47 protein-coding genes, 1 tRNA gene and 1 rRNA gene (1 of these 49 running past the window's edge) are annotated in these 57,671 nt (G+C 39.6%); 15 read left to right on the plus strand and 34 right to left on the minus strand.

Annotated features, from left to right (window positions below; genetic code table 11):
- Positions 1-339, minus strand: a 16S ribosomal RNA gene (locus M3610_RS06765); the annotation flags it as partial.
- A 460-nt stretch (positions 340-799) separates the two neighbouring features.
- Here M3610_RS06765 and M3610_RS06770 point away from each other — a divergent pair.
- The 4 genes from M3610_RS06770 (at position 800) to M3610_RS06785 (ending at position 3,828) form a co-directional block, all read left to right on the plus strand.
- Entirely contained in the window at positions 800-1,495 is a 696-nt protein-coding gene (locus M3610_RS06770) for an MgtC/SapB family protein (protein WP_251457655.1), read from the plus strand.
- A 76-nt stretch (positions 1,496-1,571) separates the two neighbouring features.
- Positions 1,572-1,644 (plus strand) — tRNA-Ala (locus M3610_RS06775).
- Positions 1,645-1,963: 319 nt separating this feature from the next.
- Entirely contained in the window at positions 1,964-2,290 is a 327-nt protein-coding gene (locus M3610_RS06780) for a DUF485 domain-containing protein (RefSeq protein ID WP_251457656.1), read from the plus strand.
- On the plus strand, positions 2,290-3,828 hold the full coding sequence (locus M3610_RS06785; RefSeq protein ID WP_098572911.1) for a solute symporter family protein: 1,539 nt from the start codon (positions 2,290-2,292) through the stop codon (positions 3,826-3,828). The genes M3610_RS06780 and M3610_RS06785 overlap by 1 nt, the downstream gene beginning before the upstream one ends.
- 131 nt (positions 3,829-3,959) lie before the next feature.
- Here the strand turns inward: M3610_RS06785 and M3610_RS06790 are convergent, their stop codons facing one another.
- Positions 3,960-5,300: a DEAD/DEAH box helicase gene (locus tag M3610_RS06790; RefSeq protein ID WP_251457657.1), complete on the minus strand. Its 1,341-nt coding sequence runs from the start codon at positions 5,298-5,300 to the stop codon at positions 3,960-3,962.
- 203 nt (positions 5,301-5,503) lie between these two features.
- Here M3610_RS06790 and M3610_RS06795 point away from each other — a divergent pair, with 203 nt between their 5' ends.
- Positions 5,504-6,079, plus strand: coding sequence for an RBBP9/YdeN family alpha/beta hydrolase (locus M3610_RS06795; RefSeq protein ID WP_251457658.1), 576 nt, complete (start codon positions 5,504-5,506; stop codon positions 6,077-6,079).
- Positions 6,080-6,219: 140 nt separating this feature from the next.
- The gene (locus M3610_RS06800; RefSeq protein ID WP_251457660.1) at positions 6,220-7,137 is read left to right on the plus strand and encodes a selenium metabolism-associated LysR family transcriptional regulator; all 918 of its coding nucleotides are present in this window, start codon (positions 6,220-6,222) and stop codon (positions 7,135-7,137) included.
- A 32-nt stretch (positions 7,138-7,169) separates the two neighbouring features.
- Here M3610_RS06800 and M3610_RS06805 read toward each other — a convergent pair whose 3' ends face one another.
- Complete coding sequence (locus M3610_RS06805; protein WP_251457662.1) at positions 7,170-7,919, minus strand: glucose 1-dehydrogenase; 750 nt, start codon at positions 7,917-7,919, stop codon at positions 7,170-7,172.
- A 146-nt stretch (positions 7,920-8,065) separates the two neighbouring features.
- Here M3610_RS06805 and M3610_RS06810 point away from each other — a divergent pair, with 146 nt between their 5' ends.
- On the plus strand, positions 8,066-8,209 hold the full coding sequence (locus M3610_RS06810) for a hypothetical protein (RefSeq protein WP_180230054.1): 144 nt from the start codon (positions 8,066-8,068) through the stop codon (positions 8,207-8,209).
- An 88-nt stretch (positions 8,210-8,297) separates the two neighbouring features.
- Positions 8,298-10,826 carry an EAL domain-containing protein gene (locus M3610_RS06815; RefSeq protein ID WP_251457664.1) on the plus strand — a complete coding sequence of 843 codons (2,529 nt, stop codon included), beginning with the start codon at positions 8,298-8,300 and terminating at the stop codon, positions 10,824-10,826.
- A gap of 11 nt (positions 10,827-10,837) precedes the next feature.
- On the opposite strand, the gene thrB is transcribed toward M3610_RS06815, so the two are convergent.
- Both thrB and M3610_RS06825 read right to left on the minus strand, forming a co-directional pair.
- Positions 10,838-11,755, minus strand: coding sequence for a homoserine kinase (gene thrB / locus M3610_RS06820; protein ID WP_251457666.1), 918 nt, complete (start codon positions 11,753-11,755; stop codon positions 10,838-10,840).
- 57 nt (positions 11,756-11,812) lie between these two features.
- Complete coding sequence (locus tag M3610_RS06825) at positions 11,813-13,108, minus strand: homoserine dehydrogenase (RefSeq protein WP_098572906.1); 1,296 nt, start codon at positions 13,106-13,108, stop codon at positions 11,813-11,815.
- 435 nt (positions 13,109-13,543) lie between these two features.
- On the opposite strand from M3610_RS06825, the gene serA reads away from it, so the two are divergent.
- Entirely contained in the window at positions 13,544-15,187 is a 1,644-nt protein-coding gene (gene serA / locus M3610_RS06830) for a phosphoglycerate dehydrogenase (RefSeq protein WP_251457668.1), read from the plus strand.
- Between the two features lie 46 nt (positions 15,188-15,233).
- On the opposite strand, the gene M3610_RS06835 is transcribed toward serA, so the two are convergent.
- From M3610_RS06835 to M3610_RS06865, 7 genes are all read right to left on the minus strand, one after another.
- Complete coding sequence (locus M3610_RS06835) at positions 15,234-16,358, minus strand: HAD family hydrolase (RefSeq protein WP_251457670.1); 1,125 nt, start codon at positions 16,356-16,358, stop codon at positions 15,234-15,236.
- Between the two features lie 154 nt (positions 16,359-16,512).
- Entirely contained in the window at positions 16,513-17,721 is a 1,209-nt protein-coding gene (locus M3610_RS06840; RefSeq protein ID WP_098572903.1) for an acyl-CoA dehydrogenase family protein, read from the minus strand.
- Between the two features lie 14 nt (positions 17,722-17,735).
- The gene (locus tag M3610_RS06845; RefSeq protein WP_251457671.1) at positions 17,736-18,920 is read right to left on the minus strand and encodes a CaiB/BaiF CoA transferase family protein; all 1,185 of its coding nucleotides are present in this window, start codon (positions 18,918-18,920) and stop codon (positions 17,736-17,738) included.
- A 201-nt stretch (positions 18,921-19,121) separates the two neighbouring features.
- Positions 19,122-20,543 (minus strand): NAD-dependent succinate-semialdehyde dehydrogenase, encoded by a 1,422-nt coding sequence (locus M3610_RS06850; protein ID WP_251458329.1) that lies wholly within the window; start codon positions 20,541-20,543, stop codon positions 19,122-19,124.
- 38 nt (positions 20,544-20,581) lie between these two features.
- Positions 20,582-21,952 (minus strand): 4-aminobutyrate--2-oxoglutarate transaminase, encoded by a 1,371-nt coding sequence (gene gabT / locus M3610_RS06855; protein WP_098572900.1) that lies wholly within the window; start codon positions 21,950-21,952, stop codon positions 20,582-20,584.
- 28 nt (positions 21,953-21,980) lie between these two features.
- Positions 21,981-23,354: a putrescine aminotransferase gene (locus M3610_RS06860; protein ID WP_251457672.1), complete on the minus strand. Its 1,374-nt coding sequence runs from the start codon at positions 23,352-23,354 to the stop codon at positions 21,981-21,983.
- A 24-nt stretch (positions 23,355-23,378) separates the two neighbouring features.
- Positions 23,379-24,851: an aldehyde dehydrogenase family protein gene (locus M3610_RS06865; protein ID WP_251458333.1), complete on the minus strand. Its 1,473-nt coding sequence runs from the start codon at positions 24,849-24,851 to the stop codon at positions 23,379-23,381.
- 204 nt (positions 24,852-25,055) lie between these two features.
- Between M3610_RS06865 and M3610_RS06870 the strand changes: the two genes are divergently transcribed.
- Positions 25,056-25,241 carry a hypothetical protein gene (locus tag M3610_RS06870; RefSeq protein ID WP_251457674.1) on the plus strand — a complete coding sequence of 62 codons (186 nt, stop codon included), beginning with the start codon at positions 25,056-25,058 and terminating at the stop codon, positions 25,239-25,241.
- 38 nt (positions 25,242-25,279) lie between these two features.
- Here the strand turns inward: M3610_RS06870 and M3610_RS06875 are convergent, their stop codons facing one another.
- The 7 genes from M3610_RS06875 to M3610_RS06905 form a co-directional block, all read right to left on the minus strand.
- Complete coding sequence (locus M3610_RS06875; RefSeq protein WP_251457676.1) at positions 25,280-27,403, minus strand: sigma 54-interacting transcriptional regulator; 2,124 nt, start codon at positions 27,401-27,403, stop codon at positions 25,280-25,282.
- 115 nt (positions 27,404-27,518) lie between these two features.
- Positions 27,519-27,767, minus strand: coding sequence for a biotin/lipoyl attachment domain-containing protein (locus M3610_RS06880; protein ID WP_098572896.1), 249 nt, complete (start codon positions 27,765-27,767; stop codon positions 27,519-27,521).
- A gap of 24 nt (positions 27,768-27,791) precedes the next feature.
- On the minus strand, positions 27,792-28,082 hold the full coding sequence (locus M3610_RS06885) for an SAV0927 family protein (protein ID WP_251457678.1): 291 nt from the start codon (positions 28,080-28,082) through the stop codon (positions 27,792-27,794).
- Positions 28,083-28,113: 31 nt separating this feature from the next.
- Positions 28,114-29,400: a Glu/Leu/Phe/Val family dehydrogenase gene (locus tag M3610_RS06890; RefSeq protein WP_285850986.1), complete on the minus strand. Its 1,287-nt coding sequence runs from the start codon at positions 29,398-29,400 to the stop codon at positions 28,114-28,116.
- 194 nt (positions 29,401-29,594) lie between these two features.
- Positions 29,595-30,956, minus strand: coding sequence for an APC family permease (locus tag M3610_RS06895; RefSeq protein ID WP_251457680.1), 1,362 nt, complete (start codon positions 30,954-30,956; stop codon positions 29,595-29,597).
- A 619-nt stretch (positions 30,957-31,575) separates the two neighbouring features.
- On the minus strand, positions 31,576-32,751 hold the full coding sequence (locus tag M3610_RS06900) for an IS256 family transposase (protein ID WP_251457682.1): 1,176 nt from the start codon (positions 32,749-32,751) through the stop codon (positions 31,576-31,578).
- Positions 32,752-33,024: 273 nt separating this feature from the next.
- Complete coding sequence (locus M3610_RS06905) at positions 33,025-34,365, minus strand: APC family permease (protein ID WP_311315813.1); 1,341 nt, start codon at positions 34,363-34,365, stop codon at positions 33,025-33,027.
- Positions 34,366-34,681: 316 nt separating this feature from the next.
- Between M3610_RS06905 and speB the strand changes: the two genes are divergently transcribed.
- Positions 34,682-35,620, plus strand: a complete 939-nt coding sequence (gene speB / locus M3610_RS06910) for an agmatinase (RefSeq protein ID WP_251457683.1) — start codon at positions 34,682-34,684, stop codon at positions 35,618-35,620.
- A gap of 93 nt (positions 35,621-35,713) precedes the next feature.
- On the opposite strand, the gene M3610_RS06915 is transcribed toward speB, so the two are convergent.
- Entirely contained in the window at positions 35,714-36,316 is a 603-nt protein-coding gene (locus M3610_RS06915; RefSeq protein ID WP_098572892.1) for a cell wall hydrolase, read from the minus strand.
- A gap of 367 nt (positions 36,317-36,683) precedes the next feature.
- Here M3610_RS06915 and M3610_RS06920 point away from each other — a divergent pair, with 367 nt between their 5' ends.
- Complete coding sequence (locus M3610_RS06920) at positions 36,684-37,130, plus strand: Dps family protein (protein WP_251457684.1); 447 nt, start codon at positions 36,684-36,686, stop codon at positions 37,128-37,130.
- A gap of 87 nt (positions 37,131-37,217) precedes the next feature.
- On the opposite strand, the gene M3610_RS06925 is transcribed toward M3610_RS06920, so the two are convergent.
- A complete protein-coding gene (locus M3610_RS06925) occupies positions 37,218-38,201 on the minus strand; it encodes a 2-hydroxyacid dehydrogenase family protein (protein ID WP_251457685.1) in 984 nt (327 codons plus the stop codon).
- Between the two features lie 228 nt (positions 38,202-38,429).
- Here M3610_RS06925 and M3610_RS06930 point away from each other — a divergent pair, with 228 nt between their 5' ends.
- Entirely contained in the window at positions 38,430-38,516 is an 87-nt protein-coding gene (locus tag M3610_RS06930) for a YjcZ family sporulation protein (protein ID WP_311315819.1), read from the plus strand.
- Between the two features lie 58 nt (positions 38,517-38,574).
- On the opposite strand, the gene M3610_RS06935 is transcribed toward M3610_RS06930, so the two are convergent.
- The 3 genes from M3610_RS06935 to M3610_RS06945 all read right to left on the minus strand — a co-directional run bounded on the left by M3610_RS06935 (position 38,575) and on the right by M3610_RS06945 (position 40,619).
- Positions 38,575-38,994 carry a disulfide oxidoreductase gene (locus M3610_RS06935; protein ID WP_251457686.1) on the minus strand — a complete coding sequence of 140 codons (420 nt, stop codon included), beginning with the start codon at positions 38,992-38,994 and terminating at the stop codon, positions 38,575-38,577.
- A gap of 2 nt (positions 38,995-38,996) precedes the next feature.
- Entirely contained in the window at positions 38,997-39,701 is a 705-nt protein-coding gene (locus M3610_RS06940; RefSeq protein ID WP_098572886.1) for a DsbA family protein, read from the minus strand.
- A gap of 84 nt (positions 39,702-39,785) precedes the next feature.
- Entirely contained in the window at positions 39,786-40,619 is an 834-nt protein-coding gene (locus M3610_RS06945) for an AraC family transcriptional regulator (protein ID WP_251457687.1), read from the minus strand.
- Positions 40,620-40,749: 130 nt separating this feature from the next.
- Between M3610_RS06945 and M3610_RS06950 the strand changes: the two genes are divergently transcribed.
- A complete protein-coding gene (locus M3610_RS06950) occupies positions 40,750-41,838 on the plus strand; it encodes a Gfo/Idh/MocA family protein (RefSeq protein ID WP_251457688.1) in 1,089 nt (362 codons plus the stop codon).
- Positions 41,835-42,629, plus strand: a complete 795-nt coding sequence (locus M3610_RS06955; RefSeq protein ID WP_251457689.1) for a sugar phosphate isomerase/epimerase family protein — start codon at positions 41,835-41,837, stop codon at positions 42,627-42,629. The genes M3610_RS06950 and M3610_RS06955 overlap by 4 nt, the downstream gene beginning before the upstream one ends.
- Positions 42,630-42,685: 56 nt before the next feature.
- On the opposite strand, the gene nagA is transcribed toward M3610_RS06955, so the two are convergent.
- The 10 genes from nagA to M3610_RS07005 form a co-directional block, all read right to left on the minus strand.
- Positions 42,686-43,840, minus strand: coding sequence for an N-acetylglucosamine-6-phosphate deacetylase (nagA, locus tag M3610_RS06960; protein WP_251457691.1), 1,155 nt, complete (start codon positions 43,838-43,840; stop codon positions 42,686-42,688).
- A 14-nt stretch (positions 43,841-43,854) separates the two neighbouring features.
- Positions 43,855-44,943, minus strand: a complete 1,089-nt coding sequence (locus M3610_RS06965) for a GNAT family N-acetyltransferase (protein WP_251457693.1) — start codon at positions 44,941-44,943, stop codon at positions 43,855-43,857.
- Positions 44,944-44,980: 37 nt separating this feature from the next.
- Positions 44,981-48,127, minus strand: coding sequence for an alpha-mannosidase (locus M3610_RS06970; protein WP_251457696.1), 3,147 nt, complete (start codon positions 48,125-48,127; stop codon positions 44,981-44,983).
- Positions 48,128-48,147: 20 nt separating this feature from the next.
- Positions 48,148-49,917, minus strand: a complete 1,770-nt coding sequence (locus M3610_RS06975) for a glycoside hydrolase family 2 protein (RefSeq protein WP_251457700.1) — start codon at positions 49,915-49,917, stop codon at positions 48,148-48,150.
- The gene (locus M3610_RS06980; protein ID WP_098572877.1) at positions 49,914-50,684 is read right to left on the minus strand and encodes a sugar phosphate isomerase/epimerase family protein; all 771 of its coding nucleotides are present in this window, start codon (positions 50,682-50,684) and stop codon (positions 49,914-49,916) included. The genes M3610_RS06975 and M3610_RS06980 overlap by 4 nt, the downstream gene beginning before the upstream one ends.
- 69 nt (positions 50,685-50,753) lie before the next feature.
- Positions 50,754-51,812, minus strand: a complete 1,059-nt coding sequence (locus tag M3610_RS06985; RefSeq protein WP_251457702.1) for a Gfo/Idh/MocA family protein — start codon at positions 51,810-51,812, stop codon at positions 50,754-50,756.
- Between the two features lie 22 nt (positions 51,813-51,834).
- Complete coding sequence (locus M3610_RS06990; protein WP_251457704.1) at positions 51,835-52,848, minus strand: Gfo/Idh/MocA family protein; 1,014 nt, start codon at positions 52,846-52,848, stop codon at positions 51,835-51,837.
- Between the two features lie 22 nt (positions 52,849-52,870).
- A complete protein-coding gene (locus tag M3610_RS06995; RefSeq protein ID WP_098572874.1) occupies positions 52,871-53,674 on the minus strand; it encodes a DeoR/GlpR family DNA-binding transcription regulator in 804 nt (267 codons plus the stop codon).
- 40 nt (positions 53,675-53,714) lie between these two features.
- Entirely contained in the window at positions 53,715-56,186 is a 2,472-nt protein-coding gene (locus M3610_RS07000; RefSeq protein ID WP_251457706.1) for an alpha-mannosidase, read from the minus strand.
- On the minus strand, positions 56,186-57,671 hold the 3' portion of the coding sequence (locus M3610_RS07005) for an MBL fold metallo-hydrolase (RefSeq protein ID WP_251457707.1). 338 nt of this gene lie beyond the right edge of the window; 1,486 of the gene's 1,824 nt are visible here — the last part of the coding sequence; its start codon lies off the right edge, out of view; its stop codon occupies positions 56,186-56,188. Before M3610_RS07005 ends, M3610_RS07000 begins: the two co-directional genes overlap by 1 nt.

A 57,671-nucleotide genomic window follows, 5' to 3' on the forward strand; every position in this document is an offset into this window, starting at 1 on the left:
GTAGGAGTCTGGGCCGTGTCTCAGTCCCAGTGTGGCCGATCACCCTCTCAGGTCGGCTACGCATCGTCGCCTTGGTGAGCCGTTACCTCACCAACTAGCTAATGCGCCGCGGGCCCATCTGTAAGTGTCAGCCGAAACCGACTTTCAGCTTTTCCTCATGAGAGGAAAAGGATTATCCGGTATTAGCACCGGTTTCCCGGTGTTATCCCAGTCTTACAGGCAGGTTGCCCACGTGTTACTCACCCGTCCGCCGCTAGACTCCGAAGAGTCTCGCTCGACTTGCATGTATTAGGCACGCCGCCAGCGTTCGTCCTGAGCCAGGATCAAACTCTCCAAGAAAGTTGATTAGCTCATTTGTTACGTTGGCTTAGTTTCATTGCTGAAACTAAAATTTATTGTTTGTTTGCACGATTTTGTTTGTTTAGTTTTCAAAGAACAATTTCTAATAAGCGAACAAATCACTTAAATTTCAATCGACCGCTCGAAAGCGACTTCACTAATTTATCACATCTTACATCGTGGTGTCAACAACTTTTTTATTTCTTTTTTCACTTGTTGACCCGCTCGATGAGGACGAAATTTAATATAACATGATAAATAAATGTTTGCAATATAATTTTTGATTTTTTTCGAAACTGATTTCTAACTAAGTAAGGCAAACAACATTTATATGCTTCTTCCATTAGATACTCGTTTATGTGTAGAATTAAGGAAAGGTATTCTATATTTATTTTGTAATCAGTATTTTTTCAAAAATCAAAATTTCAGTCAACGACTGTATAAATGGACGTGATTTAAAATGAGTAGTGTCGATATGCAAATTTTAATTAAACTTGGTGTTTCTGCAGTGTTTGGTCTTATTATTGGTCTTGAACGTGAATTAAAAAGGAAACCGGTAGGCCTCAAAACAAGCCTAGTTATTTCTGTTGTAAGTTGTCTGTTAACGATTGTATCCATTGAATCAGCGTACATGTTTCCTGATTCAGATGATGTCAAAATAACTATGGATCCGCTTCGCTTAGCAGCACAAATAGTTTCAGGGATCGGTTTCTTAGGTGCAGGTGTAATCTTAAGACGTGGAAATGATAGTATATCTGGTTTAACAACGGCAGCAATGATCTGGGGTGCAGCAGGAATTGGAATTGCAGTCGGAGCTGGTTTTTTCATAGAAGCATTTGCTGGGGTAGCATTACTTATACTTAGTGTTGAATTTGTTCCATTTTTAATGAAAATCATTGGGCCGAAACAATTAAGGGAAAAAGAAATTATGCTGCAACTATTTATTAGGGATCAATGTCAAATTGAAAAAGCTATTTCCTTCCTAATCGAAAAAAATTATATCGTTCGCAGGCTCAAGATTAAGGATTTAGATAATGGCGACCATCTCGTTCAAATATTAGTTGCCGTTGACTATCGTGAAAAAACAACTGATGTGTATGCCTCTGTTTCTAATTTAGAAGGTATTCAAAAAGTAGAAATTGAAAGTATAGGTTAAAAAATTTATCCTTACTTAAATTTTCTCTTGCAAGATTATAATAATACAGATATAATTTTTCTTGTACCAAATATCCGGGGGATTAGCTCAGCTGGGAGAGCGCTTGCATGGCATGCAAGAGGTCAGGGGTTCGAGCCCCCTATTCTCCATTATTCGAAAACCTTTGCGCTGCAGAGGTTTTCTTTTTTTCAAAGGTCAATCTAATATAACCTCATCACCACAGTAAAAATGCCCACTAGTGGGTATTTTTACCTTTTTTTAATTTCCTATTGCATATTACCTTATCACTATAATAAAATCATAAATGTAATTTAAAAATTTAGAAAAATCTGTATTTAAGGAGGGAGAATTCTCTAATTAAGTTATTCAACATGCTTCAATCTATCGTTTCCTCAGACACCGACAATCAGCATTGTCTTTATTTACCTCAATTTGAACAATAGGTTTTATTTGAGAGGAGGACCTTCCATGGAGGCCAAAAAAACTAAGACTTTTTCTGAAAACGATTACACCTCAATTGTCCAGTCTTCATCATTTCAAACATTACTCTCCGAAAAGAAAAAGTTCATCATCCCTGTCACCATATTCTTTTTTTGTTTTTACTTTGCTTTACCTGTACTAACTTCTTATTCTACTGTGTTAAATCACAAGTTTATCGGCAGTATTACTTGGGCATGGGTTTTTGCTTTCTTACAATTTGTCATGACTTGGGCTTTATGTATGATTTATTCGAAAAAAGCAGCAAGATTCGACGAATTGGCGAATGAAGTCATTCAGGAAAAGGGGGCTAACTAATGAATACTGCTGCTTTTACAATGTTTCTTTGTATCGTTTTTGTAACATTAGTAATTACATACTACGCTTCAAAACGAACAAAGAATGCTAGTGAGTTCTATACCGCTGGCGGTGGTTTAACTGGCTGGCAAAATGGACTTGCCATTGCTGGGGATTATATGTCTGCTGCTTCGTTCCTTGGAATTGCAGGTGCAGTTGCCTTAACAGGCTTTGATGGTTTCTTTTATAGTATTGGTTTTCTCGTAGCCTATCTGGTTGTACTTTATTTAGTTGCTGAACCACTAAGAAACCTAGGAAAATATACATTTGCTGATATGATTGCTGCTCGTTTTGATGCTAAAAAGGTCCGTGGCTTCGCTGCCATGAACACGGTTACGATTTCTATTTTTTATATGATTGCACAGCTTGTTGGTGCAGGTGCACTTATTAAATTATTATTAGGCTTAGAATATACCACATCCGTATTAATCGTTGGAGTCCTTATGACCGTATACGTTATTTTTGGAGGTATGCATGCAACAAGTTGGGTACAAATTATAAAAGCTGTTCTATTAATGGGTGGTACCTTAGTTATTTCAATTATTGTTTTTGCCAAATTTAACTGGAGTATTACCGATATGTTTGCGCAAATGAAAACTGCCACGCCATTAAAGGAAACCTTCTTAAATCCAGGTGTAAAATACAAAATTGGCCTTGATACTATATCGTTAAATATGGGATTGGTTCTTGGAACAGCTGGTCTTCCACATATTCTTGTTCGTTTCTTTACGGTAAAGGATGCCAAAACTGCTCGTTCTTCGGTAGTTTATGCCACATGGATCATTGGGATTTTTTACGTTATGACCATTTTCCTTGGCTTCGGCGCCGCAGCCTTTGTTGGTAACAGTGCAATTGTATCTGCCAATCCCGCAGGAAATATGGCAGCCCCACTTTTAGCACAAGCACTTGGCGGGAATATGCTATTTGCTTTCATTTCAGCCGTTGCTTTTGCGACAATATTAGCTGTTGTGGCTGGCCTAGTATTGACAGCCGCCTCTGCATTTGCTCATGATTTCTATAACGTCATCCTGAAAAAAGGAAAAGCAACAGAGAAGCAGCAAGTTGGTATGGCCCGCTGGGCAGCGGTTGGCGTTTCAGTTATTTCTATTATTCTAGCTCTAGGGGCACAAACCCTAAATGTTGCCTTCCTAGTTTCACTCGCGTTCGCAGTCGCAGCCAGCGCCAATCTTCCGGTAATTCTCTATACTATTTACTGGAAACGCTTCAATACAACTGGTGCCATTTGGGCGATGGTAGTTGGCCTTATTTCAGCCATCGGTTTGGTGATTGTCAGCCCGAATGTGTTCAGCCCTGAAGTTGGAAAAGCCATTTTTGTTGGCGAACCATGGTTCCCATATACAACTCCTGGAATTGTTTCGATTCCACTAGGATTTATTGCAGGTTACCTTGGAACGATCTTCTCCAGTCAAAAAGCAGATGTGAAAAGGTATGAAGAAGTTTTGGTTAAGTCTAATACTGGCATTAACATTGGTGGTTAAATTACAAAAACGCTAGTGCGCTGGAGCTAGACAGTAATCTTATTTGAAAAACCTATCATATATAAAAAGAAATGGGACTGAATTGCGTCAGTCCCATTTTCATTATCCTTATTGAACTTTTCCTAAGAAATTTATTTTTGTCCTTTTCTTCCAGATCCACTGTTAGAACTGTTACTTCTAGACTTAATGGTATTGGACCTCTTATTAGAGCCCCCACTTCGACCAGTTTTATTCTCTCTTCTTCCTGATTCGTTTCGATTTCGTGGTGTACTTGGTTTTGCTTTTCTAATTCCATGTTTCACTTTTTGAGTACTGTGCTCTTTATTATCGTTTATTTTGCTCTCATTGCCCTCTTTGTTATTTCCCATATTTTGTTTTGGAATCGTGATATTTAGCTCAGCTTCAATTGTTTCAAGCATAGGTCGATCTATCGAAGTATAAAAGGTAATTGCCAGACCAGTCATCCCCGCTCTTCCTGTTCTGCCAATGCGATGGACATAGCTTTCCGTATCTTGAGGGATATCATAATTAAACACATGGGTGACCCCCTCAACATCAAGTCCTCTTGCCGCCACATCTGTCGCAACGAGCAATTGTACCTCTGCATCCCTAAACCGTTTCATTACCCGTTCTCTCTTCGCCTGTGACAAATCCCCATGTAATTCATCGCAAGAAAATCCATTTGCCTTCAGGACATCAAACAGTTTACTTACACGGCGTTTTGTCCGGCAGAAAATAACCGCTAAAAACGGACGATACGTTTCTACTAGTTGAATAAGCGTGCCTTGTTTCCCACGATCAGTCGTATGAATCGCTATTTGTTTCACCGTTTCAGCAGGTCCTTGGGTTTTTTCTATTTGAATGTATTCTGGATCTCTCATATGCTTTTTTGCTAATTTACGAATTTCAGCCGGCATGGTTGCTGAAAAAAGCATGGTTTGCCTGCTTACTGGTGTTTCTCTTATAATATCTTCCACTTCATTGAGAAACCCAATATGGAGCATTTGGTCTGCTTCATCTAAAACAAGGTAATCTATTTCTGATAAACGAATGGTTTCCCTTCTAATATGATCCAAGAGTCGCCCGGGTGTTCCTACGACTATCTGCATTCCCCTCTTTAACTTTTTTAATTGTTTATCAACATCCTGACCTCCATATACGGCTAGAACATCGATACCTGTTAGATTGGAAATTAGTTTTTCAATTTCCTCTGTTATTTGCAGGGCTAATTCTCTCGTTGGCGTTACGATCAATGCCTGGACATGCTCCGCTTCACGTTTAATTTTTTCTAATATTGGCAGGATGAATGCAAACGTTTTTCCCGTTCCTGTTTGCGCCTGTGCTATGATATCGATACCATTGATCACAAATGGAATGGCTTGTTGTTGAATCGGTGTTGGTTTAGCAATACCGTGACCACGTAATGTTTCCACGAGTGGTTCTGAAATACCTAATGATAAAAAATCTGACAAAAATACCCCTACTTTCTATTTATCCAATCAATTTATTTTGATTGTTTATCAATACAATTGCAAATATACTTTTCAGTTGTTTATCCAAAAAATTAATAAATTATGAGACAATGATTGCCTTTTTCGTTTAAAACAACTATAATCTCAATAAAACCAACTTATTTCATCGGAATAGTAAAAATTAAAAATTAGGTGGGGATTAAATGAACCAACAAAGTTTTGTTATCATTCATGGATTAGGCGGTAGTGGAACTGATCATTGGCAAACTTGGCTGGCAAATGAATTAACTAGAAAGAATTTTCATGTACAATATCCAACTTTTACAAACTTCGACTCGCCTAATAAGAGCGTTTGGCTGGAGGAATTGACTACTAATCTGCGGATGGTCCCAGAGGAAAATAATTTAACAGTCATTACACACAGTCTAGGCTGCTTATTATGGCTTCATTATGCTTCTACTCAAAATAAACCAATTGCCAACCGGGTGATTTTAGTCGCACCGCCTTCTCCAAACCACATTCTCACTGAAGCAAAATCATTCTACCCTGTACCTTTGGATAGAAACAACCTAAAGAATGCAGCTGAAAATACATTATTTATCCATTCAACTAATGATCCGTATTGCAGCTGGGCAGATGTAAAAAGCTATTCAAATCTTAGCTTTCCTTCCATCACCATCCCTAATGCAGGTCACATAAATACACAGTCAGGACACGGAAAATGGCCATGGATATTAGATTTATGCCTGGCGGAGGAAAAGCATTCTCTAATTGTATAAGGTAAAAGAAGGAGTGATGAAATCTGCACTCCTTCTTTTTATTTGATTGCTAAAATTACTTCATGCACAGGAGATGATATAATGATTTCAATATTTTATCTATTTTACCAATGTGAATTATCGATTTTATATATTAGGGGATGATTAGGATAGATTTACATCAGTTGTATGTTTTTACAAAGGTGGTCGAACACAAAAGCTTTTCTAAGGCAGCAGATGAAATATTTTTAAGCCAATCAACGGTTAGTTCTCACATTCAGGCATTAGAGAAAATGCTTAATATAAAGCTTTTTGATCGAGTGGGAAGAGAGAGTATTCTTACGCCGAAGGGGGAACGTTTGTATCAATGGGCCCTTAAACTCTTATTAATTAAAGACCAAGCATTGCTCGATTTAAAAGAGGGAATGACAGATCTGAAGGGGAAGATTCGGATTGCCGCCAGCTCTGTCCCAGGGCAATTTATGATTCCAGGCATGGTTAAACAATTTAGGGAACAATATTCTGAAGTAATATTCCATATCAACCAATCCTCATCAAAAATTGTTGCTGAAAAAGTGTTAAACGGCTCTGTGGATATCGGTATATTAGGTGAAAAATATGATAATGAAAAACTTCGCTTTATCCCACTTTTAAAAGAAAGATTAGTCCTAATTACATCGAACCAAAACGAAATGGTTGGTCCAGTAAATATTCGCGATATTTTAAACTATCCGTTTGTGATGCGTAATTCAGGCTCAGGAACAAATGCCCTTTTGGAACGGGTTCTTAAAAAAAATAACATTCACAAGGAGCAATTAAATATCATTGCCTATACGGAAAGCGGACAAAGCTTGATGCAGTTTGTCATCCAAGACATTGGTATTTCGATAATTTCCGAAATCGCGGCAAAAGTATATTCTTCCAACAACATGCTTAAGATGCATGCAATAAATGGATTTGACGAAGAAAGATACTTTTATTTAGTCTATAACATTAATAAAACACAATCCCTATTATCAAAATTATTTATTGATAGTGCCGTGCATTTAGTCGACGGCAATTTGCACAAACTGGGCTGAGACTGTTCGGTCTGGAGCCCAGTTTGTTTGTTCTATTCCTCGTAAATCATTTTTTTCGTCATTCCCCCATCCACCACTAAATTAATCCCTGTGACAAAATTATTTTCACGATGGGTTAGATACAAACATGCTCGAGCAATATCACTTGGTTCACCAACACGTTTTGAGAAATGCTGTTCATGGTCGAGTTTTGTTAATTGTGATTTATCACCATTATGTATCCACCCAGGCGATATAGCATTGACGGTAATTCGATATTCACTTAAAGATGCAGCCAAAGCATGGGTAATCGCAACAATTCCTCCTTTTGAAGCAGCGTAAGCTTCCGAGTTAGGCTCTGACATAATGGCCCGTGTTGAGGCAATATTGACAATTGATCCTCCAGATTCATTCTCCCGCATATATTTAGCCACTTCTCGCGAACAGAGGAAGGCACTTCTTAGGTTTGTATGAATCACATCATCCCATTCTTCAATTGTTAATTCTAGGGGAGACTTAAATACCCCTTTGCCTGTATTATTAATTAAAACATCAATTTTTCCATACTTTTGTTTTGTTACTTCTACAAGCCGAATTACGTCTTTTTCTCTTCTAACATCTGTCTTTACAAATAAAACGTCCCCTCCGCAATTTCGCATCTCTTCCGTCGTTAAATTCCCTATTTCTTCGTCAACATCTGCCAGGATGACTTTAGCACCAGCGGTGGCATATGCACTAGCAATACCTTTTCCAATCCCATTGGCAGCACCTGTTACAATGACCACTTTATTTATAAAATCCATTAGTCTCCCACCTTTTCTTCTTTTATTTGTATTTAAACATATTATACGTGCCAAACTAAGTTAAAACATGCGTGGAGATTTTTTCTATGCAAAAGAATTATTGACGAAAAAACTATTGTAATAAAACAAATTAGAGGAGGATTCCAATGCCTGAAAAGTGTTTTTATTGTACCAATGATGTTGATGAAAGACAGATGCACCATGTATCCTTTATCTCTTCAAACAAAGAAAGAGATGAAACATTGTGTGATGAATGTTATCAAGAATGGCTCGAAGGTCTGAAAGGTTAAAGGTCTTTGGAGTCGATTCTTATCAAAACAGTTATGACTCATCCTGTAATATCCTATGGGTCACAGCTTAACCTGAGGTGTTGTGTCATTGTCAATCAAAAAAAAGATGCCACTGATTTTTTGCTTGCTAGTATTTTTAATTTTAGTAACGAATAATACGATTCATTTTCTTCGTTCAAAAAATCAGCTGCTTTCAAATAACGAAAGAGAAATTGATATGATCACTAAAGAAGTGTCGTTCCAAGTTGAAAATATTAGAGAGGGTTCATTGTATGTTGAAGATATTCTTGGCAAAGACTTACGAACGGCTTCGTTGGCGATTAAGCACGCACTGCCGCCAAACTATAAGGATATTACAAATGAACAGTTAAAAAAACTGGCCCAAGAAGTAAGAGTGTCACATATAACCCTGCTAGCACAAACAGAAAATGATATTATTGGAGTAAAATCCTCTGACCCAAAAGAAATTAATATGTCCACAAAGGGTTGGGGTTATTGGTATGATGCCTTCCAGCAGCTATTTAATCTAACTCCTGTTTCTGTTGGAAAAGGTTTAATCCTTCCCCATTTTTGGTCTGGTCCGATAGAGGTTGCTTCCTCCAATCCAGATCATACCGATAAATGGGGCTATTTTTTTGATGGGACAACGAACTATATTATTAATCCATACTTTCGTGACAATGCAGTATTAGATTATGAAAGACGATTTGGTCCAGGAAAGGTAATTAAAGGTTTTACAAAAGAACGCGGGGTTTTAGAAATCACTGTTTTCAATCCCAAAAACTTTGGTAAAAAGAAAGAAATTGTTCATTTAAACGGGAATAGTTATATTCGGATATCCGCCCAACAAGTATGGTATGGCTCATATAAGTACCGTAACGAAAAAGTTGATGCCTCCTATATTAAACGGGCGATAAATTCAAAACGAGTACTATCCTACAAGGATGATATTCAGGGCAGAAATTTGATGAAAACCTTCGTTCCTGTTTATTCCACACCAGAACCATTTGTCATAGGACTTGCTTATGATTATGGACTCATTAGGAAAGAACTCACACATGAACTAATGGTCCATGTTCTGCTCTCCTTTATCGTTATGATGATTGTCTTTATTATCAGTTTGATTTTCTCCCACTCCATTACTCAGCCAATTGGGTATATTGTTGAACAGGTTAATGATATTGCACAGGGTAACTTTGGAAATATAATGCATCTAAACAGAAAAGATGAATTAGGTTTGCTCACAGAAAATGTGAATGCCTTATCGAAAGACCTGCAGAATTACGTAAATGATTTAAACAAAAGTAAAGAGCTCATTGAATATCAGGCATATCACGACCCATTAACTGGCTTGCTTAACCGGAGATATTTGCAAGAAAAGTTACAATCATTTTTCCAACAGGCAAATCAAACTAGTGAAACCGTATCAGTTTTATTCATCGATATGGACCGTTTTAAACATGTGAATGACTCTTTTGGACATAACAAAGGGGATGAAATACTGAAAATCATTGCTGAACGGATTAACGCAAGTTTATCCAGTAATAATGCGATTATTACCCGGCAAGGCGGCGATGAATTTATTATTTTGTTATTAAGTCATAGTCTTAAGGAAACAAAGTCCGCAGCAGTAAAAATCGTCAATAATCTAAAAAAGGGATATCTTTTAGATGGAAACGAGATTTATCTCAGTGCCAGCTGCGGTATTAGTTTGTTCCCGGAACATACGGACAATATGGACACACTGATCGTTTATGCAGACCTTGCGATGTACTCAGCTAAAAAGCTGGGGGGAAACAAAGCCATCGTTTATTCGGAAAAATTAATTCAATCGAATATCGAAAGACCAAAACTAGAAGCACGGTTACGGAGGGCAATCGAAAGTGGAAGTGTGGAAGTTTACTATCAACCGAAGGTTAATGTTGAATTAGGGGTAATTTTTGGAGCGGAAGCCCTCATAAGATGGAAAGATGAAGAATTAGGTTACGTCTCTCCTGATTTGTTTATACCGATTGCTGAAGATACTGGATTAATCCATCCCTTATGGGAATATGTCATGAAGGAGGCGTGTCAACAGGTTAGTAAGTGGAACGAAACACGTTCGCTCCCCCTATCTGTTTCAGTAAATTTTTCAGCTCGGCAATTTCAAGAACCTTGCAATATGGTAAATCAGGTCAAAGAAATTCTAGCTGCAAGTCAATTAGAGCCAAGCAATTTTGAAATAGAAATTACGGAAAGTATCCTTTTAAATAATTCCTCTGAAATTGTCGAATCATTAAAAAGCCTTCAGAAAATGGGGATTAGGATTTCCATTGATGATTTTGGAACAGGTTATTCTTCCTTAAACTATTTAAAGAATTTACCGATTAATATCTTAAAAATTGATAAATCATTCATACAAGATATCCATGAAGATTACGCTAATTCAGAGATACCTGAAGCGATTATTAATCTTGCACGCAGTCTCCATCTTCATGTAATCGCTGAAGGGGTAGAAAAAGAGTATCAAAAAGAATTCCTATTATCGAAAGATTGCATATATATGCAGGGTTACTTATTCAGTAAGCCTTTAAATAAGCAAGAATTTGAGCATTTTCTTCAAAAAAATTCAAAATAAAAGTGGAGAGATTATTTCACAAATCTCTCCACTGAGCTAACACTGCTTCCACTAAAATCAATCGTCAGGATTTTTGTAGACATCCTTGAAAACTCACTTTTCAAGCCACGTTCGACAACCTTCCCTTTCCCTTTCTCCGTAAAACATAGAACAGTTGGTCCTGCACCACTTAACGCGACACCGAACGCACCAAGTTCTTTAGCCATTTCTTCTATTTCCTGATAAGCGCGAATAAGTGGTTTACGGTATGGATGATGAAAAAGGTCTTGGCTCATCATTTTCCCTGCTAATCCCCAGTTTTGAGTTAAGAGAGCTGCAACCAACAGATTAGCCGTTGAAGAGGCTTGGATTGCACATTCACGAGATAATTCTGCAGGGAGTACCCCGCGGGAATCCTTTGTTAAGAGAATTTCATCTGGAATGACAGCCACCATCTCAAAAGAAATGTTAGAGATGCTGAGCATGTCTACTTCGTTATCCTGATAAGAGCCAATGAATAATCCGCCGAACAGGGATGCACCCACGTTGTCAGGATGTCCTTCCACTTCTGTCGCGATAAGCAATTTTTCTTGCTGAGTTAAACCGATATTTCCTACTGAATCAGCAAGTTCAATCCCTGCAATTATGGCTGCGGCACTTGAACCCAAACCACGAGCCAAAGGAATATCACTGGCCACTTGGATTTGACATGGCTGTAAATTGACTCCGTATTTACTAGCAGTTTTAATGGCAATTTGCAGGATAAAATTGGTCTCATCCGTTGGGAAGCCCTTCAATTCATCACTAACTGATTGAATGTTCCACTTGTCACTTTTCTCGACTTCTAATGTTAAATACAAATCGACTGCAAGGCCCATTGAATCGAAACCTGGACCTAGATTAGCTGTACTAGCTGGTACTTTAATAATAAAACGATCATTTAGGGTCACCCATGGACAACTCCTCGACTATGTTGTGTGACTGCTTTTATGCTAATTCTGTCCCTCTTACAACGTTTTTCTCACCACTCGATAAGCACTTTTAATTTCCTTAACCGCATGGAGATCATTCAATTCTACTAATATTTTATCATAATTGGATAATGATGCTTTGTGAGTGACAAGCACAATTTCTGATGTTTCATTTTTCTTAACAGGAAGCTGTAAGATTTTTTCAAAACTAACGCCATATTTTGCAAAAATGGTGGTGATGTCAGCGAAAACACCCACTTCATCTTGCACATGGATTCTTAAAAAGTATTTAGAGTATTTTTCATCATTATCTTTCAATTGCTTTGGATATTGTGGAGTCACCGCACTTCTTCCATTTACCCCTAGTCTCAGGTTTTTTATTACCGCAACTAAGTCTGAAACAATGGCCGTTGCTGTTGGCAAACTTCCGGCACCAGGGCCATAAAACATAGTCTCACCTACCGCCTCACCATAGACATAAACGGCATTATACTCATTTTGAACAGATGCCAGCGGATGATTATTGGAAAGGAAAGTTGGTGCGACACTAACCTCAACCTTCTCCCCTTCACGATGAGCATAACCTATTAGTTTCATGGTATATCCCAATTGTTTCCCATAGCTCAAATCTTCATCGGTAACTTTGGAAATCCCTGAAACTTGGACATCTTCTAAATCAATATGCATAGAAAAGCCCAATGTAGCTAGGATCGTCATTTTACGAGCAGCGTCTAGTCCTTCTACATCTGAGGTCGGATCAGCTTCAGCAAAACCAAGCTCTTGTGCCTCTTTAAGGACCTCTTCATAGGTACGGCCTTCTTCACTCATTTTAGTTAGTATATAATTGGTTGTTCCATTTACAATTCCCATAAGTTGTTTAATTCGGTCAGAGGCAAGTCCATCAACTAATCCTCTTAGAATTGGAATTCCCCCTGCCACACTTGCTTCATAAAACAAATCACAGCCGTATTCAGAAGCAACTGTTAACAGTTCAGAGCCGTGTAAAGCCATTAAATCCTTATTAGCAGTGACAACATGCTTGCCTTGTCTTAGTGCAGTAATTAAATAATCTTTGGTATCCTGAAGCCCGCCCATTACCTCGATCACAACATCTATTTCATCATCAAAAAGGATTTCATCTGCATTTGAGGTTAATAGCTTAGTATCTACTTCTACGGGTCTGTTTTTATGTATATCCTTAACAAGGACCTTTTTAATAACAACCGGGCACCCCACTTGGTGGATCAATTTATCTTGATTTTTTTTGATAATTTTCACTACACCACAACCAACAGTACCTAAACCTAATAACCCAATCGTGATTGCCTTCATGTGTTTTCCCCTCCTACAAATGTCCTTGTGTGGCGCACATTTGTTTTTGTATTGTAGACATTATATTATTCTCTGAATTTTTTTACAATAGATTTGTTTCTAGCTTTCCATTGTGTAAACGCTTACCACCGCGTCATAAAAGGATAACATTTTTTGAACAAAATTTTTCGTCATAAATTTTATTAATTTTTTCTTCTTTCCCTTTACAATCCTTAAGGTTTGGTTGTAGAATAATCCCTATATTTAGTTTATTTTTGAATATTCAATCAATTATATTATTCTATACATGACAAGTGATGACGAAGACGACATTAAGAATATGGTCCAGCATACGAGGGTGGTACCACACGTCGATACACGTCCCTCATAACAAGACAAATCCGTCTGTTATGAGGGGCGTTTTTTAATTAAAGAATTAAAGGAGGATTACGAGTCATGTATAAGGTACTTGTAACCGATGGAATTAGCAGCACAGGATTGAAAAGCTTAACTGAACACCCTAATTTTACCGTAGATCGCCAGCCAACACTACCGACAGAGGAGTTAAAAAATATCATTGGAGCATACGATGCTCTGATTGTCCGGAGTCAAACAAAGGTAAGTGAAGAACTGCTCAAAGCAGCGGGCCGTCTCCGTGTAATCGCTAGAGCAGGTGTTGGTGTCGATAATATTGATGTGAATGCGGCAACTAAAAAAGGGATTATCGTCATCAATGCCCCCGGTGCCAATACCATTGCAGCAACGGAGCATACCTTAGCAATGATGCTATCCTTGGCACGGAAAATTCCTCACGCCCACCAAAAGACAGTATCGGGACAATGGGACCGTAACTCTTTTAAGGGTGTGGAATTGTACAAAAAAACTCTTGGCGTTATCGGCATGGGCAAAATTGGAACAGAAGTGGCGAAACGGGCAAAAAGCTTTGGGATGAACATTTTAGGATTTGATCCTTACCTATCCGAAGAACGAGCAAAAAAGCTGGGAATAGCGAAAGCGAGCCTCGATGTAATTGCACAAGAATCAGATTTTATTACCATTCATACACCTCTTACTAATAACACAAGAGGCCTGATTAATGATGCCTATTTACGGAAAACAAAAAAAGGTGTCCGGTTTGTCAATTGTGCCCGTGGTGGTGTGATCGACGAAAAGGCACTGGTTAGAGCCATTCAGTCCGGCCATGTTGCAGGTGCAGCTCTTGACGTGTTTGAAAAAGAGCCTGCTTCCGACCTAGAATTATTGCAGAATCCAAATATTATTGTAACACCACATCTTGGAGCTTCTACCGTTGAAGCACAGGAAAAAGTGGCTCAAGAGGTAAGCGCGGAAATCATTGAGATTTTTGAATCTCAATTGATTCAAAACGCTGTGAACATGCCGCAAATGTCAGGCGAAACCCAAGCGAAACTACAGCCGTACCTCCTTCTGGGGGACCAAATGGGGCAACTTGTCATTCAATTATTAAATAAACAGGCTCCTGCTAAAATAGAAATCAATTATTATGGCGATTTAATTGATGAAGATACAGAATTGTTGACACGTACCATGTTGAAGGGTGTCTTATCCTATCATTTAAGCGATTCTGTTAATCTAATTAATGCTTTGCACTTACTAAAAGAGCAAGGAGTTTCGTATAATGTCGTTAAAAATGCAACAAATAAAGGATTTGCTAATTATATGGAACTAAGTGTCTCCAATGATAATGAAACAGCCAAAATTGGGGCAACCGTCTTAAACGGGTATGGAGCGAGAATTCTAAAAATCAACCAATACCGAATTGACGTAAAACCGGAAAAATTCCTATTATATATCAAACATCGAGATGTTCCAGGAATGATTGGCAAGGTTGGTTCACTCTTAGGAGAGCATCAAATCAATATTGGGACGATGCAGGTGGGGCGTACAGAAGTAGGCGGTGAGGCAATCATGGTATTAACTGTGGACAAAACATTAAATGCCAACGTCATTCATATCTTAAAATTAATTGATGGACTCGAAGAAGCACAAGTACTGGAGTTATCGAATGTGGATACATTTGAACCTGGGCGAGTGGAATTAGAGAAGATCGAAAATATATAGATAAGAATTGAGGGATTGCGACGGGGCAATCCCTTTTCTATATTTATCATATTATCCTTTTCAAATCGAGGACCGTATCAAGAATGTAGTCTGCTTTATGTTTTTCAAAGTCACCCCTGGCATCTTTTCCTGAAAGGCCGGTTAGAACAGCTGCAAACTGACAGCCAAGTTTTCTTGCCGCTAATAGATCGGCCAAGGAGTCCCCTACGACTAAAACCGTCTCAGCATTTTCAAGCGGTAGTCTTGTATTTAAACACGCTTGAATAGGTGTCTCCTTCCCAAGGAGTCCCATGATATATGTAAATGGATGGGGCTTCGATAGCGACATTCGTTCTGGCAGCTCTAATTCCGCCTTTAGCACATCATCAGCGGTTACGATTCGATTTTCATCAAATTGCTTCAACCAATCTAAATGTTGAAACGGCTGAATAGTTTCCAGTTCTGGTCTGCCTGTCCCGATACCAATCATGTATCCTGATGAATTCAGGAATTGGAATAACTCGTCAATTTCTTGTCTAGGGGCTAATGTTGTTTCATTGGCCAAGAAGCCCTTTTTCCCATGTTGAACGGATGGCCTTCCAGTCGAAGCGAAGACATGTTCATCCCCCACATACCACTCTTGGGAAACATGCTCACAAACGGACCAAAGTTCACCCTTGTTAAAAATAGAAGTTGCAACCCCCATTTTCTCTGAGGCTAATTCGTTCAAATAACTAAACAACTCCTGCTTCGTTGCCTCTGAGCGTGCAAACTCCTGCTCAAACAAACTGAAATCTAGTTTCACATGGTAGTTACTTAACACCTTTCCCATCTCAACTAGGGTTTCACGATCGATTGGTGCCTGACACCAGTTTTTAATTTTCTCCAATTCAGTATCTTTAATTTGCGAGAGCAGGTGGATCAGCTGGTGGCTGAATGATAGGTAGATCATGTCCCAGTTGGCGTTTAGGCCGCGTGATTTCATAAACTTTAGAACTTTATCGTTTTCAAATACTAATTCTCTTATTTCCTGAATTTCCTCATCATTATAGTCTGTTTTAAACTGCATCGGTTCGAGCCCCAAGTAATTAGGGCTGATCAGCATTTCCCAAACAGTTAAAGCAGAAGCATCAAAATAGTGTTCTTCGCTTAATAGTACCCCATCAACGTCAAATAAAATGGTTTTAATCAAAAATTCTCACCCTCATTTCCTCTTTGCTTTATTACGTTATCGTAACACAGTAGGACAACTTATTTGAAGTAAATTATTTAATAATACAATAATAGTAAAAGAACAAGCCGTGTACCAGTTTTCCAACTGTACGGCTTGTTCTTTTTAAATAAATTTACCCTTTTATTAAACTTTCTTCAAACGGCCAGGCTGGAAGCATCTTCCTTAGTGGTTTATCCTCACGATAGCCTAGGGCATATTCTCCCTGCATGATGGTATGGATTTCTCTTGTTCCTTCATAAATTACAGGTGCTTTGGCATTTCGTAAATAACGCTCCACTGGGAATTCATTGGAGAAGCCGTACGCCCCGTGAATTTGGACCGCATCGTTTGCAGCCTCAAAGGCGGCGTCACAGGAAACCCATTTGGCTAAAGACGTTTCTTGGGTATTCCGTTTGCCCTTATTTTTTAGCCAGCCAGCCTTAAAGACTAGCAAACGTGAAATCTCTAGATTAGCGGACATTTTTGCAATCATTTGCTGAACGAGCTGATGTTTGCCAATTTCTTTGCCAAAGGTCTTCCGCTCCTCACAATATTTGACGCTAGCTTCCAGCGAAGCCATAATCGTACCACAAGCACCTGCAGCTACTGTAAAGCGGCCATTGTCGAGGGCGGACATGGCAATCTTAAAGCCTTCTCCTTCATAGCCCAACAAATTCTCTGCTGGAACCCTTACATGATCTAAGAATATCTCCCCCGTATTTCCTGCCCGAATTCCCAATTTCCCTTTTATGGCTTTAGTGGAAAGCCCTGCAAATGACCGTTCTACAATAAAACAAGAAATCCCATGATGACCAGCTTTCGTGTCTGTTTTTGCAAAAATTAAAAAGTGGTCAGCCACATCACATAGAGAGATCCAAGTTTTTGAACCATTTAAAATATAGTAATCTCCATCTTTGACGGCTGTCGTTTCCATGGCCGCCACATCGGAGCCAGCATTCGGTTCTGTTAATCCAAAAGCACCTATTTTATTACCGGCTGCTTGTGGAAGAAGGTATTTTCGTTTCTGCTCCTCAGTCCCCCACTGTAATAATGTCATACTGTTCAAACCAGTATGTACTGATACCGCGGTTCGGAAGGCCGTGTCGCCTCGTTCTAGTTCCTCACAAACAATGGCGAGGGTATTATAGTCCATGCCCACTCCGCCATATTCCTCAGGAATACATACACCCATTAACTGTAATTCTGCTAATCTTTTTAAAATATTAATTTCAAAATGACCTTTTTCATCCCACTCCTTGATATAGGGCAGAATTTCTCGGTCTACAAATGATCGAACCACCTTTCTAACGCTTTTTTGCTCTTCAGATAAAGAAAAATTCATAATGAGTACCTCCCCTAGATAATATGATCTTGTTTCATTTTTACGATTTCATGCTTGGAATAACCCAGTTTAAACAGGATTTCATCTGTATGCTCACTGTGCAATGGCGGATGCCTATCGATTTTTATTGGGGATTTTGAAAACTTTAATGGTGAACCGACAAGTTTTAAGTTAGAAATCGTTGGATGCTTTATCTTCACAACCATTTCCCTTGCGATCGCTTGTTCAGAATCCAAAGCCTCCATCACATTGTTAATCGGTCCATTCGGGATCCCAGCTTCATCAAGTAACACTTTCCACTCTGCCCTTGATTTCGTTTTTAATTTTGCCGTGATGACTTTTTCCAGTTCATCCTTTTTTTGCAGGCGCCCTGAGTTTTTTTTATATTGGTCACTTAAAAGGATTTCATCTTCCAGCAGAATTGCTAGCTTCTGATATTGCCGGTCATTTCCAACAGCAAGGATAAATTCGCCATCGTTTGCAGCAAACACTTGGTATGGAACTATGTTTGGATGTGCATTACCGAGCCTTTCAGGGATCCTCCCAGAGCATAAAAAATTACTGGCAACATTCACTAACGCAGCCAACTGGGAATCAAATAATGAAATATCTATCTCTTGCCCCTCACCAGTCCTATTGCGATGCTGGATGGCTCCTAAAATACCGATACAGGTGAAAAGACCGGTGAGTACATCTGCTATGGCAACACCGACCTTTGCAGGCTGCCCATCCTTTACACCTGTAATACTCATCAAACCTGACATGGCTTGAATAATATAGTCATAACCTGGAAGATGGGAATAAGGGCCAGTAGCGCCAAAACCACTGATTGAGGCTAAAATAATTCCTTCATTCACCTTTTTCATTTCCTCATATCCGAACCCTAATCTGTCGAGGGTTCCCGGCTTAAAATTTTGGACAACCACATCAGCATCGCTCACAAGCTTTTTTAAGATTTCAAGGCCCTGAGGGGTTTTTAAGTTTAAAGTAATCCCCTGTTTATTACGATTAGCACATAAATAATAGGCGCTCTCTCCTTCTAAAAAGGGCGGTCCCCACCCCCGTGTTTCATCCCCCATTTCGATACTTTCTATTTTGATTACTTCTGCGCCCATATCGCCTAAGATCATCGTGCAATAAGGACCGGCTAGCACACGTGATAAATCGACAATTTTTAATCGGTGGAGCGGCCCAGGCATTTTTCTACCTCCTTTCTTTTAAATTGGTAGAGTGATTCTATTAAAAAGACTATTAATTTTCATAATAGAGAAATAAATATAAAATCAGCAAAAAGCATTCCTAAGTCCAAAAAAAGCCAGCGCTAACAATCAATATTCAGAAATACTTTGATTGTGCCACTGGCTTTTAGTCATGTCCGTATCTGGATGAAAAAAGGTCTACTAAATATCCAAACCTATCGATATATATTTTACTTCTAAAAACTCTTCAATGCCGTAGTGTCCACCTTCGCGTCCTAGACCACTCTCCTTAAAACCACCGAATGGGGCTTGAACGACTGAAGGCAGGGCATCATTTAGGCCAATAATACCGTACTCTAGTTGTTCCGTTATCCTAAAGGAACGGCTTAAATTCTCTGTATATACATAGGCAGCCAATCCGTAACAAGAATTGTTAGCCCGTTCAATAACTTCTTCTTCGGTACTAAAAGTGGAAATCGGAGCGAGTGGGCCAAATATTTCATCTTTCATACATTCCATCTCATCATTAATATTGGTCAAAATTGTGGGTGCATAGAAATATCCGTTATTTTCAGCTGGGGTAAGCCCGCTATAAATGACCTTTCCACCTTTCTCAACTGCGTCCTTAACCAGCCCATCTACTTTTTTATAAGCGGCATGATCAATTAATGGACCAATATCAGTTCCCGCTTCCAGTCCGTTGCCGACTTTAAGCTTTTCTAATTCTGCTTGAAAAAGCTTAGTAAATTCATCTGCAATCCCTTCCTGTACATAAACACGATTTGTACAAATGCAGGTTTGACCAGCATTTCGAAATTTTGATTGTACAAGTCCTTCAGCGGCCTTCGCTAAATTTGCATCATCCATTACAATAAATGGGGCATTCCCACCAAGCTCGAGGGAAACCTTTTTGACAGTATCAGCGGCCCCACGCATTAACGTCTTTCCAACCTCGGTTGACCCTGTAAAGGTAATCTTTGTTACGCGTGGATCCTTCAGCCACGCTTCGCCAATTTCTGACGACCTTCCAGTAATCACGTTCAGCACCCCTGCAGGAATGCCGGCTTCATGGGCTAGTTCCGCCATTTTTAATGCTGTAAGAGGCGTTTGGTTTGCAGGCTTCACAACAGCCGTACAACCTGCTGCTAATGCAGGTGCTACTTTTCTCGTAATCATGGCCGCCGGGAAGTTCCACGGTGTAATCGCTGCAATTACGCCAACCGGTTCTTTTCTAACTAGTATTCTTTTATTTGGATGGGCGGCTGGAATCGTTTCACCATATACTCGTTTCCCCTCTTCGGCATACCAGGAGATAAAACCATTTGCATACTGAACCTCACCGAGCGCTTCTTTAAGTGGTTTACCTTGTTCAATTGTCATGATCCTTGCAATTTCATGTTTGTTTTCCTCAATTAAGTAAAACCATTTCATCAAGAGTTGATAGCGCTCATCCGCTGTTTTTTTCGACCAGAGTTTAAATGCTTTATAGGCAGCATCCACTGCTTGTTCTGCTTCATAAGCACCACCTGTTGGAACAGCACCAATTACTTCTTTTGTAGCTGGATTATTTATTTCAGTTAAAACCTCATAATCATTGCCAACCCATTCCCCATTAATATACATGGGATAGATTTGATAATTTTTATTTACAATATCCATTTTTATTCCCCTCCAACCGATAAGGCAGGATCATTTGTATACACTGCTTCTACCGCCTCTTCCATAATTTGCAAACCTTCTTCGAGTTGATCATCTGTGATGGTAATTGGCATGAGAAGGCGAATCACATTGCTATAAATCCCAGCACTTAGTAACATCAGGCCGCGTTCTCCAGCAGCTTTTACAATTTTCCCCGTCGCCTCTTTATCTGGTGTTTTGGATTGTCGGTCCTTGACTATTTCCATCGCACACATCGCACCAAGACCGCGGACATCACCAATCCCCTCGAAACGCTCTGCTAGAAGATGCATTTTTTCTACGACGCGATTACCAATTTTTCTTGCCCGGTCATTTAGCTGTTCATTTTCAATAATATCTAATACTGTCAGTGCTGCCCTGCACCCGAGCGGGCTCCCAGCATAGGTTCCACCGATTTCACCAACCTCGGCAGTATTCATAATTTCCGCCCGGCCAATCACGCCGCTGATAGGGACACCTGCACCCATTGATTTCGAAATCGTAATTAAATCAGGTACCACTCCAAAATGGTCAATTGCAAAGTACTTTCCTGTCCGAGCGAACCCAGTTTGTATTTCATCGGCTATAAACAAGATACCATACTGTGTGCAGATTTCTCTGACCCGTTTAACAAAAGCGGTGTCAGGCACTATAAATCCGCCTTCTCCCTGCACAGGTTCCATCACGACGGCAGCAATCGTTTCAGGTGCAACTTCTGCCAGTAAAAATTGTTCAAATTGGTCGATCATCATAGCACTATATTGCTGTTCATCCATTCCTTCAGGGCGGTGGTAAGCATATGGGTATGGCGCCTTGTATACTTCTGGAGCGAATGGTCCAAAGCCGAACTTATACGGCTTCACTTTACTTGTCATTGTCATGGTCATTAACGTCCGGCCATGGAACCCCCTTGTGAACGAGACAATTCCTTGGCGCTTTGTATATTTCCTGGCAATCTTTACAGCGTTCTCAACCGCTTCGGCACCACTGTTAAAAAAAGCAGCCTGTTTGTCAAAGTCACCCGGTGCAAGCTGACAAAGCCGCTCGGCTAAAGCGATATACGATTCATACATCATTACATTAAAGCCAGTGTGGATAAATTGGCTTGCTTGTTCCTGAAGGGCTCTAACTACTCTAGGATGAGAGTGACCGACGTTTATCGTTCCAATAGCACCAGCAAAATCAATATAACAATTACCGTCCACATCTTCTACCAGAGCTCCTTGTGCCTTTTTAACAAAGGAATGGCAGTTATTGCTGATTCCTTTTGGGACATATTTATTTCTTCGCTCCAAAATTTCCTTCGATTTAGGACCGGGTATTTCTGTTTGGAGCTTGACGTATTTCTTTTCCACTTCTGTGCTCCCCCTTTTAAAAAAATTATTAAGCATCTAATTGTTCTAAGACGGTTTTGAAGGTGCTAACTACTTTATTAACCTCTTTATAGCTTATGGTCAATGCTGGTTCGATACGAATGGTTTTTGAATTAATTAATGTCCCAGCTACAAGGATTCCTCTATCAAACATTCCTTTTGAGACCTCGTATCCAATTTCATCTTGATGGAATTCGATGCCAATCATTAAGCCTTGACCACGAATCTCCTGAACCTTATCTTCATGTCCTTGTGCTGCCTTTTTCAATTCTTCAAGGAAATAGGCCCCCACTTCCGCTGCTCTCTCTGGTAACTTATCTTCAATTAATACTCCAATTGTGGCAATCGCTGCGGCACATGCTAACGGATTGCCGCCAAAGGTGGTTGTATGCATAAATGGATTATCAAACCAGCTCTTAAATACTTTTTCACTAGCTACAACAGCCCCAGCTGGCATCACGCCGCCGCCAAATGCTTTTGCTAGACAGATAATATCTGGAACTACTTCATACAGTTCTGCGGCGAACATTTTCCCCGTTCGGCCCATTCCTGTTTGAACTTCGTCAAATATAAGCAAGGATCCGTATTGATCACATAGTTCACGAACTTGCTTTAAGTAGTTTTCCGGTGGAAGAATAATTCCGCCTTCACCTTGAATCGGCTCTAAAAGAACAGCAGCTACATCTTCACCAACCGAGGCACAGACCTCAAAGGTTTTTCTCATCATATCAATATCGCCAAAAGGCACATGACGGAAGCCCGGGATTAATGGTAAGAAGGGTTTACGGAACATCCCTTTCGCGGTACCTGACAACGAGCCTAAACTTTTCCCATGGAACGCACGAGTCGTAGAGATAAACGTTGTCCGCTCGCTGTACATTTTGGCAAGTTTCAGGGATGCTTCAACACTTTCTGTTCCGCTGTTTGTAAAGAAAGCATATTTTAAATCCCCTGGGGTAATATCTGCTAAAATTTTTGCTAACATTGCACGAAGTGGATCTAGCAAATCCTGACTATGGAGCGCTTGACGTTTTAATTGGTCAGTTACTGCCTTAACCACCTTCGGATTACGATGACCTACATTATAGATGCCAAATCCGCCTAGGCAATCGATATATTCTTTGCCATTGACATCCTTAAAGCAGGATCCATTATCAGACCACTCCACTGCTGCAAATTGGCCGCCTTCCGTAACTGTTTTGCGGTATTCTAAGAATCCCGGATTTACGTGTTCACGGAAACCATCAACGGTTTCTTTGGTTATCCAAGCCGCTTCCTCACTATTAATTTCCTCTTTTTCTATTAAGTTTAAAACCTTATTAATATATTCACTAACCTTTTGATTTTGCTCACTTTTTAATTCATTTTTTATATCGATACTCATAATATTATTCCTCCTATTAAATGATTAATTAGAAAACCAGCCAATTGGTTCAACCTGTAAATTAATATTTATCTGTTTTATTTCTTGAAACTCTTCAAGTCCAAACGTTCCAAGACTGCGGCCAATTCCACTTTGCTTATAGCCGCCCCACGGAGCTTCGTTATAGGTAGGATGATAGGAATTTACCCAAGTAATCCCTGCACGCAGCTTTTTAATGACCCGTAGTGCCTTTGCACCATTATTAGAAAACACACCACCGGCTAAACCATAAACGGTGCCATTTGCTAGTTTAATAGCTTCTGCTTCGTCCGTGAATTTCTGAATAACTACAACAGGACCGAAGATTTCCTCTTGAACAATTCTCATCTCTTGGTTGATATTGACAAATACCGTCGGTTCAATAAAATAACCTTTTTCTAACCCGTTAGCGACAACCCGCTTTCCACCGCAAGCAACTATCGCACCTTCTTCCTTGCCAATTTCAATGTAGGAAAGGACTTTTTCTAAGTGCTCCTGACTGACAAGCGGACCCATTTCTGTTGCAGGATCATCACCAGGTCCTACTTGAATTTGTTTTGCCCTTTCAACAAAACGCTGGACAAATTGATCATAGATGCTTTCTTCAACAAGGATCCTGGAACCAGCGGAACATACTTGACCAGAACCTGCGTAGATTCCAAATAACGCATAATCCACTGCCGTTTCAAAGTCAGCATCAGCAAAAATGATATTCGGCGATTTACCGCCTAGCTCTAACGAAACTTTCTTCATCGTGTCAGCAGCTGTTTTCATAATATGCTTGCCCGTTTTTGTACCACCTGTAAACGAGATCATATCGACCTCAGGGTGGGAAGCGATTTCATTTCCAACCACCGCTCCAGCTCCCATTACCAGATTAGCAACCCCTTTTGGCAAACCAACTTCTTCAAATATCTCGAAGAGTTTTTTCGGTGTAACTGGTGTCACTTCCGATGGTTTAAAGACAATTGTATTTCCTGCGGCTAAGGCTGGGGCAATCTTCCACACACTCATTAACAGTGGATAGTTCCAAGGAACAATCAATCCGCATACCCCTACCGGTTCACGGACAACCATGGCCTGCATTGGATCAGCGACATGATAGGTCTGCCCATCAGGCTTTGTAATCAATCCTGCATAATAGCGAAAACAGGCGGCTGCATCACCGACATCAAAACCCGCCTCTCTCAATGGCTTCCCATTATCCATCGTTTCCAGATGGGTCAATTCATCGGCATATTCATCAATTTTGTCAGCAATTTTTAATAAATAGGAGGATCGTTCCTGTGCAGAAATCCCAGACCATACACCTTCTTCGAAGGCCCTGCGTGCTGCATAAATAGCTGCACGGGCGTCATCTCTTGTTCCTTCTGGGGCATATGATATAACCTCACCACTTGCAGGATTTAATACTGGGCGGGTTTCTTGATTTTCAGCATCTTTCCATTCACCATCAATGAACATCTTCAGGTTTACCACTCGTTTTTTTACCTCGACCATTTAAATTCCTCCTTTATTTACCCTCATTAACTATAGTTGCAAGAAGCGTGCCAACCTTTAAAACCTGCCAAAATAAATATCTCTCAAGAAATTTGATTGATTACTATTCAAATCTGCATAACCCTATGATTGATTGAATAGGTGAAAAATAGTACGCCTATATTTAATGTTAATTAAAAGGCTGTGTTAAAGGTTAATGTTGATTTTGGAACTCTGTTGATTGGAGAGGAAGGCACGAAGACTCTTGCGGGAGTACGGGGCAGGGGAGACCCCACAGGAGCAAAGCGACGAGGAGGCTTCCCGCAACGCCCGCGGAAAGCGAAGTGCCTGGAACGGAAATCAACAGACAAGTTTAACACAGCCAATTAAAAAAGCTGCTTCAGATCATTAGACCTGAAGCAGCTCAATTAAAAGGGTGATAGGTTTTCCATTTTAATATTTTTCTCATTTACTATTTTTTGATACTTTCTACTAACAGATGACTGACTGATTCCTAGGGCCTTTGCTGCTTTTGTTGTGGTTTTGTATTGGTTCATTGCCATCACAATTAACTGCTCCTCGACATGGTCGATAGCCTCCTGTAACGGAATGACCCTTGTAAAGACTGGCTTCATCTTTTTATGTTCCAAGCCCGTGGATAAAAATTGGCTGACGAACTCTGCATCAATCGACGGATGTTCGGCCGTGACTACTAATCTTTCAATAATATTTTGAAGTTCCCTGACATTACCCGGCCACGGATAAAACTCTAGTACATTAATAGCATCAGGAGTTAGATGGTAGTTCCGATCATATCTCTCATTCAATTGCTGGAGGAAATGAAAGGCAAGCAGCGAAATATCCTCTGTCCTTTCCCTTAAGGGCGGGATGTGAATCGGTATGACATTCAAGCGATAAAATAAATCTTCACGGAATGTCCCTTCCTCAACCATTTTTTCTAATTTTTTGTTCGTAGCTGCAATAATCTGCACATTCACCTTAATGGGGGTAGTACTGCCAATTGGAATAACTTCCTGCTCCTGAAGAACTCGTAATAGCTTCACCTGCAAATGAATTGGCATCTCACCGATTTCGTCTAGAAACAAAATACCGCCATCTGCTTGTTTAAAGTAACCTTCTTTTCCATTTTTATCCGCACCGGTAAAAGATCCCTTCGAATATCCAAATAGTTCGCTTTCGAGTAAACTTTCCGGAATTGCCCCGCAATTTAATTTAAGAAAAGGCTTCGCCTGGCGTCTGCCTAATTGGTGGATCGCTTGAGCAATTACTTCTTTTCCAACCCCAGATTCTCCGTTCAAAAGGACGGTGGAGGAAAAATCAGCAATTTTCTTGGCCTGATTAATAACCTTCTCCATCTTCGGACTACAATAAATGAGCTTTTTCAAAAAACGGTCCTTACTCTTAAAATCATCCAATTCCTTCTTATATTGTTCTGATATCTTTTTCATTTCCTGCAATTCACTTTTTAGTCGGGTGGTTTCGGTAATATCACGAGATGCAATGATAATCCGGTCAAGTTCATTTTGATCATTGAAGACCGGATTTCCGACGGCAAGAATTTTTCTCCCCGTTTTGGTTTCTTGAACAACAGAGACCTTCTTTCCTTTCTCCAAAACAAGTCTTGTGACCGAAGGTGTAAACAGCCCCTGGTCTTCAAGTTCGAGAATATTCTTTCCAATCAGCTCTTTTAAATCAACTTTCCAGAAATCTTGGATAATGTTTTCACTAAACCTGATTAGCTCTCCTTTGTTATTCACCACGAGAATTTCATCATAGATACTAGACAAAATCGCATGCAGGTCCTTATTTAAATCTTTAATATACTCAATTTCCATAGCCATTTCTTCGACCATTGGCAAATCCTGGGCAACAATGATGATTCCATCGACTTCATTCTCATAGTTCAAGATAGGGCTATAATCGACGAGAATCCCCATTTCATTCTTGATAACCAAATGGTTAAGAAGCGTCTTACCGGTGGAAAATACCTGTTCAAGATGGGTGCGGCTAAAAATTTCTCCTGCTGGAAGATTCATAACCTTTTCTGCGGTCGAACGAATCATTTTTAAACCAGCTTCATTATAATTAATAATTCGCTTTTCTTTATCCAATACAAAAATGCCCATCGGAATCGAGGTCAGAATAATTTTAAGTAAGTCGACACTTTTATTTTCCTGTTTAAAAAGCTCAGCAAGAACATCTTCTCTGCTAATGTAACCAGCTGGATGACCATCCACATCTCTAATAATCGCAAAAGGTTCGCCAATAATTTGGAACAACGCAGGCAGAGAGATTTGTTCACTAAGATGGCAAATGCTCTCTAAAGATTTCGCTTGTTCAAGTAAGGATTCAATCGAGGCATGCTCTTTATTATTGTTTTCAAGCATGACATATGCAAATAAATGATTTTGTCTTTTTAAAAACAAAAAGGGTTCTTTAAGGTTATTAAAGGTTGATTGAAAAACTACTTCACTTTCATCCACGTCTACTGAAATAATTGGTTTCACTTTTTCTTTGGCAACAGAAAACATCGTTTACTTCCCCCTTAACACCTAATCTACCTAATACTATCATTTTCTTTGAAAAATATTAATTTAAATATGACACAAAAAAGAAGATGAGCGACCCATCTTCTTTTTCAAGCCATTAATCACTACCTGTGACAAATAAATCTTCCTTTATATACGCAAGAACCATCCCGGGAATAACATAATCTCCTTCCTGTACTTCGAGCGATTTTACTTCACCACTTAAACATGTCTGAACCGTTTCCTCCTTTCCTGATTCGGAAGTAAGGATAAATAGGGTTTCCCACTCATAAATTCTCGACTCACTCTTGATCCTAATCCTTTCCACCTTGCCAAAACATGGGCTTAGAACAACGCCATAATACATGGAATCTCTCTCCTTTTTCGTTTACTAATATTGCTCGTGAAAAGGTCCTGTCTGTAATACTTGACTAAAAAATTCCTGAAATTCTAGGATATCCTCCGCCTCGATTCCCAATCTTTCTGACCAATGATCGTCTGATGTAGTGTCTTCTTGACATAATAAAACCATGTTCCCTGACTGAATCGAAGTGACCATTGCTTTCCCAAAGAATTGCTCTGAATAGCCAATCATCAAATCGTAGCGGTGGTTATGTGAAATTAAACAAAAGTAATGTAATAGCTGCTGTTCTTTTTGTTCGGCCAATATATCCAGCTTCATTAAAAACTTCCTCCTTTTTCTGGTTCATTTTTTAATATTTCAACCAGCCACGAAGCCTGGAAGCCTCCGCTAGTTTTTGAATTCCTTCAATATAAGCAGCAATTTTCATATTTACACCAAATTTTTTAGAAGTATGGTAAACCTTTAAAAAGCTTTCTGTCATTTTCTCCTTGAGACGTTCATCAACTATCTCCTCGGTCCAGTAATAGCCTTGATTGTTCTGACACCATTCAAAATAAGAGACAATGACACCGCCGGAATTGGCGAGGATATCAGGGACAACAAGGATTTGCTGATCATCGAGAATTTTTAACGCTTCTTTTGTGGTAGGCCCATTGGCAGCTTCAATAATAATGCTGCAGTTAAGTTTACTGGAATTATACTTATTGATTACTCCTGAGATTGCAGCAGGAATAAGGATATCACATTCTTTTTCTAATAAATCTTGGTTAGTAATGGGGCTAGTAAAGCGATTAGAAACAATACCAAAGGAATCTCTATTTTCAAGTAGAAATGGTATATCTAGTCCGTTCTCATCATATACACCGCCAAGCATATCACCGATACCAATTACTTTTGCCCCAATCTCATATAAATACTGGGCAAGATAACTGCCGACATTTCCAAACCCTTGAATGATGACACGAGTATCTTTTAACTGCATTTTCTTTAATTCACAAACCATTTGCAGCGTATATAAAACACCTTTTGATGTTGCTGTTTCCCTTCCCTTAGATCCCCCGAGTGCAAGTGGCTTTCCGGTGATAAAACCAGGGGAGTCGAATTCACGGATATGGTCGTATTCATCGAGCATCCATGCCATAATTTGCGAGTTTGTATACATATCAGGTGCAGGAATATCCTTTGTGGGACCCACAAGTTGACTAACTGCCCTAACGTAGCCACGACTCAACCTTTCCAATTCATCTAAACTCATTTTACGAGGATCGCAGATGATTCCCCCTTTAGCACCGCCATAGGGAAGGTCGGTTATACCGCACTTTAAGCTCATCCATCCGGCCAATGCCTTTACCTCATCTGGCGTGATATCTGGATGAAAGCGGATACCTCCTTTAGTTGGACCAGAGGCATCATTATGCTGAGCACGGTACCCTTGGAATATTTCTGTCTGACCATTGTCCATTCGAACAGGGATGCTGACTTCTAAAAACCTCATTGGCTTCTTTAGAAATTCGAATACTTGGGGTGGGTAATTCAGGATATTCACTGCTTCTTTTAAAATTTCTTGAAACTCAACAAGGGAATTATCCTGTTCTATTCCTTTCATATTCTTTGAGTCTAGTGATTCGACTGCCATTCTAACACCTCATTTTTTATTGTTACTTAAGGTAAAAGCAAGTTTCGTGCCAACTTAGAAATAGCGGTTTGAATAGATAATCTAGTAAAAAAAGAAGAAGTCCTATGAAGAAATGAGTCAAGTATTCAATTCTGCATACAAAACTCTTTTGAACAATAAAAAGCCAAGCGATATCGCCTGGCTCAAGTTAATTTTTATAAGGTAGAGGTTTTCTCCGCATCATCGATATTTAAATCAGCTATTTTAATTTGGAAAAACTTTGTTTGGTAAAGCATATACACTACACCAATAACGATCCATACAATCCCGCCAATGAGCGCATCAAGTTGTAAGTTCGCCCACAAAATTCCTGTTAATCCTGCTCCAATGACCGGCATAATGAGATAGGAGAATATATCTTTCGCTGTTTTATATCTCTTCTGGCGAAAAATGAAATGAGCGATGACCGATAAGTTTACAAATGTAAAAGCAATTAATGCACCAAAATTTATAAATGAAGAAATAAGCTCTAAACTTGGAGCAATCGCAAGTAATGAGACTCCCCCAACCAAGATGACATTAAAAACCGGTGTCCGGAATTTGGGATGAACATACCCAAACACCTTTTTGGGCAAAACCCCATTTCTCCCCATAACGTACAAAAGTCTTGATACACTGGCATGGGAGGCAAGCCCAGAAGCTACAGTGGCTGCAAATGCACCGGAAAGGAAAACCAGTTTAAAAAGGGTTCCACCCACAAACAATCCGATTTCAGGTAGTGTGTCATCGGTTACCTTGAAGCCCGAAATATCTGGAAACAGCGCTTGGGCGAAATAGCTGCAGCTGAAGAAAATGGCGCCGCCAATAAAGACCGTTAACATAATCGCTCTCGGCATCGTTTTTTGATCGATAGCTTCCTCTGCGTACATAGTTACTGCATCAAAACCAATGAAGGAGAAACAAACTACCGTAGCTCCTGTCAAAATGGCTCCGAGGTGAATATCAGAATGGAAGAGAGGTGCTGCTGTGAAAATGGTTCCTTGTCCCATTCCTTTAGAGAGCTGAACAAAAGCAAGAACGATAAATGCCGCAATTAAAACCACTTCAAAAATGACAAGCAGGGAATTTAAACTAGATGTTTTCCCCATGCTCCAAGCGTTAATTGCCGTGACGATCGCAACATATGCGACAACCCAGATCCATGCTGGCACCTCTGGAAATACTGAAACCATATATATACGAATAATCAATGCATTAACCATAGGAAGCAATATATAATCAAGCAACGCTGCCCAGCCGACTATGAATCCAAGATGAGGACTGATGGTCTCTCGTGTATACGTATAAGCCGATCCCGCACTTGGAAACACCCGGACCATTTTCCCATAACTAATTGCCGTAAATGCCATAACTACTAGTGCTGTGAGGTATGCGAGTGGGACGACCCCATTCGTTTCTTCAGATACAATTCCAAATGTATCAAACACGATCGTTGGTGTCATATAGCCCAATCCAAGCATAACGATTGCCCAAAGCCCAAGTGAACGCTTAAGAGTAGTATTCTCCAATTTTACCATCTCTCCTTTTATATCCGGCTATATGTTTATTAGCAAGAATTTGTAAGCACTTTCATTTTGTTTTAGCAATGAAAAACTTAAATCACTAAAATAATTGTAGATCTACTCCTCCTTCCATTCTACCTACTAATCTCACTATTTAAAATAGTTGCAATTTTCATGCCAATCATCTTTCCTTTTAAATGTTATCTTTAATCAAAATTTTTATGAAAAAATGCATAACCTACTCAGGTTTGAATAGAAGGACGCATGTCTTGACCTTAATCGAGTCGATTAACCCGCAAAAATAAAATAAACGGAGATTTTCCGGTTAATTTCAGAATGGCGCTTGTTTTGTGGTAAATAAGGGAAGGTTTTCCGGTTATGCAAAGCAAAATCTCACATTTTTGAATTTTCCGAGTAAATAGGCGGAATCTCTCCGCTTATTTACGCCTTTTTTAATAATAATTACAAAATAAGCGGAATTTTTCCGTCTATTGATCCACTCGGTAGTCAAGCCCATTATTATGTGTAAATTCATTCCTATGAAAAACAATTCTAAGCAGCTTATTTATTTTTTGGTGTACTGGAAGGGGGGTACCCCCCTTCCAGTACACCAAAAATTCGCGCTTCGCGGTTGCTATTTCTTCTCTTCTTGGTCCCGAATTATTCTTCTTCCTACTTCCTCGGCATAGTCCATTAAAACTGCCCCAATTAATCGGAATGCGGATTGTGTATTAGGGAATATTCTAATTACCTTCTCTCTTCTCCGGACTTCCTCATTAATTCTTTCTAACGAGTTTGTACTTCGAATATGCTTATGGTATTTTGGTTTCTCATTTAGATGTTGAATGGCATCTTCGAAGCATTCTTCTAATATCTCTATAGCTTTTTCTAGTTTTGGATTAGCTCCAAATTGCTCAATGAACTCATTTTTATATCTTCTTGCCTCTTCAACTGTGGCTACCTCAAATATTCTTTTTAAACCCATTTTCTCTTCGTCCATGCCTTTTTTTGGCATATGCGTAATGATATTCTTTTTGAAATGCACCGTGCATCTTTGCCAGGAGGATCCAACAAACTCTGTACCAATGGCAGACTTTAACCCTTTGTGTGCGTCTGAAATAACTAACTTAGGTGATTGTAGTCCTCTTGACTTTAGGTACTGGAAAAATCGTTGCCAGGATTCAGTGCTCTCCCCGTGGTCTACTCTCAAACCTAGGATTTCACGTCTATTGTTTTGGTCAACGGCCGTTGCGATATAAACAGCTTTAGAAACGACACGATTATGTTCTCTTACTTTGATATACATGGCATCTGCGAAGATATAAGGGTAGTACATCGTATTCAGAGGTCGACTTGCCCATTTATTCACTACAGGATCTAGCTTTTCTGTAATCGTGGATACAAATGATTTAGACACCTTTTGCCCACAGAGTTGTTCAACGATTTTGGAAACTTTTCTTGTGGAGACCCCATTTACCACCATTTCAAGCATGGCTAATACGAGAGCTTGGTCACAACGAGCATATTGTTCAAACACAGTAGTCGAAAAGTCTCCACTACGAGTACGTGGTACTCGAAGAGTAATTTTTCCAATGCTAATTAATAAATCACGATCATAGTATCCGTTGCGGTAGTCACGTCGTAAATTAGAACGTTCATAGGATCCGGCTTGCAAGAACTCATCACGTTCTTTTTCCATAAAAGAATTCAATACCAAGACGATAGACGCTTTAATGACAGCATCTATATTAGAGTTCATAACAGAATCTTTTAAATCATCAATATTTAGGTTAAACTGTACTTGAGTCATAATTAATTCCTCCACATTGTTTTCGTCGCTGATAACATTGTTGACAATAGGAATTAATTTGACTCATTTTCTTTTTACACAATTATACGGACTCAACCCACTCGGGCGTTAACATGATCTCCCTGGCGTAATTGCGGACCCTTTTATTTTGTAGAAACCCTGATAAATAAAGAAAAGACGTATGCCAATTCATACGTCTTTTAATAAGAAAGCACCCGAAAGTAGAACCCTTACATATCCTAGAATCCACTTCTTTCATAAAAAATTATTCGTTTATGCTTCCTCCGCTTTATATTGGGGCGGCGCTATTCGGAATGCCTTTGTTAGAAAAAGTAAGTAAGTAAATCCAACAATAAACCAAAGTATTCCCATAATCAAAGAACTAACCTCTAGATTAATCCAAAGGATCCCAACCGCTCCCGCACCAATTAATGGCATGATAACGTAATCAAAAAAACCTCTAGGTGTCCTGTGCATCTTTTGACGAACGGCAAAGTGACTAATCACAGAAAGGTTGACAAACGTAAAAGCCATTAACGCACCGAAATTAATTAACGAAGTAGCTGTAACTAGATCGAAGAACCAGGCCGACAAGGAGATGACACCCACAAATACAACATTAATTGCAGGTGTCCGCCATTTTGGATGAACGTATCCAAACCATTTTTCCGGGAATACCTTGTCACGCCCCATTACATACAAGAGTCGCGAAACACTTGCATGTGATGCAAGGCCGGAGGCGAGTGTATTAACAAAGGTTGTACACAAGAAAATCGATTGGAAGAGCTTTCCACCTACGTATAAAGCAATTTCTGGAAGTGCGGCATCAGGTTCTTTAAATCTGGATATATCCGGAAAAAAGGATTGAATAAAAAACGATGTGGTAATAAAAATAACCCCTCCCCATAAAGCTGTAAGCAATATTGCTTTTGGGATCGTCTTTTGCGGATTGGGCGTTTCTTCAGACAATGTCGTAACAGCATCAAAACCCAGGAAAGAGAAGCAAAGAATCGTTGCACCGGTAACAAGGACTGGCAGGTTCATACCTTCAACAAAAAATGGATTTAAACTAAAAACAGTTCCTGTCCCCTCGCCTGAATGTAAACCTTTAATCACAAGGATAATAAAGACGACCATAATCAGTATTTGAACAAGAACAAATAATGTATTGAAATTTGCCAGGGCATTTACGCTTCGCAAGTTTAAGAAGGTCACAATTCCTACAAACACTAAAACCCAAATAAAATCTGGCACAGATGGAAACAATGCATTGAGGTACAGTTTTGTTAACAAAGCGTTGACCATTGGCAAAAACAAATAATCAAGCAGCGAAGACCATCCAACTAGAAAACCAAGATGTCTGTTCATCGCTTTTTGGGTATACGTGTAGGCAGAGCCTGCTTGAGGGAAGACCTTCACAAGCTTCCCATAACTTGACGCAGTAAACAGCATCCCGACCAATGCAATAATATAGGCTGTTGGTACATGCCCCTCGGTTATACCTGAAACAATTCCAAATGTGTCAAAAACCACCATAGGTGTCATATAAGCTAACCCCATGATTACGACCTGCCACAACTTTAACGATCTTTTCAGCTTTACGCCATTTTCCACCTATCATACCTCCCTTTTGATTAAAACGCTCTCATTAAGTAATAACCCTTTTGTCTTCTGAAAATTTTTTCTCCCCCTCACTTATTTGAAAATTCAAATATATCATTGCAAATTTCGTGCCACTCTATATTTTTTTTAAAATCTCTAAGGATGGGCTTAAATAGTCAAGCCAAAGTCTTTTTAATTATTCATCTATGCATAGAATATTCCCAATTAAATAGTTTTTCGCTTCATTCACAACGATTCCTGTCAATAATCATCTGGCACAATTCTTGCATTTTACAGTATATGAAAATAAGAAATGGGGGAATCTTATATGCACTATCCATTATCACCAGATGTTAAACCAGAATTTTGTACCACTGGTACCTTCATGAGGTTACCCTCCCACAGGGAAAATGCTAAATTGGCTATTGTCGGTGTTCCGTTTGATACGGCAGCCTCTTTTCGTGTTGGAGCACGGTTCGCACCACAGGCAATTCGTCAGGCGTCGATGACTCTATTCCCATATCATCCAATTCACAAGGTGTATCCTTTTGACGAATGTAATGCCATTGACATCGGTGATGTGTCTGTCATTCCGCATAACATCCATCGCAGTTATGAGGTCATTGAAAAAGCAATGATGGACCTGATGGAAAAAGGGATTATTCCAATTGGACTAGGGGGGGATCATTCGGTTACATTAGCCCATCTTCGGGCCGCAGTAAAAGTACACGGTCCTGTTGCCTTAATTCATTTTGATTCTCATACAGATACTTGGGACACCTATTATGAAGAAAAGTATTGGCATGGTTCACCATTCATCCGGGCATATGAAGAGAATCTCCTCATTCCTGATAAGGTTTTCCAAGTAGGAATTCGCGGAACCCTGAACCATCCAGGTGATATTGATGCCAGCACAGATTTAGGCTATCACGTGATTACAACCCCTGAGCTAAAACAACGAGGAATCGAGAATGTTATAAATGAAATGAAAGCAAAAATCGGTAATACCCCTTGTTTCTTTAGCTTTGATATTGATTTTGTTGATCCGTCATGCGCACCTGGGACGGGAACACTAGAAGTTGGTGGTTTAAATAGTTTTGAAACGTTGCAAATCATCCGATCTCTAACTGATTTTCACTTTATTGGTTTTGACTTAGTCGAGGTCTTGCCGCCATATGATCCGACTCAGATTACATCTTTACTGGCTGCCACCATCATCCACGAATTCGCTAGTCTCGTTGCATTAAAAATTAAACAAGGTTCGTAGGTCTATAAAAAAAGCAGTGATTCCATTTTTAGGAAATCACTGCTCTTTTGTTTATATTATTCAGTTAAAGAAATACTATAATTACACAATAAATTATTTTGCAAAACGATGATTACCAATGGTTACCGTTACTGGTCGAGAATAGACCCACTTACTTACGGCTGTTTTTGGATTATAGAAAAATAATGATCCGTTTCCTTGTCCTCTAAAGGCAAGTGCTTCATTTACAGCTCTTTTTGATGCAGCATCAGCTGTTTTGTTAATGGTGCCATTTTTTACAGGCGTGAAGGCATAGTACCCATTCGACTTTTCATAAATAACACCTTTTACGGTATTAGGGAAATCTGGGCTGGAAACACGGTTAAGGATTACCGTTGCAACAGCCACTTTCCCTGCATACGGCTCACCCACTGCCTCAGCACGAACTAGACGTGCCATTAAATCCTTTTCTGCTGCTGTAATGGAAGAATTCGGGATTACTAGATTAGATCCCGCATAAAGAAGATTACTAGTTTTGTTGTTTGCTTTTTTTAAATTATTAACTGTCACACCATATTTCGCGGCAATTTTCCAATAAGTTTCACCTGATTGTACCTTATGTGTCGTTGTTGCCGCTTCAGTCGTTCCATTTAAAGTAAATGCTGACATGGATAGGATAAGTCCGGTCGCAATTAGTAATTTTTTAAATTTATTCATATTTTATTCCCTCCAATATTTGTTCCGCGCTTGTCATACTAATAAGGCTAACAGTTGTTACAATCGGATTCATTACCCAAAAAGTGGTAAGGAATAATGGGATTAAATAGTGCCCAGCATGAAGGGATTTGTCTACTAAAAGGGATTATTTTCCATCAATATATAAATTCCATTAGATGGACGGCATGGAAAGGATAGGTCGAATTATTACAAATTGTTTCATGCTTGTAACAATAAAAAAGAGCGTAATACACTTAAAACCAATGATTCTTCACAAAATTGACAACAAATTCCTTAAATTCATACAGGATTGGACCTCCATCTTTGGTAATAATATAAGTAGAGTTAAAAAAGGAGGCTATTTATTATGGAAAATCAATTAGTAAACGTACTTAACAAACAGATTGCAAACTGGTCTGTACTGTATACGAAGTTACATAACTATCATTGGTATGTGAAAGGTGGACAATTTTTCACCTTACATGTCAAATTTGAAGAGTTTTATAATGAGGCTGGCATTCATGTCGATGAACTAGCCGAACGTTTGCTAGCAATCGGCGGAAAACCTGCTGCTACAATGAAAGAATACCTAGAAATCTCTTCAATTAAAGAAGCGTCAGGTAACGAATCTGCAGATGAAATGGTTGAATCAATTATCAAAGACTTCTCAATTATTATTGGTGAATTGAAAGAAGGCATGAGCTTTGCCGATGAGAATCATGATGAAACAACAGGAGATATGCTGCTCGCGATACATTCTGATCTTGAGAAACATGTTTGGATGCTAACGGCTTTCTTAGGCAGATCCATCTAAATTTTAACTAAGAGCCCACAGTTCAATCCACCATACTCACCAAAAAAGACGGCATCTGCCGTCTTTTTTCATGCATCTTATTCATTTCTAAACGAGAATGGTTTCCTTAGTCACTCCATTGATTACGTATAAAGGTGCTTCTCCGTTTAACACCTTTACAATGTTACTGGCTGCCATAATCGCCATAGCATCGCGTGCTTCATAAGTAGCATTCCCGATATGCGGAGTTAATACAACGTTTTTCAGCTTTTTCAAACCGTCACTAATTTCAGGTTCAAATTCAAATACATCAATTCCTGCTCCCTCAATCTGTTTCTCTGATAAGGCCTGGACCAGTGCCTCCTCGTCAACGATTGGGCCACGGGCGCAGTTAATTAAATAGGCAGTTGATTTCATCATTTCAAACTGCTTTGTACTGAACATGTGTTTTAATGTTGGATTATACGAACAGTTTATCGTAATAAAATCTGATTCTGCTACTAACTCATCAAAAGATACGTAGGTCGCGTTTAGGGCTTGTTCAATTTCTTGGCTTTTTCGATTTGGACCCGTATATAGAACCTTCATATCAAAGGCAGCTGCTCTTTTTGCAACCGCTTGGCCAATTTGACCAAATCCAATAATTCCGATAGTTTTCCCAGTTACTTCTCTTCCTAGAAAATAAAGAGGGGCCCACCCATTAAAACCAACCGTCCGACAGACATCATCCCCTTCAGCTACTCTCCTTGCTGAGGCAAGTAAAAGGGCAATAGTCAAGTCTGCTGTTGCAGCAGTAGACGCCATAGGAGTATTGGTAACCGGGACTCCTTTAGATGCCGCATATTCAAAGTCAATATTATTAAATCCAGCTCCATAATTTGCTATGATTTTTAGGTCAGGGGCTTGGTCAATTACCTCTTTTGTTACCGGGGTAGATAATAAACTGAGAAGAGCATCCTTATCTTTGATTCGCTCTTTTAATTCTGTATCAGATATCAATTTCTCTCCTGAAAATACTTCAACCTCGTGATGTTCTAACAACATCTCTAACCCCTTTTGCGGGATCTCACCTGCTACTAAAACTCTTGCCATAGCCTAACACCTCTCCTTAGAAAAATGACTTCCTTTTCCAATAATCCAAATAACTGTATATAATTATACTACAATAAAAAGTTCTATTAAATTATTTATTTATCAAAATTCTGCAAACGTTTTTTCTCAATAAATTAATTTCTTTTCTAGTAGTCAACGTTTGTCCATTTCAGCTCCTTCCCTTCTGACATACATTGTAATAACTCAGCAATGGAGGAGGTGATTACTATGGGACATGGAAATAACAGCAGCTTCGCTTTAATTGTTGTGTTGTTTATTTTATTAATCATTGTTGGCGCATCCTTTATGTACTAATTGATGCTTTGCTGACAACTGAAAAGAGCGGGAAACCTTTTGGTTTCACCGCTCTTTTTTATTGATCCCTATTTTCCTCTTTGCTGCGAGAGATAATGATTAAGCAGATTGTAATAACCATAAATGCAATCAAAGCTAATAACGGAATAGTAACAAAGCCAAGCCAGTTAATATAATCCTTGGAACAAGGCACTCCGGTTGTACACATTTCAAACTGCTGTAAATATGGTATTTTCTGTAATAAGGTATGGTATCCAGCGATTAGAAGACCGATGATAGACAACGGAAGCGCGTATTTATAGATACCTTGGTCATTCCGGTAAACTGCCGCTCCGAGGATGATCGCCAACGGGTACATAAATATCCTTTGATACCAACAGAGCGTACATGGTATGAAGTGCATCACCTCACTAAAGTAGAGACTGCCTAGCGTGGCAATGATGGCTGCTATCCAGGCGAGAAGTAAGGACTTATTCATGCTTATTCACCCTTTGCAGCTTTTTCAACCATGTCTTTTAAATCATCAATGGTTTGTCCTTCAAACTTTTCCCCATTAACGTAAAGGGTTGGGGTACCTGTAACACCTAATTTTTCAGCGTAATCCATATCTTTTTGCCAAGCATCATTGGATTTCTTAGCATCAAAGTTCTTTACAACCTTGTCAACATCGCTATCGCTAGCCACTTCTTTTAAGGTATTAGTCAAAAATTCTTCTGTAAAAACGTCCATTTTCTCATATTTGGTATCTTCGGGCTGTTTTTCGTAAAGGAGCTCATGGAATTTCCAAAACGTATCATTGCCAAGTTCCGCGAATACGGATTCCGCAAATTTTGCTGATCGTTCGGAATCAACGTTAATAAACGAATCATTCATAAAATAAAACTTTGCTTTACCGGTATCAACTAGTTCCTTCTGAATAATAGGTACAACATCCTTGCCAAAGTTTTTGCAATTAGGACATTTATAATCACCAAATTCAATAATTGAAACAGGCGCTGATTCCTTACCAATGTATGGCTGATTGCTATAATTAATTTTTGTGGATGTGGATTTATCTTGTTGTTTAGAGTGATTGCCTAGAAAAATGAAACCTAAAATAAAAACGGCAACCAATCCAATCATCCAAAAAGTAAAGGCAGATGATGATTTTGCTTCTTTTTTCTTATTTTTATTTTGATTTGCCATTGCTAATCTCCTTCTTAATTTAAACTTTACCTAGATAGTATAACTATTACTTATCCATCTGTATAATGCAAATAAAAGGTTTTCTTATGTATTAGACTTCTTACGATACTCTCGTGGAGCTTGGCCGGTATATCTTTTAAATTGCTTGTTAAAGGCACTTAATGACTGAAATCCGCTTGCAAAGGCGAGATCAATCATACTTTTATTTGTGGTCCGAAGTAAATCGCTTGCACTCTGTATCCGAAGCCGATTGAGAAACTCATTGGGAGTCAGGCCTGTCAACTGGCGGAACTCTTTAAAAAACATGGTTCTCCCTAATCCTACCTGCGATGATAGTTTTTCAATATCAAGAGGCAGATGATAATGATCAAGCATGTACCCCACGGCTTCAACAATTCCAGAAGGCGGCAGTTTGTTAACGTCCGTAGATTGAGATTCTTTTACATACTGATTCACCTGTAACAAAATATCAATCAAATGCATGAATTGATGAGTCACCCAGGCTTCCTTCCCCTGTTCCTGAGCTTCCACAGCTAAAGTCGCTGCTTTACTTATTGTTTTTGCAAAATTCGTGTTAGCAGGTATTAAGGGCTGAACACCTTTCGTGGTGTAGAAGGGCTTAATCAGCTGATTACCATCTGGAATTTTATGGACGGAAGAGGGTGTGAACAGAACTAGAATACATTCGAACGGTTGATCAGGTTTAGAAAAACTCCAATGAGGCTCGAAAGGACGGCACAAGAACACGTCTCCTGGCCTGCCAATGTAAGTATGATCATTAAACTGATATTTCAACTCATTTTTAAGCACAACCCCAATTTCTAAACAATCATGAATATGTAAATCATGCTCTTCATCTGACCCCCAGACTCGGCAAAATGCAAACGAGCGTTGTAATTGTAAATGTTCAACGTACATTTTTCACCCCTATACTATTTTAACAAATTTTCCTCTGTACAATTTGATTAGTTTTTATCCTAATTGGAGGAGAATCTAATTTTTTGATTATGTTAGAGTGGAACCATTAATTCTAACTGAGGTGATTGTTTTGAGATTATATATTATAGGCGCGGGTGTCATCGGTCGTACACATGCAGAAACGGCAAAGAAACTTTCCGAACCGGTTAAATTGAGAGTGGCTGATACAAATCCTATCGCGCTGGCTGCTTTCTGTGATCAGTTCCCTGATGCAATTGGTTTTACAAACATGGAAGAAATGCTTAACTCTGAAGCGGCCGAAAATGATGATATCGTAATCATCTGCACCCCTCCATTGGCGCATTTAGATCCAGCAAAGTTGGCACTCAAGTCTGGCCGCCATGTCCTTTGTGAAAAACCTCTTGCTATGAATCTATCACAAGCCGAAGAGATGGTTCAGCTTGCAGAAAAGCATGATCGGTTACTAGGCTGCTGCAGCGTACGCTTTAAGGGAATGCCTCACATGGAAGCAGTCAAAAATATCATTCGCTCCGGCTGTCTCGGAGATATTTATCATGTTACATTTGTAAACAAATGGGAACGAAGCCGTTCCGGAATTGAATACCAGCCTGTAAGCCGCTGGTTTCTTGATTCAACCCAAAGCGGCGGAGGTGTTCTAATGGATTGGGGACCTTATGACTTTGCCACCTTGAATGACATACTCCATCCGGACGTTATTGAGGTAAACTCCGCTTGGACGGCCAAACCCATAACAGAAATTGACCCCTCTGATACACCATTTGATGTGGAAACACATGTTGGAGCATCTATGACATACATCTCCGATAATCATCCTGTCCATGTTCATTATGAACGAGCCTCATGTGCCCATGGTGAGGAATACGTACGGGCGGAAATCGAAGGGACATTAGGCTCAGTTCGCTGGACGCCATTCGATTCACGACAGCCTGTCTTCAGACGATACGATAAGCAGGGAAAAATTGTTGAAGAACAAGTTGAAACCGGACCACGAAGTGAGTTCACTATTTTTGAAAACCCTCTTCTTCACTTTTATCGAAAAGTGAGAGGACTTGACTCACACGCAAACGTCAATCAGCAGGTTCTGAATAATTTCCACTGTATTACCTCCCTATATAATGCCGCGAGAATGAGTGAAAAACAAACGATTAGTTTAATTCAGAAGGGGGTAATTATTTGAACATTCGAGGATTTTCATCAAATATGTATGGCTGGGCTGAGCGTTGGAAAAGAGATGGAAAGACACCTGAATGGGATGAACTTTTCCGTGCTTGTGCTGAAGCAGGACTAGATGCTGTTGAAATTGATGCTGATACAGAAAAACTTAAATTAGCACGTTCCTATGGTTTGGCAGTCTCAGCCTCCTATATTGGCCTCCCATTACATGTACCATTTAACACTCTTGATGTGGAGCGGTCTGTTTTGCCAATCGCCGAACGTTTAGCAGCAGCTGAAGGTTCTGATTTGTTACTAAATGCTGACCCTATCAATTGGAAAAATGTTATTGCCAAGTCGGAGGACCATTTTAAACAGCAAGGTGAAAACTTATCCCGTATTTCTGAACTTGTTTCCCCGTTGGGGCTAAGGGTTTGCTTGCATAATCATGCTGCTGACAATCACAATGCATCAGGTGACCTGCGATCGGTCGTCCAATATGCAGATATGAGTGTAGGACTTTGCGTTGATACTGGCTGGGCTTTTGTTTCTGGATGCAATCCGATTGAGTGGGTCAACACCTATCCAGAAAGGATTTATGCTTTTCATTTACGTAATCAACATGGGAACCTGCCATCCGAAGACTTGCTTGAAGGAGATATTGACTTCTCTTCGCTTATGACTTCTGCAGATTCCATTCACTATAACGGTTGGCTGGCACTCGAACTATGGCATCCCGACAGTATTCAGCCGCGCCGGACGATGGGTGAGGATGTTCAACGTTCGATAGACTATTTACGTGGTTTTATTTCCTAAATAATAGGCATGAATCCAGCTAAGTGGATTCATGCCTGTTCATCGTGAAAGTTTCTCTAATTTCGTCTATAGACCATTTTTCCATTTACAACAGTCCACAACACTTCGAATTGGTCATTCATAAGGACTAAGTCCGCATCTGCCCCTGGTTCAATCCTGCCTTTATTGGACAATCCCAAAATATCTGCAGGTGTCTTTGTTGCCATTGTAACAGCATCTTTTAAAGGGATTCCCGATCGAACTGCTTTCTCTACTGCTTGATTCATTGTGACAGTACTGGATGCAAGTGTACCGTCACTTAATGTAGCGACTCCGTGACTCACCTTCACCTCATGCCCTCCGAATAAGTAGGTTCCATCCCCCATCCCCATAGCCTGAAGAGCATCTGTAATGAGCACCATATGATCTGGGCCTTTTTCCCGATACATTAACCTTACAATGGCTGGGTGGAGGTGCACATCATCAACAATAGCTTGTACACTAACAGCACTATCCTCAAAAGCAGCGATGACCGCCCCTGGGTCACGATGATGAATAGGCCGCATTCCATTAAAGCAATGAGTTACATGGCTGGCACCAATTTGAAATGCAGCTTTTGCTTCTTCATAGGTTGCGTCAGAATGAGCAATCGACGCAATGATTCCTTGCTTCTTTAAAAAACGGATCATTTCAAGACCGCCCGGCAGTTCCGGAGCTAGGGTCACCATTCGCAGCAATGAACCAGATGCCTCTAAAATGATTTTCATTTCATCCAATTCAGGATGCCTTAAATATAGCTCATTTTGCATTCCTTTACGCTTCACATTTAAATAGGGTCCTTCTATATGGAGGCCAACGATCCCGGCGCCGGGTTCTCTCCCGGCCGCCTCTTTTACATTTCTTATCATTTTAAGCAGGTCATGTAATGAAGACGATACGGATGTTGCTAAGAAAGACGTACAGCCTGTTCGAGCGCAGGCTCTGGAAACGGCTTCCACACTACCGATGTTGCCGTCCATCATATCAAAACCATCCGCCCCATGTATATGTACATCAATCATGCCAGGGATCAGCAATTGCTCATTTCCATCAATGACAGAATCAGCCTTACGAACTAAGGATTCTTCATCATTATGGATCGATTCAATTTTACCATTACGAATAAGCAGGGATTTACGATTAAGTTCAGGTTCGTTTACGCAACGAACATTACGGATTAATATAGTACTCATAATTTCATAACCCCTTATACATAGTTTAAGCCTTCAGGGAATGGAAGCGGTATGGGAAAAATATCGTTTAAATAAGCGTCAAGATTTGGATCGCCTTGAAGGATTAATTTTTCTAACGAAACATTATCTAAGACTACTGACTTCTGGTTAAATATTAGTTCTTTGCTTCTCATATCATGATTTATTATTTTGATTTTTCCATGAAGGAAAGGTTGTATTTGTTTTAATAACAAATCTAGGTCCATAATTTTACTAGTGCCTGGAAATGGTGCTGCAGTTTTCTCAATCGTGTCTAGGAGTCTATTAAGCTCTTTTTCGTATGCAGGAATGGAAAATTTCAATGAACTTATTCCTTTCTCGAAGGCTTGAGCTAAAATAGCTTTAACCGCTTCCGGCTCCCCTCCCCATTCAATCACCCGTGCTGGCTGCTTTCCAGATTTTGATGATGAATTTGGAACACCAAAAACGATAAAACCCTTTAATTCATTTTCAGATTCAGCAGCCAAAATCTTGTGTTCCATCTTAAGGATACTGGCAAAGCCAGCCGCCTTATTCAGGATAGAAAAATCATTTATACTTTGTTCAAAATAAACAGGTCGAGATTGACCTAATTTCCGTAAATAAAACCAATCAAATGGGGATAATTCTCTTATCAAGAAGTCACCCCTTACTTGTAAATCTCCCTTATTTATTTCATATTTATTTAATTTACCGTAAAAGGAACAGCCAGCTTTTATATATATTGGTAAACTGCCTGATACAAATAAAATGGAAGCGTCCGCCCTCTGAACATGTGTAAACACCTTATCTAAAAGCATGCTGGCAAAGCCTTTTTTACGATAGCCTGGATGGGTACAAACGGCACCTATTGAATAGGCTTGAATCTCAGCAGCATCTAGATGAATCACTGAAGGCACTAGCCCAATAAAGGAGACTAGTTCATTATTAATGAATACTCCATATGATTGATTTAGTTCAGGTGAAAATACTAGGGGGAAGGCCTCCCCCATTGAGATATGATCCTCATCCCGGAAGACTCTATCCGCTAATTGAATCGCTTGTGCGTACTCGAATTCCGATTTTAGTAATCTTAATTCTACCATCGTTGTCTCCATTTCTATTTTGACTTTCATTTTAAAGTTAGAACCAGATTTTAAATGTCTTAATTTCATATGGAGAGACAGAGAAAGAAAGGGTCTGATTCTGATATTCTGCTTCCTTTTCTTCTTCTTCAATTAAGTTGCATTCCACAGCTTTTTTAATTGTTTTTGCAAAGGAGACATTTGTTTGATTCCTATATTGCTTATATTCATAGAAACGTACAATGATTGCTTCATCATCCTCCGCTTTTTTGACGGTTTCCAGGAGAACATGGTCATTGTCAATTTCTACAAATTGATGTGTTGCTGGTAAGCTCCCAGTCTGATTCGCTTTAAGTTCACCTGCTAATAACGGAACATTTAGGTTATACGCTTCTTTCACAATATTTCCTTCGCGCCAATCCCCTGTATGCGGTACTAAGCTATATGTAAATTCATGAATGCCACGGTCCGCTGTCTCATCAGGGCTGATCGCAGATTTGATTAATGTTAACCGTAAAACATTTTCTTTAACATCGTGACCATATTTACAGTCATTTAATAAACTCACCCCGAAATTCCCTTCGGAAAGGTCCACCCATTTATGTCCGACCACTTCAAACCGGGCATGGTCCCAGCTGGTGTTCCAATGAGTAGGGCGTTCTATATTCCCAAACTGAATATCATAGGTTGCTTTGGTTGAACGAATATTAACTGGGAACGCTGCTTTTAATAAGGTCTGTTTTTCCTGCCAATCCACCACCGTGCGGAAATCAATTCTAGGAGAATTTTTATAAACACTTATATATTGTGTAATAGTAGAATCATAGAATTTCCAAATGAATTTTAAGCTTCCGCGAACAGGACCTTCTTCATGAACCTCAACTGCCGCTAAATTATCAACCTCGCGCATTTTTTCTTGGTAATAAAGATCAATATCCCAAGCATCAAAATTCATCGGTTTATCTTCAAATGTTTGTAGGATGTTCCCCCTTGCACCTTCAGCAAGAACTTCTCTGGCTGCGCGTTTATCAAATAAGGAAATAATCTGGCCTTTCTCATTAAAACGAATCTGATAAAAATCATTTTCAATATAATCCTTCTTCACCACAATTCCAGACTGTAAAATGGAACCCTTGCTTAATTTAAAGGTTTTATATCCTAGTGCTGGTACGTTATTCGCATGAATTAACACCTTTTGTGTATTCGCCTCTTGGATTACTTGTGCTGGGAGTGCATTTCCTGCTTCATCAACGATGGTGGTTTCTTCTGTAAAGAATCGTGACACTGGCAATTCAATGAACCCATCACGTTGATAAGAAAGAGAATTGTAAACCACTATGCCGCCCTGTTCTATTTGAATGTTTTGTTCAATCGAACTTTTGGCTTCATTAAGAACCTTTTCCCCAATATTTTGGACAATAGCATAATCCTTCCGCGCATCCTCATTCACTTGACGAATGGATGAACCTGGCAATATGTCATGGAATTGATTAAGAAGCAACATCTCCCAGCCTTCATTTAATGCTGTATGTGGATAATTTGACTGATGAGTTAATTGATCAGCAAGGACACTTAACCATTCCGCATTGTGATAGGTAAACTCCGCTTTTCGGTTAGCCCGTTTTAATGACGCTTGCGATGTATAGGTCCCCCGGTGATACTCTAGATATAATTCCCCATCCCAAACTGGTATTGTTTGATCCTTCACACGGTCTCTTAACCTTTTAAAATAGGGTTCAGCTGTATCCATTTGAACTCTTGGAAGACCCGGCAGATTTTTCATAGCCTCGGCTGCTTCGATCATTTCTTTTGTTGGTCCGCCGCCGCCATCCCCCCAGCCAAAGGCAAGTAATAGCTCATCGTTTACTTCCTTTTGCTGGTAGGCATCCCAAATCCCTTTCACGCTGGCCGGTTCGACCATGCCATTATACGTATACTGCTTTGCCCCCTCTTCAGGTGTGGTAATAAAGTGAGTAAACATTTCTGTTCCATCGATGCCGCGCCAATTAAACGTATCAAATGGGAATCGATTATATTGACTCCAGCTAATTTTTGTCGTCATGAAGCTGTCAATTCCACTCTTTTTCATGATTTGCGGTAATGCCCATGAGTATCCAAACACATCTGGAAGCCAAACGACCCTTGTATCAACCCCAAACTCTTCTTTCATAAACCGTTTTCCAAACTGAATTTGACGGATTAAGGACTCTCCATTTGGTACATTTGTGTCGGGCTCGATCCACATACCACCTGTTATTTCCCATTCACCGGCGGCTATTTTCTCTTTGACTTTCGCAAAAATTTCAGGGTAGTCTTCTTTCAAATATTTGTATAATTGCGGAGAAGTATGGATGTATCTGTAATTAGGATATTGGCGCATTAAATGTAATACCGTTGAAAATGTCCGCGAAGCTTTTTCACGCGAATGAACTAAACGCCATAACCATGCCATGTCAATATGTGAATGGCCAAGTGCTGTGACTAATGGCTTTAATTCATTCAATTCCCCTAATTGATCGACCTTTGATTTTAGAAATTCATATGCTTCCTTAATCGATTGATAGAAGAAATCGGTGCCAGGCTTTAAGAAATCAACCTTTAACATCGATTCATTTAATAATTGAAGCATTTTTGTTCTTCTTAAGTCATGCTCATCCAAAACCTTTACCGTATTTACGAGAGTATGCGCTAAATAATAGTATTTTTCTGTCGCTCCATCGACACAGGCGAGCTTTGCTGTTTTAAATCTTCGGCGGTCAGGTGGATTTAACACCCCGCTCCATGCTTTTATAGCAATTTGAATTTGATTGTTTTGCAGAAGCTCTGGCGGCAGCCATGCTTCTTCGTGCCATACATCAATTCCTTGTAATGGAATACCATTCACATATAATAAAGACTCAGCTGTTGACCCGCCGCCGTCACGAGGGCCGACTAATAAGTGGATGACTATTCGTTCATTTTTCCATTCTTCAGGTATAGAGACGGTAGTGCGAAACCAAGCAGATTTATCATAGCCGCCCCAGGAATCTCCAATTTGAAAATTCCCCCAGTTTTTGTCATCAAAATCTGTTTTGTAGGCATATTTATCCTCTTCACCAAAGTCCCACTCTTTGTATTGAAAAGCCGGAATTGCTTTTGTTTCTTTGTAAATATAACCCTTCAATTCTCCTAAATATTTCTCAATTTTTTCAACTGTAAAATACAAACAAAACACTCCTGTCATCCTTATTCAGCAAAGGTCAGCTTCCTACCCTCATTTATATTACGAATGATATTGAGATCAACTTTAGCCTGTCGGTCATAGGTTAATAGTCCATTAATTTCTTGCTCGATGTCTGTGAATTGGGTATAACAAAAACCTTGGATTAGTGGAGACTCCAACAAAGCCGAGACCACATGATAGTATCGTTTAATAAAATCATCAGCATTTGATGCTGCGGTATAACCCCACCCCTGCCAGTCGCTTTTCTGATAGGCGATTCCGCCAAACTCCGTTATCATAATAGGCTCATTATGATATTGAAAGCCGTTTACATATAAAGAACGATCCGCTGGAGTATACTTTAAGACATTCTCCAATGCTGAATAACGTTCTGTTAAAACTTCCTTTTCCCCTTCATAGTCATGAATGGTCAGGATATCTGAAATGGTATGCTCCCAGCCATCATTTGAAATCACTAAACGGGAGGAATCGATCGATTTTGTTAAGGAATACATGCTGACTAAATGATGGGCTTGGCGCGGATCCCTTTTTAGTCGCGGTACTCCCCAGCTCTCATTTAACGGCACCCAGGCAACGATAGACGGATGGTTATAATCCCGTTCAATAGCTTCTTGCCATTCCGAGGCCATACGTTTTACTGACCTGTCTGTAAAGGTATGACTATTGGCCATTTCCCCCCACACCAGCAGTCCTAATTGATCTGCCCAGTATAAGTACCGCGGTTCCTCAACCTTTTGATGCTTTCTGACCCCATTAAAGCCCATTTCCTTCGTTAATACGATGTCTCTTTTTATATCTTCATCTGTTGGGGCTGTTAGCAGGCCTTCAGGATAATACCCTTGATCAAGGACAAGTTTCATATAATATGGCTTATTATTGAGCTCAATTTTTCCATCCTGTATAGATATTTTTCTCATCCCAATGTAGCTTTGCACTTTATCTAAAAGTACATCATCTTCTTTGAGACGGAATTCTACATGATAAAGATGTGGAGTTTCTGGACTCCATAACTTACCTTCGCCGTTTGCAAAATCCACAAGAGAAACTATGTGCTTGTTTTTCCGTTGAACCAAATGAACTTGGACCTTATCATTGACAACAATTTGGCCATGGGATGTAATTTCGATTTCAAGTTCTTGTTTGCTCTTCCTATTTTGGACAATATATTCTATCGAAACTTCACCTGTATCAATATTCGGAGTAAGTTTCACACGGTCAAGGTAGGATGGACTTACCGGCTCAAGCCAAACTGTCTGCCAAATACCTGTTGTTCTTGTGTAAAAGATTCCGCCAGAATCGACTTCCCAATATTGTTTCCCCCGCGGCTGTTCCAAATCAGTGGAACTATCCTCTGCCCTTACAACTACTCTATTTTCTCCGCTAATTAGAGCGTCAGTAATATCGGCATAAAACGATGTATGCCCGCCTTCATGGGCACAAACAAATCTTCCATTAATCCAGACTGTTGCCCGGTAATCAACCGCTCCAAAATGAAGATGGATCTTTTTTTCCTGCCATTCTTCAGGAATGGTAAAGCACCGTTCATACCAAACAACATCATGGAATTCTTTCGTTTCAATACCGCTTAATTTTGATTGAAATGCATATGGAACGATAATTTTATTAGAAAAATGGTGATTTAAATACCATTCTTCTCTTAAACCACGATTATGATCATCAAAATCAAAGTTCCATGGTCCGTTAAGATTGAGCCATTCATTTCTTGTGAAATCTGGTCTTGGATATTCCGAGCGGGGAGTTAGTGATGTCATTTTATCGCAGCCTCCGCCAGTAAATGTTTAAGAGTGTCTACATTTATCGCAAGACTTTCATAAGGATCACCTTCAAATTCTTCCTGCTCAACTGTGAACCACTCCACACCATATTCATTCGCTGCTTTAATAATAGAGGCATAATCAAAGATACCCCTGCCAACTTCTGTGCCGGCCTTCTTACCGTTTACAATTTTCATGTCTTTGATATGGAGTGACACGACTCTATCTCTATACTTTCGAATAATTTCTATCGGGTCATATTCTGCGAAACTAGCCCAATAGCAATCTAGTTCCATTTTTACCAAATCAGGCTCTGTGTTACCAAATAGCAATTCAAGACCCGTTCTATCTCCAAATTTCTCAAATTCAAAGTCATGGTTATGATAACCAAAAATGAAGCCCGCTTTTTTGCATGCTTCCCCAATTTTGTTTAATGATTCTGCTGTTCTCTTATAATCATCAGCGGTCTCGCGCATTTCCTTTGGAATAGCCGGGCAAATAATTAAGTTATTTCCAATGGTTTGATGATAGTCAAAAATATTTTCTAATCCTGGTTGTAATAGTTGGTGAATCCCTACATGTGCACCGGCAGACGCCATTTCATGTTCATCTAATAGCTGTTTAACTTTTTTGGCTGGAGTATTATAAAAGCCTGCAAATTGAATACCTTCATATCCAAGATCAGCTACTTTTTGGAACGTTCCCAAAAAGTCTTTTTCTGCATCTTTCCAAACAGAAAATAACTGTAAGCCTATTTTACTCATTTAACAAACAACCCCTTTTTTTAAAGCAGCGGTTAAATTTCTTTAACCGCTGTTCTTTGATTGGACTATTTATACAGTTACATCTTCACTTAATTTAATTGCTTCGCCCTTTTCTGCTGACTCATACAGTCCATTAATGATTTTCTGAAGGTAGACACCTTGTATACCTGTACTTATCGTTTTTGTTCCTTCTAAACACGAATCTACAAATCTCTCAAGTTCAAGTTCGTGCCAGTCTCTCTTAGGCAAATGAGAAGGGGTAATATCTATTAAAGTATCATGCTTTTCTTGATAGATTTTCAGTGGAAACACATCTGCTCCCCCTTTATCCCCCATTAAGGAAACATTCATCACATCATGCTTTTCCACATTCGCAGCAAAAGCAGTCTCTAATAAAATTGACGCCCCATTTTTAAACGTGATCATGCCACGTGCCATGTCTTCCACTGAGAAGTTTTCCCAATCCCATGTTCCCATGAGACCTACTCCTTTTTTGTTGCCAAGCTTCTGATACGTCACACCAAAAACAGTTTCCGGCTCAGGATAACCCATCAAATATAAAGCGGTATCCAACATGTGAACCCCGATATCAATTAAAGGTCCCCCGCCCTGAAGTTCTTTATTTGTAAACACACCCCAGCCTGGAATTCCCCGGCGTCTCATAGCCGTCACACGTGCAGCATATATTTCCCCTAGTTCTCCCCCATCAATAAAGCGCTTTAACACTTCTACATGTGGAGCATGGCGGAAATGGAACCCATAAGTTAAGATTTTTCCAGCCTTTTCAGCGGCGATGGCCATTTCCTCAGCTTCTTTTGCTGTCATAGCCGGCGGCTTCTCGCATAAAACGTGACAACCTTCAGATAATGCAGCCATTGTTGCAGGATAATGGTATTTATTTGGTGTACAAATACTTACCGCATCTATTTGAACGCTTTGAAACATTTCTTCATAGCTTGAAAAAACATGTGGAATATTAAATTCTAATGCCGCCTTGTCAGCCATTTCTTTCACAACATCACAAATTGCAACAATCTCTACCTTTTCCCCGCATTTTAAATAGTTTGGAATATGGGCACCCGTTGCAATACCACCAGCACCAATAATGCCCACTCTTAATTTTTTCATTGGATTTCCCCCTAATTTATTCCTATTTTTTCACAGTCAATATTTCATCTTTTTCTACTCTTCGACCTTGTGTTTGTGATAGGATTGCGGCTTGATTGATCAATGTTAATCCCTGCACATCCTTCTCTGTAATGGATGGAATTTTTCCTTCAATAATGGAGCTTATCCATTGTTCCATTGGCAAAGGCAGTGCGGTTGGCAAAGTATCAGGTGTATGCCACCCCTCACCCAGTTGTTTAGATTTTAAGCGGATTTTATCATCTTCTATTAATAATGCTCCTTCTGTTCCATACAATTCTAGCTGGAAAGGGCTTCCACTAGAAAGAAACCCTGTTTCAATTGTTCCTAACGCTCCGTTTTCATACTCGATAATCGCCACTGAATTAACATCAACTTCATTTTCCGATTGTGGCTGTAAGCGAGCTATCACAGCTTTTACTGGTCCTGCCAGGCGGTTCGTTAAATAAATCGGATGGGCACCAAGGTCAATAAATGCACCTCCACCGCACTCCTCTTTATTAAAAAAGTGCTTAGGCAGCCAGCCGTTTGGATTCCCCTCTAAAGGAACCGCACCATTATGTGCAAGCCGGCATCGAATAGACGTTAGTTTCCCTAATAGCCCTTCATTTAGAACTTGTTCTGCATATAAATAATAATTCTCAGTTAGCCGAGGCAGCGAAACCATCATCTTTACCTGATTCTGATTCACTGCTTCATAGATTTCATTACATTCCTCTACTGTAAAAGCGAGTATTTTTTCAGTAAAAATGTGCTTTTTATATTCAGCTGCCAGAATAATAATCTCTTTATGGAGGTTTGTCGGTGTATCTACAATAACGGCATCAATTTCTGGGTCAGCCAAAACTTCCTTTAAGTCTGGTTCAAAAGGTACAGTAAGTTGTTTCGCCCATTCTTGACCACGTTCCACATTTTCATCCCAAACGACCTTAATTTGAATGTGTTCATTTTGATTGGCTTGACGTGCGTAATCGTCTGCATGGACATGCCATTTACTTAACAAAGCAACATTAACCATGGGATCTCCTCACTTTTAAGCTTTATATTTCATTTATCACTTCTGATACCGGTACAACAATCACTTCAACGCCCTTTTTTTCAATTTCCTTAAGGATATCTTTATCGGCGAGTTCACTAGTAATAAATATATCTATTTCATTAAAATTACAAAAAGAGGTTAACCCTGCCCTTTGAAGTTTACTATGGTCAGCTACTACTACAATTTTTTGTCCTGAGGAAACCATTGCCCGTTTAATTTCTGCTTCATACAAATCAGAACTTGTAAAACCCTGGCGCAGTGAAATCCCTGATGTTCCTAAGAATACATAATCGGCATTGTAATTTTGTAATTCAATTTCTGCCTGTGGACCAACCAGACTCATTGAATTTCGTCTTAGTTTCCCGCCTAATAAGTAAATCGAGGCAGTTTCATCTTTGCTGCATTCTTCTGCTACATCCATGGCATTAGTAATAATCGTTAAATGACTATTTTCCGGTAAGTTTTTTCCCACATACCAGTTGGTTGACCCTGCATCAAAAATAACAATTTGCCCTTCCTTTATTAATTGAGCAGCTGCTTTCCCAATCGAATCTTTTTCATGTGAATATTGTAGTTTTCGTTTATTAACTGGAGGAATCAGGGAATGATTCTGATACTGTTCTTCTTCAATCAGGATGGCTCCCCCATAGTTTTTCTCTGCAATTCCTTCTTTTCCCAGCTGGGTGAGGTCCCGTCTAATCGTTTCCTCGGATACATGCAATAATTCGACTAGATCAGAAACTTTTACACTTTTATTCTTTATCAATAGTTCTTTAATAACCTTCCTGCGCTCTGCCACAATCATTTTGAAATACCCCTTCTTGCTCAAATAATTACTCTTTTTCTTAATCTTCCCATTCCAGTAAATTGTTTTCAACTATTGGTTTGGATGGATCTTTAGGAATACGGAATGTCTTTATTTCTGATGGCTTAAACTCCGAAGTGATTGTCCGGCCCCACTTAGGAAGACTTATGACGGCAACTGTAGCTTCATTGGAGGTTTCATAAACCCGCAGAATGAGGTCTTCATTATCCTCCGCTTGCTTGATCACACTGACAATGACATTTTCCACATCTACAGACAAAAAGGAATCTTTTTGTGGCAGTGATCCTTTATGATAGCTCTCAATAATCGAAATAGGTTTTTGGTTTAACTCAGCCGCTCGTTTTACCGTACCCGCTGTTTCCCAATTCCCTGTATGAGGCAAAAGTGAGTAGGTAAATCTTTGAATTCCCTGATCAATAAATGAATAGGATTGGTTTTCCTCCGGAACGATTGGGTCATGGTGTGCATAGATAGGGCTGCGCAGAACGGTCACACTCATTTCCTTGTTATGTATATCAAAGCTGTATTTCCCGTCATTTAATAGGCTTAAGCCGTAACTTTCCCCTGTTGAAGGATGGGTTCCAGAGATATCAATCCAATTTTGACCCGGTTCTTCTTCCCCATTCCCCTCTCTTACAATATGTCCATACGGAATTTCATAGGTTGATTTTCTAAAAATCAGATTGACTGGAAACTTCAGTTTTAGTGCTTTAAATTGTTCCTGCCAGTTTATTGTGCAATGAACATCAATCTGGCCAAGCTCCTGGTACATTGTAAAGTCTTGGGCCAAAATAGATTTCCCATATTCACTGACCACGCGAATCACAGATTTTACAGGCCCCTGTTCCACTAGTTTTACACTTGTTGCTTTAAATGCACCTGCTTCTTCATTAAATCGAAGGACATTGTGGGACCAGGTGTCACTCTTATCGTGGATGACGACTGGTCTTGCTGCTGGTCCGCTTAGTAGCTCAAGGTTCTTTTGTTTATCAAATAAACTCGTTACAAAGCCGGTATGTGAATCGATTTCAACCCTGAAATGAGCATTTTCTAAGAATGCTTCACTTGCTGGGAGCGATGGGAATTCTTTACCTTCATGACGGCTGACAATTTTATAAACCCTGTATCCCATTGAAGGAAGGTCGGCATTGAAACTAACCCGTGAACGTCCTCCGGCTGTAGCCTGGGATTGAACCGTCTGCATCGCAATTTGATTACCCTCTTCATCTACTAAAATATCGCTTGACTTTAATCCGCCTACTTCCTGTTCAACATTCACCTTGCTGTTCCATGAATGAGGATTAAAGATCACAAGAGGCTTCATTCCTTTTTCTTCTTCTATATTAATTCTCCACGATAACGATTGAATCGCATAGTTTACTCCTCTTTTGGCGATTGACATCGCTTCCCCATGCATATCTCGTGCATCATCATATGCAGCCTCTAAACTAGTTCCTGCTAATATGTCATGGAATTGATTGAACAATACATTTTTCCACGCCAGTCCGTATTCAGAAGATGGATAATTTTGACCTGTGAGCCAGTTCGCCAGAGACGAAAATTTTTCTGCTTTGATCAGTGCATTTTCTGCTTCTCGGTTCCATTTTTTTATTCCAGAATGAACGGAATAGCATCCACTCGCATGGTGCTGAAGGTCATCATGAACTACCGGGAACGGAAGATTCTTATTCATGAGCTCATCAAAAAATTTATTAGGTGTGCTGAATACAAGATTCGGGTATGATGGGTCTTCATTTAATTGTTTAATGCTTTCGATATTTTCTTTTGTCGGCCCGCCGCCATGGTTGCCTACACCGTAAAAGGTCATTAAATCATTAAATGGTGCTTTTAATTCATCTGCATTTCGGCGTATATGTTTCTTGAGTTCCTTGCCCCATGTGCAATATTCAAATGGAATACGGTAGGATAAAACACGTGATCCATCATCTGATTCCCACCAGAATAACCTTCCAGGCAGTCCTTTTTCCTGCGGACTTGGACGCATGAAAATATAATAATCCATGCCGCTCTTCTTTAAAATTTGCGGAAGCATTCCATGATGTCCAAAGCTGTCCACATTATAGCCAACTTTTGCCGTCACCCCGAATTTTTCTTCGAAATAATGCTGCCCATACAATCCCTGGCGGACAAAGGATTCTCCGCTTGGTATATTGCAATCAGGCTGAACCCACCAGCCTCCAACAATTTCCCAGCGTCCTTCTTTAATGCGCTGTTTGATTTCTTCAAACATTTGCGGTTCGTTGTTTTCAATCCATTCATAGTTTGCAGCGGAACTATTTGTAAACACAAATTCCGGGTACTCCTTCATTCTGTCAAGGGCCGAACGGAATGTTGCTTTTGTCTCCTGAAACCCTTCCTGCCATTGCCAAAGCCAAACTGGATCCAGATGAGCATTTCCAATCATATGTAAAGTCTTCACTTTTGTTTTTGGCAGTTGTTTTTCTTTTTCAGCAATCGTTTTTTCTGTCATTAATGGTCTCCTCCTTCAGCAGGCAGATTATTAATTGTAACCAGTGCTTCAGCATGCTGCCCAAAATGATGTTCCCCTATGGTTAGATCAACGGCTATTCGTTCTCTATAGCCTTGGGTTTCTATTGGAACTGTCATGGATGCCGTAAATTGTATGGTTTCCATGCTTGTTAATTTCGCTTTGAAATCACTATTATCGACCTGCCAGTTGGTTGGTGTGATCATCTTTGCTAATACCTCTTTTTCTTCATAAAACGGATTCTTTATTTCGACCGTTACCGAAAAAGTATCACCTGTCTGAACCACCGTCTGGTATGGATGAATAATGGCTCCAAATCCATCTGCCCCTAAATTCAGTTCATCTAATGGCAAAAGGTCACGATGAAGTTGTTCAAGCACCTTCCCTTTTTCTTCAATTAGTTGAAGAAATTCCTCAGTAACCACTATTGGCTCCCAATGCCCTGAAATGAGAAGATCTGGTTGTAATTCTCTATAAAGCTTGGCACTATCTATGTAATCCCAAATTCTAAATTGGTTTTGATACACATAATTGAATTGTCCATCCTCCCCTTGATATTGGTCTCCGATTGCAAGAACTCGTTTTCCATCAATGATAAATTCAATAACAGCTGCATATAAAGTATGACCTGGCTGCTCATAAAGTGTGAATTCGTACTCTTCCCACTTAATTTTTTGTTTTAACGGCAGCTGTCGATTCACTGGGATTGGATCATACCACAAACATGGTAAGTTAAACTTTTCAGGATTTTCGAGGACATGGGAAAAGTTTTCAGGGCACCAAATTTCCGTTCCCTCGATATCCCTCAATAGGTTAAGACCTGCCACATGGTCATCATGGTAATGAGTCGGGATGACTACATCAATCTTTTCCACCCCATATTGTTCTTTTAACTTCGAAAGAGTGTATAACCAAGGCCTCCTTGAAGCTCTGTCACTTCCAGCTGCAATCCCTCCTATAAAATCGTAGCCAAAATCAATAAACAGGGCTTTGCCGCTTTTTGATAGGATGACGTATGCATTGGACATGCTTGTTTTGTTAAATAACAAATGCGGTGTAATTTCTTCATAGGGGTTTTCCCTCAATTTGAGTAACCTTGGGTTATGATTTCTTTGATTCATTAATTTCACAAGTCGCCCAATAAGGAGGTCAATTGCATCTGAAGGGTGCTCCATTAATTGCCCATGTGATGGCAAAAGCAGGTCGGGGGTTCGGTCTTTTATATCCAAAAGGGAAAGAACACTTAATGCAATCCCCTCTCCACCGTTATACGTCCATTGGGTAGCAGACAAGGACCAAACTTTGCCAGGTCCATAAATTAAATCACCAGTAAATGCGGTTCTCTTCCCCTCTATTTCTGCTATGACAGTAATCGAACCAACGGTATGTCCTGGAGTAGGAATAATCGTAAAAGCTATCCCGTTAATCACATGTGAGGAATAATCTTTTAACGAGCCATAAACAGGC

The organism is Neobacillus sp. MER 74 (genome assembly GCF_023714155.1).

Coding starts and splice junctions, on each gene's coding strand:
- M3610_RS06770 (WP_251457655.1), top strand. CDS start 800: ATGAGTAGTGTCGATATGCAAATTTTAATTAAACTTGGTGTTTCTGCA.
- M3610_RS06780 (WP_251457656.1), top strand. CDS start 1,964: ATGGAGGCCAAAAAAACTAAGACTTTTTCTGAAAACGATTACACCTCA.
- M3610_RS06785 (WP_098572911.1), top strand. CDS start 2,290: ATGAATACTGCTGCTTTTACAATGTTTCTTTGTATCGTTTTTGTAACA.
- M3610_RS06795 (WP_251457658.1), top strand. CDS start 5,504: ATGAACCAACAAAGTTTTGTTATCATTCATGGATTAGGCGGTAGTGGA.
- M3610_RS06800 (WP_251457660.1), top strand. CDS start 6,220: ATGATTAGGATAGATTTACATCAGTTGTATGTTTTTACAAAGGTGGTC.
- M3610_RS06805 (WP_251457662.1), bottom strand. CDS start 7,919: ATGGATTTTATAAATAAAGTGGTCATTGTAACAGGTGCTGCCAATGGG.
- M3610_RS06810 (WP_180230054.1), top strand. CDS start 8,066: ATGCCTGAAAAGTGTTTTTATTGTACCAATGATGTTGATGAAAGACAG.
- M3610_RS06825 (WP_098572906.1), bottom strand. CDS start 13,108: ATGAAGGCAATCACGATTGGGTTATTAGGTTTAGGTACTGTTGGTTGT.
- serA (WP_251457668.1), top strand. CDS start 13,544: ATGTATAAGGTACTTGTAACCGATGGAATTAGCAGCACAGGATTGAAA.
- M3610_RS06840 (WP_098572903.1), bottom strand. CDS start 17,721: ATGAATTTTTCTTTATCTGAAGAGCAAAAAAGCGTTAGAAAGGTGGTT.
- M3610_RS06845 (WP_251457671.1), bottom strand. CDS start 18,920: ATGCCTGGGCCGCTCCACCGATTAAAAATTGTCGATTTATCACGTGTG.
- M3610_RS06850 (WP_251458329.1), bottom strand. CDS start 20,543: ATGTATATTAATGGGGAATGGGTTGGCAATGATTATGAGGTTTTAACT.
- M3610_RS06860 (WP_251457672.1), bottom strand. CDS start 23,354: ATGAGTATCGATATAAAAAATGAATTAAAAAGTGAGCAAAATCAAAAG.
- M3610_RS06875 (WP_251457676.1), bottom strand. CDS start 27,403: ATGTTTTCTGTTGCCAAAGAAAAAGTGAAACCAATTATTTCAGTAGAC.
- M3610_RS06880 (WP_098572896.1), bottom strand. CDS start 27,767: ATGTATTATGGCGTTGTTCTAAGCCCATGTTTTGGCAAGGTGGAAAGG.
- M3610_RS06885 (WP_251457678.1), bottom strand. CDS start 28,082: ATGAAGCTGGATATATTGGCCGAACAAAAAGAACAGCAGCTATTACAT.
- M3610_RS06890 (WP_285850986.1), bottom strand. CDS start 29,400: ATGGCAGTCGAATCACTAGACTCAAAGAATATGAAAGGAATAGAACAG.
- M3610_RS06895 (WP_251457680.1), bottom strand. CDS start 30,956: ATGGTAAAATTGGAGAATACTACTCTTAAGCGTTCACTTGGGCTTTGG.
- M3610_RS06900 (WP_251457682.1), bottom strand. CDS start 32,751: ATGACTCAAGTACAGTTTAACCTAAATATTGATGATTTAAAAGATTCT.
- speB (WP_251457683.1), top strand. CDS start 34,682: ATGCACTATCCATTATCACCAGATGTTAAACCAGAATTTTGTACCACT.
- M3610_RS06915 (WP_098572892.1), bottom strand. CDS start 36,316: ATGAATAAATTTAAAAAATTACTAATTGCGACCGGACTTATCCTATCC.
- M3610_RS06920 (WP_251457684.1), top strand. CDS start 36,684: ATGGAAAATCAATTAGTAAACGTACTTAACAAACAGATTGCAAACTGG.
- M3610_RS06925 (WP_251457685.1), bottom strand. CDS start 38,201: ATGGCAAGAGTTTTAGTAGCAGGTGAGATCCCGCAAAAGGGGTTAGAG.
- M3610_RS06930 (WP_311315819.1), top strand. CDS start 38,430: ATGGGACATGGAAATAACAGCAGCTTCGCTTTAATTGTTGTGTTGTTT.
- M3610_RS06935 (WP_251457686.1), bottom strand. CDS start 38,994: ATGAATAAGTCCTTACTTCTCGCCTGGATAGCAGCCATCATTGCCACG.
- M3610_RS06940 (WP_098572886.1), bottom strand. CDS start 39,701: ATGGCAAATCAAAATAAAAATAAGAAAAAAGAAGCAAAATCATCATCT.
- M3610_RS06945 (WP_251457687.1), bottom strand. CDS start 40,619: ATGTACGTTGAACATTTACAATTACAACGCTCGTTTGCATTTTGCCGA.
- nagA (WP_251457691.1), bottom strand. CDS start 43,840: ATGAGTACTATATTAATCCGTAATGTTCGTTGCGTAAACGAACCTGAA.
- M3610_RS06965 (WP_251457693.1), bottom strand. CDS start 44,943: ATGGTAGAATTAAGATTACTAAAATCGGAATTCGAGTACGCACAAGCG.
- M3610_RS06975 (WP_251457700.1), bottom strand. CDS start 49,917: ATGACATCACTAACTCCCCGCTCGGAATATCCAAGACCAGATTTCACA.
- M3610_RS06980 (WP_098572877.1), bottom strand. CDS start 50,684: ATGAGTAAAATAGGCTTACAGTTATTTTCTGTTTGGAAAGATGCAGAA.
- M3610_RS06985 (WP_251457702.1), bottom strand. CDS start 51,812: ATGAAAAAATTAAGAGTGGGCATTATTGGTGCTGGTGGTATTGCAACG.
- M3610_RS06990 (WP_251457704.1), bottom strand. CDS start 52,848: ATGGTTAATGTTGCTTTGTTAAGTAAATGGCATGTCCATGCAGACGAT.
- M3610_RS06995 (WP_098572874.1), bottom strand. CDS start 53,674: ATGATTGTGGCAGAGCGCAGGAAGGTTATTAAAGAACTATTGATAAAG.
- M3610_RS07000 (WP_251457706.1), bottom strand. CDS start 56,186: ATGACAGAAAAAACGATTGCTGAAAAAGAAAAACAACTGCCAAAAACA.